At 67.1% G+C, this 53,997-nt stretch carries 57 protein-coding genes (1 of these 57 only partly in view); 26 read left to right on the top strand and 31 right to left on the bottom strand.

The features are described from left to right. Positions 1–1,207, bottom strand: the 5' portion of a protein-coding gene (locus E2F46_RS14950) for an amidohydrolase family protein (RefSeq protein WP_133323383.1). Its footprint begins 845 nt before the window's first position; the window shows 1,207 of its 2,052 coding nt (coding positions 1–1,207); the start codon lies at positions 1,205–1,207; its stop codon lies beyond the left edge, outside the window. Between the two features lie 157 nt (positions 1,208–1,364). On the opposite strand from E2F46_RS14950, the gene E2F46_RS14945 reads away from it, so the two are divergent. Continuing rightward, positions 1,365–3,557, top strand: a complete 2,193-nt coding sequence (locus E2F46_RS14945; protein WP_133323382.1) for a M3 family metallopeptidase — start codon at positions 1,365–1,367, stop codon at positions 3,555–3,557. 211 nt (positions 3,558–3,768) lie between these two features. Here the strand turns inward: E2F46_RS14945 and E2F46_RS14940 are convergent, their stop codons facing one another. From E2F46_RS14940 to E2F46_RS14925, 4 genes are all read right to left on the bottom strand, one after another. Further along, positions 3,769–4,602 carry a DUF3298 and DUF4163 domain-containing protein gene (locus E2F46_RS14940; protein WP_133323381.1) on the bottom strand — a complete coding sequence of 278 codons (834 nt, stop codon included), beginning with the start codon at positions 4,600–4,602 and terminating at the stop codon, positions 3,769–3,771. A 340-nt stretch (positions 4,603–4,942) separates the two neighbouring features. Next, a complete protein-coding gene (locus E2F46_RS14935) occupies positions 4,943–5,152 on the bottom strand; it encodes a cold-shock protein (protein ID WP_133323380.1) in 210 nt (69 codons plus the stop codon). Positions 5,153–5,389: 237 nt separating this feature from the next. After that, positions 5,390–6,103, bottom strand: a complete 714-nt coding sequence (locus E2F46_RS14930; RefSeq protein ID WP_133323379.1) for a pseudouridine synthase — start codon at positions 6,101–6,103, stop codon at positions 5,390–5,392. 67 nt (positions 6,104–6,170) lie between these two features. Next, positions 6,171–6,455: a GNAT family N-acetyltransferase gene (locus E2F46_RS14925; RefSeq protein ID WP_133323378.1), complete on the bottom strand. Its 285-nt coding sequence runs from the start codon at positions 6,453–6,455 to the stop codon at positions 6,171–6,173. A 186-nt stretch (positions 6,456–6,641) separates the two neighbouring features. On the opposite strand from E2F46_RS14925, the gene E2F46_RS14920 reads away from it, so the two are divergent. Next, positions 6,642–6,827: a hypothetical protein gene (locus E2F46_RS14920; protein ID WP_133323377.1), complete on the top strand. Its 186-nt coding sequence runs from the start codon at positions 6,642–6,644 to the stop codon at positions 6,825–6,827. Between the two features lie 115 nt (positions 6,828–6,942). Here E2F46_RS14920 and E2F46_RS14915 read toward each other — a convergent pair whose 3' ends face one another. Both E2F46_RS14915 and E2F46_RS14910 read right to left on the bottom strand, forming a co-directional pair. Then, positions 6,943–8,391, bottom strand: a complete 1,449-nt coding sequence (locus E2F46_RS14915) for a tetratricopeptide repeat protein (protein ID WP_133323376.1) — start codon at positions 8,389–8,391, stop codon at positions 6,943–6,945. A 193-nt stretch (positions 8,392–8,584) separates the two neighbouring features. After that, positions 8,585–9,148 (bottom strand): rhomboid family intramembrane serine protease, encoded by a 564-nt coding sequence (locus E2F46_RS14910; protein ID WP_243720459.1) that lies wholly within the window; start codon positions 9,146–9,148, stop codon positions 8,585–8,587. A gap of 222 nt (positions 9,149–9,370) precedes the next feature. On the opposite strand from E2F46_RS14910, the gene E2F46_RS14905 reads away from it, so the two are divergent. From E2F46_RS14905 to E2F46_RS14890, 4 genes are all read left to right on the top strand, one after another. Continuing rightward, positions 9,371–11,137: a M14 family metallopeptidase gene (locus tag E2F46_RS14905; RefSeq protein ID WP_133323374.1), complete on the top strand. Its 1,767-nt coding sequence runs from the start codon at positions 9,371–9,373 to the stop codon at positions 11,135–11,137. A gap of 215 nt (positions 11,138–11,352) precedes the next feature. Then, entirely contained in the window at positions 11,353–12,045 is a 693-nt protein-coding gene (locus E2F46_RS14900) for a COG3650 family protein (RefSeq protein WP_133323373.1), read from the top strand. 28 nt (positions 12,046–12,073) lie between these two features. Then, a complete protein-coding gene (locus E2F46_RS14895) occupies positions 12,074–12,520 on the top strand; it encodes a guanyl-specific ribonuclease (protein ID WP_133323372.1) in 447 nt (148 codons plus the stop codon). Further along, positions 12,517–12,978 (top strand): barstar family protein, encoded by a 462-nt coding sequence (locus E2F46_RS14890; RefSeq protein WP_133323371.1) that lies wholly within the window; start codon positions 12,517–12,519, stop codon positions 12,976–12,978. Before E2F46_RS14895 ends, E2F46_RS14890 begins: the two co-directional genes overlap by 4 nt. Positions 12,979–13,470: 492 nt before the next feature. On the opposite strand, the gene E2F46_RS14885 is transcribed toward E2F46_RS14890, so the two are convergent. From E2F46_RS14885 to E2F46_RS14870, 4 genes are all read right to left on the bottom strand, one after another. Further along, positions 13,471–15,369 carry an ATP-binding cassette domain-containing protein gene (locus tag E2F46_RS14885; RefSeq protein WP_133323370.1) on the bottom strand — a complete coding sequence of 633 codons (1,899 nt, stop codon included), beginning with the start codon at positions 15,367–15,369 and terminating at the stop codon, positions 13,471–13,473. Between the two features lie 120 nt (positions 15,370–15,489). Next, positions 15,490–17,046, bottom strand: a complete 1,557-nt coding sequence (locus tag E2F46_RS14880; RefSeq protein ID WP_133323423.1) for a protein adenylyltransferase SelO — start codon at positions 17,044–17,046, stop codon at positions 15,490–15,492. 123 nt (positions 17,047–17,169) lie between these two features. Further along, positions 17,170–18,141 carry a GGDEF domain-containing protein gene (locus E2F46_RS14875; RefSeq protein ID WP_133323369.1) on the bottom strand — a complete coding sequence of 324 codons (972 nt, stop codon included), beginning with the start codon at positions 18,139–18,141 and terminating at the stop codon, positions 17,170–17,172. After that, entirely contained in the window at positions 18,138–18,443 is a 306-nt protein-coding gene (locus E2F46_RS14870; protein ID WP_133323368.1) for a hypothetical protein, read from the bottom strand. The genes E2F46_RS14875 and E2F46_RS14870 overlap by 4 nt, the downstream gene beginning before the upstream one ends. 432 nt (positions 18,444–18,875) lie before the next feature. Here E2F46_RS14870 and imuA point away from each other — a divergent pair, with 432 nt between their 5' ends. The 4 genes from imuA to E2F46_RS17515 all read left to right on the top strand — a co-directional run bounded on the left by imuA (position 18,876) and on the right by E2F46_RS17515 (position 24,382). Further along, entirely contained in the window at positions 18,876–19,487 is a 612-nt protein-coding gene (gene imuA, locus E2F46_RS14865; RefSeq protein WP_133323367.1) for a translesion DNA synthesis-associated protein ImuA, read from the top strand. Between the two features lie 6 nt (positions 19,488–19,493). Further along, positions 19,494–20,897 carry a Y-family DNA polymerase gene (locus tag E2F46_RS14860; RefSeq protein WP_133323366.1) on the top strand — a complete coding sequence of 468 codons (1,404 nt, stop codon included), beginning with the start codon at positions 19,494–19,496 and terminating at the stop codon, positions 20,895–20,897. Continuing rightward, the gene (locus E2F46_RS14855) at positions 20,894–23,965 is read left to right on the top strand and encodes an error-prone DNA polymerase (RefSeq protein ID WP_133323365.1); all 3,072 of its coding nucleotides are present in this window, start codon (positions 20,894–20,896) and stop codon (positions 23,963–23,965) included. Before E2F46_RS14860 ends, E2F46_RS14855 begins: the two co-directional genes overlap by 4 nt. A 252-nt stretch (positions 23,966–24,217) precedes the next feature. Beyond that, the gene (locus E2F46_RS17515) at positions 24,218–24,382 is read left to right on the top strand and encodes a hypothetical protein (RefSeq protein ID WP_165967493.1); all 165 of its coding nucleotides are present in this window, start codon (positions 24,218–24,220) and stop codon (positions 24,380–24,382) included. Between the two features lie 45 nt (positions 24,383–24,427). On the opposite strand, the gene E2F46_RS14850 is transcribed toward E2F46_RS17515, so the two are convergent. After that, on the bottom strand, positions 24,428–25,864 hold the full coding sequence (locus E2F46_RS14850) for a PhoX family protein (protein WP_207949604.1): 1,437 nt from the start codon (positions 25,862–25,864) through the stop codon (positions 24,428–24,430). 24 nt (positions 25,865–25,888) lie between these two features. Between E2F46_RS14850 and E2F46_RS17510 the strand changes: the two genes are divergently transcribed. From E2F46_RS17510 to trmY, 3 genes are all read left to right on the top strand, one after another. Continuing rightward, positions 25,889–26,098: a hypothetical protein gene (locus tag E2F46_RS17510; protein ID WP_165967488.1), complete on the top strand. Its 210-nt coding sequence runs from the start codon at positions 25,889–25,891 to the stop codon at positions 26,096–26,098. Next, positions 26,095–26,571 (top strand): YaiI/YqxD family protein, encoded by a 477-nt coding sequence (locus E2F46_RS14845; protein ID WP_133323364.1) that lies wholly within the window; start codon positions 26,095–26,097, stop codon positions 26,569–26,571. The genes E2F46_RS17510 and E2F46_RS14845 overlap by 4 nt, the downstream gene beginning before the upstream one ends. 87 nt (positions 26,572–26,658) lie before the next feature. Next, positions 26,659–27,252, top strand: a complete 594-nt coding sequence (gene trmY / locus E2F46_RS14840; protein WP_133323363.1) for a tRNA (pseudouridine(54)-N(1))-methyltransferase TrmY — start codon at positions 26,659–26,661, stop codon at positions 27,250–27,252. A 13-nt stretch (positions 27,253–27,265) separates the two neighbouring features. Here the strand turns inward: trmY and E2F46_RS14835 are convergent, their stop codons facing one another. From E2F46_RS14835 to E2F46_RS14825, 3 genes are all read right to left on the bottom strand, one after another. Beyond that, the gene (locus E2F46_RS14835; protein WP_133323362.1) at positions 27,266–28,219 is read right to left on the bottom strand and encodes a glutaminase; all 954 of its coding nucleotides are present in this window, start codon (positions 28,217–28,219) and stop codon (positions 27,266–27,268) included. Positions 28,220–28,279: 60 nt separating this feature from the next. After that, positions 28,280–28,519: a YgaP family membrane protein gene (locus E2F46_RS14830; RefSeq protein ID WP_133323361.1), complete on the bottom strand. Its 240-nt coding sequence runs from the start codon at positions 28,517–28,519 to the stop codon at positions 28,280–28,282. A 94-nt stretch (positions 28,520–28,613) separates the two neighbouring features. After that, positions 28,614–28,985, bottom strand: a complete 372-nt coding sequence (locus E2F46_RS14825; RefSeq protein WP_133323360.1) for a hypothetical protein — start codon at positions 28,983–28,985, stop codon at positions 28,614–28,616. Between the two features lie 194 nt (positions 28,986–29,179). On the opposite strand from E2F46_RS14825, the gene E2F46_RS14820 reads away from it, so the two are divergent. Further along, positions 29,180–29,842, top strand: a complete 663-nt coding sequence (locus tag E2F46_RS14820; protein ID WP_133323359.1) for a glutathione S-transferase family protein — start codon at positions 29,180–29,182, stop codon at positions 29,840–29,842. A gap of 110 nt (positions 29,843–29,952) precedes the next feature. Here the strand turns inward: E2F46_RS14820 and E2F46_RS14815 are convergent, their stop codons facing one another. Continuing rightward, complete coding sequence (locus E2F46_RS14815) at positions 29,953–31,458, bottom strand: beta-N-acetylhexosaminidase (protein ID WP_133323358.1); 1,506 nt, start codon at positions 31,456–31,458, stop codon at positions 29,953–29,955. A 279-nt stretch (positions 31,459–31,737) separates the two neighbouring features. Between E2F46_RS14815 and E2F46_RS14810 the strand changes: the two genes are divergently transcribed. Both E2F46_RS14810 and E2F46_RS14805 read left to right on the top strand, forming a co-directional pair. Continuing rightward, positions 31,738–32,391 carry a glutathione S-transferase family protein gene (locus E2F46_RS14810; RefSeq protein WP_133323357.1) on the top strand — a complete coding sequence of 218 codons (654 nt, stop codon included), beginning with the start codon at positions 31,738–31,740 and terminating at the stop codon, positions 32,389–32,391. Positions 32,392–32,555: 164 nt separating this feature from the next. Next, positions 32,556–32,954 carry a hypothetical protein gene (locus E2F46_RS14805; RefSeq protein WP_133323356.1) on the top strand — a complete coding sequence of 133 codons (399 nt, stop codon included), beginning with the start codon at positions 32,556–32,558 and terminating at the stop codon, positions 32,952–32,954. A gap of 86 nt (positions 32,955–33,040) precedes the next feature. Here E2F46_RS14805 and E2F46_RS14800 read toward each other — a convergent pair whose 3' ends face one another. Then, on the bottom strand, positions 33,041–34,213 hold the full coding sequence (locus tag E2F46_RS14800; RefSeq protein WP_133323355.1) for a serine hydrolase domain-containing protein: 1,173 nt from the start codon (positions 34,211–34,213) through the stop codon (positions 33,041–33,043). 151 nt (positions 34,214–34,364) lie between these two features. On the opposite strand from E2F46_RS14800, the gene E2F46_RS14795 reads away from it, so the two are divergent. Next, a complete protein-coding gene (locus E2F46_RS14795) occupies positions 34,365–34,808 on the top strand; it encodes an FKBP-type peptidyl-prolyl cis-trans isomerase (protein WP_133323354.1) in 444 nt (147 codons plus the stop codon). A 128-nt stretch (positions 34,809–34,936) separates the two neighbouring features. On the opposite strand, the gene E2F46_RS14790 is transcribed toward E2F46_RS14795, so the two are convergent. Both E2F46_RS14790 and E2F46_RS14785 read right to left on the bottom strand, forming a co-directional pair. Then, positions 34,937–35,785, bottom strand: a complete 849-nt coding sequence (locus E2F46_RS14790; RefSeq protein ID WP_207949602.1) for an amidohydrolase family protein — start codon at positions 35,783–35,785, stop codon at positions 34,937–34,939. Positions 35,786–35,833: 48 nt separating this feature from the next. Then, positions 35,834–36,304 (bottom strand): lipocalin-like domain-containing protein, encoded by a 471-nt coding sequence (locus tag E2F46_RS14785; protein WP_133323353.1) that lies wholly within the window; start codon positions 36,302–36,304, stop codon positions 35,834–35,836. Positions 36,305–36,468: 164 nt separating this feature from the next. On the opposite strand from E2F46_RS14785, the gene E2F46_RS14780 reads away from it, so the two are divergent. Beyond that, positions 36,469–37,359, top strand: a complete 891-nt coding sequence (locus E2F46_RS14780) for a serine hydrolase (RefSeq protein WP_165967492.1) — start codon at positions 36,469–36,471, stop codon at positions 37,357–37,359. Between the two features lie 103 nt (positions 37,360–37,462). Here the strand turns inward: E2F46_RS14780 and E2F46_RS14775 are convergent, their stop codons facing one another. Then, on the bottom strand, positions 37,463–37,744 hold the full coding sequence (locus E2F46_RS14775; RefSeq protein ID WP_133323351.1) for a hypothetical protein: 282 nt from the start codon (positions 37,742–37,744) through the stop codon (positions 37,463–37,465). 206 nt (positions 37,745–37,950) lie between these two features. Here E2F46_RS14775 and E2F46_RS14770 point away from each other — a divergent pair, with 206 nt between their 5' ends. Beyond that, complete coding sequence (locus E2F46_RS14770) at positions 37,951–38,427, top strand: hypothetical protein (protein ID WP_133323350.1); 477 nt, start codon at positions 37,951–37,953, stop codon at positions 38,425–38,427. A gap of 231 nt (positions 38,428–38,658) precedes the next feature. Next, the gene (locus tag E2F46_RS14765; RefSeq protein ID WP_133323349.1) at positions 38,659–39,345 is read left to right on the top strand and encodes a TetR/AcrR family transcriptional regulator; all 687 of its coding nucleotides are present in this window, start codon (positions 38,659–38,661) and stop codon (positions 39,343–39,345) included. Here E2F46_RS14765 and E2F46_RS14760 read toward each other — a convergent pair. Then, complete coding sequence (locus E2F46_RS14760) at positions 39,315–40,433, bottom strand: DUF3500 domain-containing protein (protein WP_165967491.1); 1,119 nt, start codon at positions 40,431–40,433, stop codon at positions 39,315–39,317. The two genes, E2F46_RS14765 and E2F46_RS14760, sit on opposite strands and share 31 nt — an antisense overlap. A 183-nt stretch (positions 40,434–40,616) precedes the next feature. On the opposite strand from E2F46_RS14760, the gene E2F46_RS17505 reads away from it, so the two are divergent. Further along, positions 40,617–40,799, top strand: a complete 183-nt coding sequence (locus E2F46_RS17505; RefSeq protein ID WP_165967490.1) for a hypothetical protein — start codon at positions 40,617–40,619, stop codon at positions 40,797–40,799. 74 nt (positions 40,800–40,873) lie between these two features. Here the strand turns inward: E2F46_RS17505 and E2F46_RS14755 are convergent, their stop codons facing one another. Beyond that, the gene (locus E2F46_RS14755; protein ID WP_165967489.1) at positions 40,874–42,358 is read right to left on the bottom strand and encodes a S41 family peptidase; all 1,485 of its coding nucleotides are present in this window, start codon (positions 42,356–42,358) and stop codon (positions 40,874–40,876) included. A 145-nt stretch (positions 42,359–42,503) separates the two neighbouring features. After that, complete coding sequence (locus tag E2F46_RS14750; RefSeq protein WP_207949600.1) at positions 42,504–43,289, bottom strand: SDR family NAD(P)-dependent oxidoreductase; 786 nt, start codon at positions 43,287–43,289, stop codon at positions 42,504–42,506. Between the two features lie 118 nt (positions 43,290–43,407). Between E2F46_RS14750 and E2F46_RS17595 the strand changes: the two genes are divergently transcribed. Next, a complete protein-coding gene (locus tag E2F46_RS17595) occupies positions 43,408–43,869 on the top strand; it encodes a LysR family transcriptional regulator (RefSeq protein ID WP_207949598.1) in 462 nt (153 codons plus the stop codon). 30 nt (positions 43,870–43,899) lie between these two features. Continuing rightward, positions 43,900–44,304, top strand: coding sequence for a LysR substrate-binding domain-containing protein (locus E2F46_RS17590; RefSeq protein WP_207949597.1), 405 nt, complete (start codon positions 43,900–43,902; stop codon positions 44,302–44,304). Between the two features lie 45 nt (positions 44,305–44,349). Here the strand turns inward: E2F46_RS17590 and E2F46_RS14740 are convergent, their stop codons facing one another. Together E2F46_RS14740 and E2F46_RS14735 are read right to left on the bottom strand one after the other, a co-directional pair. Further along, positions 44,350–45,018, bottom strand: a complete 669-nt coding sequence (locus E2F46_RS14740) for a hypothetical protein (protein ID WP_133323346.1) — start codon at positions 45,016–45,018, stop codon at positions 44,350–44,352. A 106-nt stretch (positions 45,019–45,124) separates the two neighbouring features. After that, a complete protein-coding gene (locus E2F46_RS14735) occupies positions 45,125–45,394 on the bottom strand; it encodes a hypothetical protein (protein ID WP_133323345.1) in 270 nt (89 codons plus the stop codon). Positions 45,395–45,884: 490 nt separating this feature from the next. Between E2F46_RS14735 and E2F46_RS14730 the strand changes: the two genes are divergently transcribed. Further along, positions 45,885–47,093, top strand: coding sequence for an EAL domain-containing response regulator (locus E2F46_RS14730; protein ID WP_133323344.1), 1,209 nt, complete (start codon positions 45,885–45,887; stop codon positions 47,091–47,093). A 47-nt stretch (positions 47,094–47,140) separates the two neighbouring features. Here E2F46_RS14730 and E2F46_RS14725 read toward each other — a convergent pair whose 3' ends face one another. Beyond that, entirely contained in the window at positions 47,141–47,698 is a 558-nt protein-coding gene (locus E2F46_RS14725; RefSeq protein ID WP_133323343.1) for an REP-associated tyrosine transposase, read from the bottom strand. Positions 47,699–48,041: 343 nt separating this feature from the next. Here E2F46_RS14725 and E2F46_RS14720 point away from each other — a divergent pair, with 343 nt between their 5' ends. After that, positions 48,042–48,359, top strand: coding sequence for an HPF/RaiA family ribosome-associated protein (locus tag E2F46_RS14720; protein WP_207949596.1), 318 nt, complete (start codon positions 48,042–48,044; stop codon positions 48,357–48,359). 175 nt (positions 48,360–48,534) lie between these two features. Here the strand turns inward: E2F46_RS14720 and E2F46_RS14715 are convergent, their stop codons facing one another. From E2F46_RS14715 to E2F46_RS14705, 3 genes are all read right to left on the bottom strand, one after another. Further along, complete coding sequence (locus tag E2F46_RS14715; RefSeq protein ID WP_133323342.1) at positions 48,535–49,983, bottom strand: DUF6519 domain-containing protein; 1,449 nt, start codon at positions 49,981–49,983, stop codon at positions 48,535–48,537. Between the two features lie 1,177 nt (positions 49,984–51,160). Next, positions 51,161–51,598, bottom strand: a complete 438-nt coding sequence (locus tag E2F46_RS17730) for a transposase (RefSeq protein ID WP_243720458.1) — start codon at positions 51,596–51,598, stop codon at positions 51,161–51,163. Positions 51,599–51,783: 185 nt separating this feature from the next. Then, positions 51,784–52,191, bottom strand: coding sequence for a hypothetical protein (locus tag E2F46_RS14705; RefSeq protein WP_133323341.1), 408 nt, complete (start codon positions 52,189–52,191; stop codon positions 51,784–51,786). Positions 52,192–52,337: 146 nt separating this feature from the next. Here E2F46_RS14705 and E2F46_RS14700 point away from each other — a divergent pair, with 146 nt between their 5' ends. Then, complete coding sequence (locus E2F46_RS14700; protein WP_133323340.1) at positions 52,338–52,583, top strand: helix-turn-helix domain-containing protein; 246 nt, start codon at positions 52,338–52,340, stop codon at positions 52,581–52,583. Between the two features lie 198 nt (positions 52,584–52,781). On the opposite strand, the gene E2F46_RS14695 is transcribed toward E2F46_RS14700, so the two are convergent. Further along, positions 52,782–53,393, bottom strand: a complete 612-nt coding sequence (locus E2F46_RS14695) for a hypothetical protein (RefSeq protein WP_133323339.1) — start codon at positions 53,391–53,393, stop codon at positions 52,782–52,784. A 29-nt stretch (positions 53,394–53,422) separates the two neighbouring features. Continuing rightward, positions 53,423–53,997, bottom strand: a 575-nt coding sequence (locus E2F46_RS17585) for a hypothetical protein (RefSeq protein ID WP_207949594.1), incomplete at its 5' end; no start/stop codon positions are given.

Here is a 53,997-nt window from a genome sequence, read left to right as displayed (position 1 = left end):
AGTTGTAGATCTTCACGCCGAGGTAGTCGTTGGCGGCGTACCAGTCCACCGCTTCCTTCGCCTTGTCCAGCGTATCGATGACGAACCCGCCGCGCGCCGCCATCGGGCTCTCGCCCTCGATGAAGCCGCTGGCGACGATCCGCGGCGACAGCAGGCTGCCATCGCGCTCCTGCGCGATCAGCTCGGCCAGCATGGCGTTGTCGTTGCCCATGTCGCGCACCGTGGTGACGCCCGCGGCAAGGTGCAGGCCGCCATCCCAGCGCCCGGCGTGCACATGCATGTCGAACAACCCCGGCAGCAGCACGCGGCCCGCGGCATCGACGATGTGGTCCGCCTCGCGCGATGGCGTGCCGCCGGCCGATACCGACACGATGCGCCCGTCGCGCAGCAGCACGTCCGCGGGCTCGCCGAGGCGCGCATGCTCGCTGTCGAACACGCGGGCATTGCGCAGCAGGGTCGTACCGGGCAGCGGATGCGCCATGCGGCGCTGCAGGTCGGCCAGTGCTTCGCCTTCCGCCTGCGTCTGCCGCTGTTCCAGCGCATCGCCATTGGCGTGCCAGCCGTCCTCGATCAGCCGCACCCAGCCCGGGTAGATGAACGCAAACAACCGGGGTGCGTCGCCCGTGGTCGCCCAGGCGAACGCCGGCGTGAAGCCGATGCCGGTGATCGCAAGCAACTGGACACGCTGGCGGCGACCATCGTCGGCGGCGACCTCCAGCTCGACCACCTGGCGCGCGCTCAGTGTTCCGCTGGGAATCAGCGGCAGGCGCCCGTCCGGTCGCGCCAGCAACGCAGAGATCGCCACCGACGACGCCTGCGGGGTGCCGCCTAGCGGCGAGTAGAGCGCCCCCGGCATGAACTCGCCTTCGCCCTCGTCGGAGGTCGATTTCCACGTCATCCGGTCCCCGCTGCGCTCGAAGGCTTCGTCGATCGGCGCACCGAACGTCGAAGCGCCTTCGACGCGGTAGCGGGCGAACGTCCCGTCCGCCGCCAGCACGTATTCCTCCTTCAGTTCGGGGCCGCGGCCGTTGTCCTTGAAGATGAAGTCGACCCGGGTCACGCCATCGTCGCCATGCTCGACCAACTGGTGTCCGGCGCGCGTGCCGTCCCCGGCGAAGGCGGTGTAGCGCACGGTCCCGGCTTCACCGGCGACGGCCGCTGGAATGGCCAGCCAGGCGGCGATGAGGATCAATGCTGCGTGCTTCATGGTGGCTCCCGGCCATGGCCTGTCGATTGTCCAGCGGAGTTTAGGGCCAGGACCGGCCAGGCGCCGCCACCCCGCCCACACCCTGCCATTCGTCATGGGCCCCTTGCAGCCCGATGGGCTACGCTTGCGGGTTCACGCACCAACGAGGCTCCACCCGATGACCCATCCGCTCGCTGCCGCCCTCGCCATCGCCCTCACCAGCATGGTCGCGGCCCCGCCGTCCGCCCACGCCGCCCTGCAGGAGGCTCCCGTGTCCGCACCGTCCGCCGCACAGGCCGACCAGGCCCAGGGCAACCCCCTGTTCGCCGAGAGCACGCTGCCGCTGCAGTATCCGCACTTCGACCAGCTGAAGGACGAACATTTCGGCCCCGCCTTCGACGCCGGCATGGCGCAGGAGCTGCAGGAGATCGAGGCGATCGCCGACAACCCGGAGCCTGCGACGTTCGAGAACACCATCGTTGCGCTGGAACGCTCGGGCAAGCTGCTGTCGAATGCCCGCCGCATCTTCGGCAACCTCAACGGCACCGACACCAACGACACCCGCCGCAAGATCAACTCGGACTACGCGCCGCGCTTCGCCGCGCACCGCGACGCCATCGTGCTCAACCCGGCCCTGTTCGCCCGCATCGATGCGCTCAACACCCAGCGTGATTCGCTGGGCCTGGACGCCGAAAGCGTGCGCCTGATCGAGCGGTACCACACCAGCTACGTGCGTGCAGGCGCCGCGCTGGACGATGCGCAGAAGGCGCGCCTGAAGGAAATCAACTCGCGTTCGGCCGAACTGGGTACCCAGTTCAGCGACAACGTACTGGCCGAGGTCAACGATTCGGCGGTGATCGTCGATACCGTGGAAGAGCTGGACGGCATGAGCGATGCACAGATCGCCACCGCTGCCGCGGCCGCCGCCTCGCGCGGGCTGGAAGGCAAGTACGCGATCACCCTGCTCAACACCACCGGCCAGCCGCCGCTGCCGCAGCTCAACAACCGCGACGTGCGCCGCCGCGTGCACGAAGCCTCGGTCAATCGCGGCAGCCGCGGCAACCAGTGGGACAACACCGCCATCGTCGCCGAAGTGCTGGCGCTGCGCGACGAGCGCGCCCGCATGCTGGGCTACGACAGCTCGGCCGCCTTCGTGCTGGCCGACGAGACCGCCGGCTCGGTGCAGGCGGTCAACGACATGCTGGCCCGCCTCGCCCCGGCCGCCGTGGCCAACGCCCGCAAGGAAGGCGAGAAGCTGCAGGCGATGATCGACCAGGAACAGGCCGCCAAGGGCGAGCCGACGTTCCAGCTCGAGCCGTGGGACTGGGCGTACTACACCGAGAAGGTGCGCAAGGCGGAATACGACTTCGACGACAACGAGATGAAGCCGTACTTCGAGATGCGCAACGTGCTGGAGAACGGCGTGCTGTTCGCCGCGACCGAGCTGTTCGGCATCACCTTCAAGGAGCGCCACGACCTGCCGAAGTACCACCCGGACACCTGGGTCTACGACGTGTTCGACAAGGATGGCTCGCACCTGTCGATCTTCATCTTCGATCCGTATGCGCGCCCGTCCAAGCGCGGCGGCGCGTGGATGAATTCCTACGTCGGCCAGTCGGAACTCGAAGGCACCCTGCCCGTGGTCGCCAACCACCAGAACATCCCCAAGCCGCCGGAAGGCGAGCCGACATTGCTGACCTGGGATGAAGTGACCACCATGTTCCACGAGTTCGGCCATGCGCTGCACGGCCTGTTCTCGGACGTGAAGTACCCGTCGTTCTTCATGAACGTGCCGCGCGACTTCGTCGAGTTCCCGTCGCAGGTCAACGAGATGTGGGCCGACTGGCCGTCGATCCTCGCCAACTACGCCAAGCACTACCAGACCGGCGAAGCGCTGCCGCAGGACCTGCTGGACAAGAAGCTGGCGTCGTCGCTGTTCAACGAGGGCTTCCGCACCACCGAGTACCTCGCCGCATCGATGCTCGACCAGTACCTGCACCAGCTGCCCACCGCCCAGCTCCCTGCCGCCGACCAGATCATGGCGACGGAGGCTGCGGCGCTGCAGGCCGCGGGCATGGACTACGCCGCGGTGCCGCCGCGCTACCGCACGCCGTACTTCAGCCACATCATGGGCGGCTATGCGGCGGCGTATTACGCGTACATCTGGTCGGAAGTGCTGGACGCCAACACGGTCGAGTGGATCGAGGCCAACGGCGGCCTGAAGCGCGAGAACGGCGACCGCCTGCGCGAGACCCTGCTGTCGCGCGGTGGCGCGAAGGACGCGAGCGAGCTGTTCGTCGACTTCACCGGCCACGAGCCGCGGATCGAGCCCCTGCTCAAGAAGCGCGGGTTGGATGCCACGTCGGAGTAACCCGCCTGCGCCCTCTGCACGTCAGAAAGCCGCCGGGAAACCGGCGGCTTTTTCATTGGTTCCGAGTGTCCGTGTGACGCGTCCGGTGTCGCTCCGAGGTCGCCAGCGAAGCAAAACGAGGCGTGGATGCAACCCATGCGCCAGACGGGCACCGCGTGGAGTGGCTGCCGGATACCGTTGGCTGCGCGACCCAGCCCAACGACAGTGTGGATCAGCTCCCGGCGAACAACTCCCGGTACGCCTCCGACACATGCGGCAACAGGACTGCCGCCGGCACTTCGGCGCGCTGCTCACCATCCGAGTACGGCCCCACCTGGTAAGGCGCGAACACGAACCGCAGGGCGACGATGCGGCCATCCTGGCCCAGCACTGGCTCGAACGTGCTGAAATTGTCCGCCTCGGCAGCCGTGCCCTCATCGATCATCCGGCCTGCCGCACGCATCACCCGCCCGCGTTCGGCAGGATCCAGGTCATCGGCATCGACCCGCTGCGACAGTGCCGCATGCAGCTGTTCGCGGACATGCGACGACAGGTCGGCCCAGGCCCCGGGCCCCTGCAACAGTTCCCCGATGCGCAGCGCGCGCTGCTGTTCCGGCAGCCAGACGAAGCGCGCAACCAGCGGTGCGCCGTGTGCGCCCCCCGTGTAACTGTAGCCATTTGCCGACATCGCGAACACGCGCGGAGAATCGGCCACGGTCTCGAACACCAGCGACAGCTCGTAAGGGCCAGCGGAACCATCCACCGGGGCGTCTTCCACGGCTTCCATCAAGTCGGCACGCGCGGCCTGGACATAACGGTGCAGTTCCAGCGCCATCCCCGGATACTTGTTGGCCTCGGGCGGATACGTGATGCCGATGATGAAGCGGCGATCGGTTTCCACCACGTCCTTCAACTCGGGCGCGACCCCGGCCTCGGCCTGCTCGACCTCCGGTCCGATCGCCTCCGGCCCGGCGGACGGCGCGGCCCCCTCGCGCTGGCAGGCGGCGAGCAAGGCCAAGGCTGCGAACATGGCCGACCAGCGGATGCATCCCCTGTAGCGCTTCATCACGGAACTCCATTCCTGCAAAAAGAAGACAACGAAATCATAACTTCAGCCAGGTGAAGCCGGTATCCCGAAGGCATGCCGCTCGGCCAAGGGCGACGACCGTGCGACAGCCATCTGCGCGGATGACATCGATCGGGAACGCGCCTTCTCCAACCACGGGACGCCGAAGGCGCTTGCCGCAGAACGTCCGCTGGCGGGGACCGGACGGGCGCTCGGCGCCAGCTTGCGGGCACGGTCGCTTTGCGCGGCCACGGATCGACGCATTTCCATCGCCTTCGACCGACACAACAAAAAAGCCCCGGGCAATGCCCGGGGCTTTCGGTACCGAATGCGACGCCGATTACTCGGGCTGCACTTCGTCGGCCTGCAGGCCCTTCTGGCCCTGGACGACCTTGAAGGAAACCTTCTGGCCTTCCTGCAGCGACTTGAAGCCGGTGCCCTGGATCGAACGGAAGTGGACGAAGACGTCCTGGCCGTTTTCCGGGGTGATGAAGCCGAAGCCCTTGGCGTCGTTGAACCACTTGACGGTGCCGGTCTGACGTTCGGACATTTTGTTACTCCTTGGAACATGACAGTGGATGGATACCAGGCCCGCCTTGCGGTGCCTGGACTGTGTCGGCAAGGGGTAACGCGAACGATGGAGCGGATCGTCTGGATCAAGCCGCAAGCGGCCCTGGAACCTGGTGATCTACCGCATCGGAGCCACGATGTACCGTGATCCCGCTTCGAACAGTCCGCGCACCATACCGCATATCCGGGCGAAAGTGTCAAATCCTGCCGTCGGTCGTCACCAGTCGGTGCGCCCGGGCAGCAGGCCGGCCAGCTCGGCGTCGGTCAGGTTGCGCCAGCGCCCGGGCTTCAGGTGCCCCAGCTTCACGTTGCCGATCCGCACCCGCAGCAGGCCCTTCACGCGGTAGCCGAAGTGGGCGGCCATGAGCCGGATCTGCCTGTTCAGCCCCTGCACCAGGGTGACCCGGAAGCCGTACCTTCCCAGCTTGCCGGTGCGACAGGGCAGCGTCACCTGGCCGTGGACCGGGACCCCGCGGGCCATCCCACGCAGGAACTCCTCGGTCACGGGGTTGTTCACCACCACCCTGTATTCCTTTTCCAGCTTGTGCTCGGCGCGCAGGATCTCGTTGACGATATCGCCGTTGCTGGTCAGCAGGATCAGCCCCTCCGAGTCTTTGTCCAGCCGCCCGATCGGGAAAATCCGCTGGTCGTGGCCCACGAAATCCACGATATTGCCCTTCACCGCCGCCTCTGTCGTCGAGGTGATGCCCACCGGCTTGTTGAGCGCGATGTAGACATGGCGCCGCTTGCCGGCGGCCGCCTGGCGGGTGCGCAGCGGCTGCCCATCGACCAGCACCACGTCCCCCTCGCCCACTTCGGCGCCGATCCGGGCGCGCTGTCCGTTCACCGTCACCCGGCCCTCGCCGACCAGGCGATCGGCCTCGCGCCGCGAACAGAATCCGGTTTCGCTGATGTGCTTGTTCAGGCGCATGGCGCGGGGGCAGGTGCGGGGCCGATGGGGCGCGCAGTCTGGCAGATCGCGTCGCGCGCGTCGTCGTTCAGGCCGGATCGACGAGGTCGGCGTACTCGGGATGGCGCTGGATGAAACCGGCGGCATAACTGCATTCCGGCACCACCCGCAGCCGGGCGTCGCGTGCCCAGTCCAGCGCCGCGCGCACCAGCGCGCCAGCGATGCCGCGGCCGCCGACCGCCTCCGGCACGCCGGTATGGCGGATGACCATGCGGCCTTCGGCTACGGCGTAGTCGAGTACACAGGCGTGGCCTTCCACCTCTGCGTGGAAGCGACCGCGGTCGGGGGCGTGGCGGATATCCAGGGGATCCATGGCATTTCCCGGGGCGGTACGGCAGTGTACGGCGCCCACGCGGACACCGACCGTCACCCGCCTGCCGCAGGCCAACCCGAGGTGACCAACAGCGTCACTCGTTGATGCGACCCAGGTCACGTTCCGGATTGGCACGGAACCTGCGTGGATATCCCCACCAACACCACTCACGCGCAGGGGAACGCAATGTCCATGATCGACGCCAACACCGAACACCAGGCCGTCACCCGACTGTTCGAACTGTCCAGCCAGGGCGACGTGGACAACCTCGAGTTCGCCCAGCTCGACGCGCTGATCTACCAGCGCCTGCAGCAGACCTACCACGTCAGCGAAGCCGACCGCTCCGGGGAGCGCATGCTGCCGCTGGGCTGAACCCCAAGGGAGACCGGGCACGCATCAGGGGATGGGGAGGGGCCGGCATTGGAAACGATGCCGGCCTCTTTCATTCATCCTCGAAAGCGCGACCAACCATGAGGTCGACGTCCCCTCAAGGGGCCGCTGCCTTCGATGAGGGCGCATGGTCATTCAGGGACGCCTGCAGGAGTCGCGCCCACTCGGCTTGCCGCGGATCCTCGAGGTTGGCACGCGCCAGGAAGCCCCGGATGAGATTGCCGTCGACCTTGTCGCCGTTCTCAAGCAGTTCCGCCTCGATCTGGATCAGCCACGCGAGGCTGTCATCAGGGTACGCCGCCACGAAGCGCTCAATGTAGGGGCGTGCCCGTTCGAGCAAGGGGGCCGCTTCCGGCGCCGGGTACAGCATCATGTGTGCGAGTTCGCCCAGCGACTCACGATGCCTGGCCTCATCCTCGATGGCAACGAGGTAATGCTTCTCCGCCGCGTCGACCTGCCCAGTGGCCTTGTAGGCCGACGCCAGGAGGAAGTGTGCCCACCGGTTGCCGGGGTCCAGTTCGACTGCACGCGTCGCATAGCGAAGGCTCCATGAAGGATCCGCGCCGAGCAGAAACCACGCCAGCTCACGGGCCGTCCAGGCATCGACCGCGGTGAAGCGTGCGCGTTGCAGCAACAGCGACATCGATTTCCAATGATCGGCCCCGCCCTGCTCGGGCGGGAGCTTCTGCGCCATTTCGCCAGCGTTGACCAAGGCGGCCTGGCTTGGCGCGGTCCTGATCGCGATATCCAGCAGTTGCATCGCTTCGCGCGTGTACTGCTTCGCCGCCAGCAGGCGTTCCCCCCTGTCGGCGTATGGCTCCGCAATCGTGAGCGCCAGCAGTGGCCGGCGATCGAGGTGGCGCGACAGCTCCGCGGCGATCGCCAGCATCTCCTCGTATGAACCTCCCCAACGGGGCGTGGCCGACATCATCCGTTGGTCGGCGACATGCCAACAGGCGGGATCCTGCCTCGACGCCGATGCCACCGCCTGCTGCAACAGCTCATGCCGGGAGTCGATCCGGGCGATGCCGATCAAACCGGCATAGGCAGGCATGGCCCGGGGTTCGATGGCGATCGCCTGCTGGTAGAGGGGAATGGCCTCCGCGGCCAATTCGCTCATCCTGCGCATGTTTTCGCGCGGCGTGTCGCGCACGTAGGCACCGCCCCGTGCCGCACGTGCGAGTCGATGGATGTGGGCGGCCCGTGCCATGTGGGCAAATGCGCTCCGCGGTGCCAGCTCGAGCCATCGCGTCGAGATGCGATCCGCGTCGTCGTCGACATCGCTGAACCGGGCAATCGCGAGGTGGATCTCATCACCATGCCCGGCAGCGGAGAAATGCCTGGCCAGATAGCCGGACATGACCTGCTCCAGCACAGCGACTTCGCCGCGCTGGAGGTATCCGTCGATCTCGGCGAGGGTCACGACCTCGGTCACCCGGTAACGACAGTTCGCCTCGACATGTCCGGCCGGCCAGCGGTTGCCCGGCAGGTCCGGGTACGCCAGGCAACGCTGCAGCCGATCGTCGATCCGCTCGGCGGCACGCACTTGCAGGAGGTACTCGCGCCACCCTGCCGGCGCCTCCGGGAAGATCTCCGATTCCGGCACTTCCAGCATCGGCACCCACTGCCCCGCCGGCGCCCGGTCGGCGGCATCGAGTGCTCCGGCCCATGCCAATCCGGCAACGCAAACCCAAATCGCACGTCGCGAAGACATCCCCCCTCCCCCGACCCGTTGGCAATCAGCCCGCCGGATCCATCAACCGTGCCATGAACGTGGTCGCCGCGCGCGGCTCCATCATCACCGTGAACAGCATGCCGTACACCGCGCCCCACAGGTGCGCACTATGGTTGATGTTGCCGCCGCCGCGGCGGTCCATCCAGATGGTGTAGCCCAGGTACAGCCCGCCGAACACGAAGGCCGGGATGCCGATGGGGATCAGGAACACGTAAATCTTCGACCAGGGCGCCAGCAGGATGAAGGCGAACAGCACCGCCGATACTGCGCCGGAGGCGCCGAGGCTGCGGTAGTGCGCGTCGCGCTGGTGGCGCAGGTAGGTCGGCATGATCGCGATGACGATTGCCGACAGGTAGAACACCAGATAGCCCAGCGAGCCGATGTAACCGGCGAAGAACGGCTCCAGCTGCCTGCCGAAGAAATACAGCGTGACCATGTTGAACAGCAGGTGCATGCCGTCGGCGTGGATGAAGCCGTGGGTGACCAGGCGGTCGTACTGCCTGTGGCGCGCGATGGCGGGCGGCCACAGGATCAGCCGTTCGAGCAGCGCCCGGTTGTTGAACGCCATCCACGACACCAGCACGGTGACGCCGATCAGGCTCCAGGTGACGATGGCTTCCACGGCGCGCTCCGGGCTGCGGGCAACGGGGCGACCATCGCCCCGCCTGTCGCGCATTGCCAACGGCATTGCGCGCGCAAAGGCTAACCGATCCGCCCGTCGCCGACGCAACCCCGCCCGAGCGACGGCAACTGGCATCATGTGCGACCCTTGTTTCGCGCCCTGCCTGCCATGCCTCGTCCCTGCCTGCTGCTTGCCTTCCTGCTGTCGACGGCACTACCCGCATCCATTGCCCATGCCGATGCGTCCCTGACCACGCTATCGGAGCGCAGCGGCTTCGTGCAGACAGGTCGTTACGACGAAGTCATCGCGCTGTGCGATGCGTTCGCTGCGCGCCACGCCGATGCCGTGCGCTGCTTCGATTTCGGCACCACGCCCGAAGGCCGGCCGATGAAGGCGATGGCGATCACGCGCACCGGCGCGCTGACCGCGGACGCAGCACGCGAGGCCGACATCCCGGTGGTGCTGATGCAGGGGGGCATCCATGCCGGCGAGATCGATGGCAAGGATGCCGGCTTCCTGGCGCTGCGCGAGGTGCTGGAAGGTTCGGCGGCAGCAGGCGCGCTGGACGCCGTGGTCTGGCTGTTCGTGCCGGTGTTCAACGTCGACGGGCACGAGCGCTTCGGCGCCTGGAACCGCCCGAACCAGAACGGCCCGGAACAGATGGGCTGGCGCACCACGGCGCAGAACTACAACCTCAACCGCGACTACGCCAAGGCCGATTCCGCCGAAATGCGCGCGATGCTGTCGCTGGTCGAGGCCTGGGACCCGGTTGCCACCATCGACCTGCACGCCACCAATGGTGCGCAGTTCGAGCACGACATCTCGATCCAGGTGGAACCGCTGCATGCGGGCGACGAGGGCCTGCGCGCCGCCGGGCTGGCGCTGCGCGACGGCGTGATCGACGACCTTGCCGCACAGGGCTCGCTGCCACTGCCGTTCTATCCCTCGTTCAAGGACTACCAGGACCCGGCCTCGGGCTTCGTGGACGAAGTCTCGCCGCCGCGGTTCTCCACCGGCTACTTCCTGCTGCGCAACCGGCTGGCGATGCTGGTCGAAACCCATTCGTGGAAACCGTATCCGGTGCGCGTGCGCATCACCCGCAACACCATCGTCTCGGTGCTGGAACGTGCCGCACGCGACGGCCGCGACTGGCTGGCGAAGGCGCATGCTGCCGATGCCGCTGCCGCGACGCTCGCCGGCCGGCCGGTGCCGCTCACTTACCGCACGACTGAAGACAGCCGCACCATCGATTTCCGCGGCTACGCCTACACGCAGACGCCGTCGGAGATCTCCGGCGCGCCGATGACGCGCTACGACCCCACCACGCCTGCCATCTGGAAGCTGCCGCTGCGCGACAGCGTGGAGCCCGACGTCGTCGTCGATGCGCCCGGCGTGGGCTACCTGGTGCCGGCAGCGCACGCGGCCTGGGTCGGCGAGCGCTTGCGCGCGCATGGCATTGCCTTCGAAACGCTGGCAACGCCGATGCCGCAAGCCGCTGTCGGGACGTTCCGCGCCGACAGCGCCCGGTTCGCCGCAGCCCCCGTGGAAGGCCACCAGCGGCTGACCCTCGCCGGCACCTGGCGCGACGAAACGCGGGACGTGCCGGCCGGCAGCCTGCTCGTGCCCATCGCGCAACCGAAGGCGCGTCTGGTGATGGCCCTGCTGGAGCCGCAGGCACCGGATGCCTACGTTGCGTGGGGGATGTTCAACAACCACTACGAGCGCAAGGAATACATGGAGGCCTACGTCGCCGAGGACGTGGCCCGCGGGATGCTGGCCGCCGACCCCGCGCTCAAGGCGGAGTTCGAACGCCGCCTGCGCGAGGATGCCGACTTCGCCGCCAGTGCGTCCGCACGGCTGGAGTTCTTCTATCGTCGCCACAGCGCCTGGGACGAGCGCCACCAGCTCTACCCGGTGTACCGCCTCCCGCGTTGATCCGTCCCGCGGCCTCGCGGGCCGCACGCTGCAGCAAGCAAAGACAGCGTTAGCCGCGCAAGCATGCGGGCCGAGCGCAAACCGCGCGCCTGCGCTCCGGCATCACCACGCCCGTGTCCGTTGCACGGCCACTGAACGCCGAACTTCGGCATCGCTTGCCGCGCCCGGTGCGATGGCGGACAGTGGCGGCCTGTCCATCCCCGCAGGAGCCCGCCATGCGCGTCCTTCCGCTTTGCCTTGCCACGCTCGGCACCGCACTGCTCGCCACCGCCTGCACGCCGTCCAGTCCGCCCGCGGCCGAGACCACGACGCCCGCGGGCGGCGACGTGGCGCCAGCCGAGTCCACCGCCGCCAATTTCCGCTGCGGCGACCTGCTGGTCGGCGTGGATTTCGACACTGCCGCCGATACCGCCACGCTGTCGTGGTCCGGTCATCGCCGCGTGTTGCCACAGGCCGAAGCCGCCTCGGGCGCCCGCTACGCCGATGACGACGGCACCGTGTTCTGGAACAAGGGCGACGCAGCCACCTTCTCGCTGGCCGGCGCCGATCCGCTCGACTGCAGCACGACCGAAGACGTCTCGCCCTGGGACGAGGCGCGCGCACGCGGCGTCGCGTTCCGCGCCATCGGCACCGAGCCGGGCTGGATGGTGGAAATCGATGGTGGCGATGCCGCGGTGCTGCGCGCCGAACTCGACTACGGCGAGCGCCGGCTGGAAGCCACGAACGTCGAGGCCGCCGCCGACGGCAGCCGCTACACCGCCACCGCCGGCGATGGCACCCAGCTTGAATTGGCCGTCACCCCCGGCGATTGCAGCGACGGCATGAGCGACCAGACCTACCCGGCCAGCGTCGCGCTGACCGAGGGCGGGCGCACGCTGCGCGGTTGCGGCGCCTTCCTCGACCGATGACGTCCACGGCGCATGACGGGTGCCTGGCATGAGCCTCAAACCCGCACACACACGATGGTTGCTGCTGGCGATCATGCTGGTGGCAGCCGCGCTGTGGCTGCAGCGTCCCGACTCCACATCATCGGATGCCACGGAAACAAGAGGCGCGATCCCCGCCGCCGGAGATGTTCGCCCCGCACGTGCAAGCGACTGGCCGGCGTTCCTGCCTCCCGAGGCGCGGCCGGTGCTGCAGCGCATCGCCACCGGCGCGGCACATCCGCACCGCCAGGACGGCACCGTGTTCCAGAACCGCGAAGGCCGCCTGCCGCAGCAACCGCGCGGCTACTATCGCGAGTACACCGTGGAGACGCCCGGCCTGGGCCATCGCGGCGCACGGCGCATCGTCACCGGCGGCCAGCCGCCCGCGGTCTACTACTACACCGGCGACCACTACGGCAGCTTCCGCCGGTTCGATCCGCCGAAGGACCTGCAATGACCGATTCCGGTTTCGACCCGGGCCTGTTCGACCCGGCGCTGGCCGGCGTGCATGCCGTGCCCGCCAGCGACCTCGCCCTGCTCGACATCGCCGCGCGCGATGCCGGCCTGCATGCGACCGAAGTCGACCTGCGCGACTGCACCGGCAAGGCGACGTTGCTGCTGCGCATGTCGATGGCGCTGGACTTCCCGGTGGGGACCGGCCGCAACTGGGACGCGCTGTCCGACCGCCTGCGCGACCTGGGCTGGATCGACGCCCCCAACGGCCACGCGCTGCTCTTCACCGATGCCGCCGACCTGCGCGACGCCGCGCCCGACGATTACGAGATGCTGCTGTCGATCCTGCAGGAGGCCGTCGAGTCAGGGGCCGGTACCGACACGCCGTTCTGGGCGTTCATGGGATTGCCGGACGAGGAGTTCGATGCCTCCCGCGAACAGTCGGCCGGCGACGCGCCCTGAGCTCCGGCTCTTCGTTCAACTTTCCGCTCGACCGGATGGGAACCGGCTCCCATGGTTGGGCTGCTCCATCCGCAAAGGTAGTCCGGTCCGAGCTGCGCGGTGGTACCTGCCGGCCACCGTGCCGAGTCGCGACCCGATATCCGCTTGGTCGGCACGGTGGCCGGCAGGCGCTTCGACGTTCTTCACGCGCCGGTCGAAAAGCAAACAAGCTCCAGCGCACATGGCTTGGGCGCAGGACCAGCCGGAAATCTTTCCGGCGCAGCTCCGGTGTCGCCGCAACCAAGCGGATATCGGGCCGCGACTTGCGGCGATACCGGAGCTGGGCCGCCACGGAACCACCCCCGGCCTTTTGCTTCCAGGCCGACCAGGAACGCTAGCTGGCGTGCGCTCCATAACGCCAGCGGATGTGGTTACCGATGCCAGGCCACGTGCATCGGCACACGCGAACCTGCAAGCCATGCTTGCACGCTTGCACGCTTGCGCGCGCCACGATCAACCCGCGTCGAGTTCCGCCCAGCGTGCGTAGGCCTCGTCCAGCGACTGCTGCAGTTCGGCCATCCGTGCGTTGTCCGCGGTGACCGCGGCGACATCGCGCTGGAAAAAGGCCGGATCGTTCATGGCCTCGACCAGCGCCGCGATCTCCGCCTCCAGCGTTTCGATGCGCGCCGGCAGCTGTTCCAGCTCGCGCGTTTCCTTGTAGCTGAGCTTGCGCCTGGCCGCAGCCGCTGGTGCTGGCGCCGGGATCGGTGCGGCTTCGGCGGGGCCGGGCACCGCGTTCTTCTGCTGCACCGTTGCCCTTGGCGCCTCGTCGGCCGGTCGCTGCCGCAGCCAGTCCTCGTAGCCGCCCACGTACTCGCCCACGCGCCCATCGCCCTCCATCACCAGCGTGGACGTCACCACGTTGTCGAGGAAGTCGCGGTCGTGGCTGACCAGCAGCAGCGTGCCGGGATACTCGGCCAGCAATTCCTCCAGCAGCTCCAGCGTTTCCACGTCCAGGTCGTTGGTGGGTTCGTCCATCACCAGCAGGTTCGACGGCTGCGCGAAGAGCTTGGCCAGCAGCAGGCGGTTGCGCTCGCCGCCGGACAGGCGCGTGATCGGCGCGCGCGCACGCTCCGGCGTGAACAGGAAGTCCTGCAGGTAGCCGATCACGTGCTTGCGCTTGCCGTTGATCTCGACCGACTCCTGCCCCTCGGCCACGTTCTCCAGCGCGTTCCAGTCCTCGCGCAGCGTGGCGCGGTACTGGTCGAAGTACGCCACCTGCAGCTGCGTGCCCGTCTTCACCTCGCCCGACTGCGGCGCCAGTTCTCCCAGCAGCAGCTTCAGCAGCGTGGTCTTGCCGCTGCCGTTGGGACCGATCAGGCCGATGCGGTCGCCGCGCACGATGGTGGTGGAGAAATCGCGCACCAGCTTGCGGCCGTCGAACCCGAAGGAGACGTCCCGCGCCTCCACCACCTTCTTGCCGGAGGCACCCGCACTGGCGGTTTCCATGCGCACGTTGCCCGACAGCTCGCGGCGCTGCGCGCGCTCGGAGCGCATCTGCTTGAGCCGGCGCACGCGGCCTTCGTCGCGCGTGCGGCGCGCCTTGATGCCCTGGCGGATCCACGCCTCTTCCTGCGCCAGCAGCTTGTCGAAGCGCGCGTTCTCCTGCGCTTCGGCGTTCAGCCGCTCCTCGCGCCGACGCTGGTAGTTGTGCCAGTCACCGGGCCAGCTGGTCAGCCGGCCACGGTCGATCTCGACGATCCGCGTCGCCAGCGCGCGCAGGAAGCGCCGGTCGTGGGTCACGAACACCAGCGCGCCGGGCCAGCCCTTCAGGAACCCTTCCAGCCAGTCGATCGCCTCGATGTCGAGATGGTTGGTCGGCTCGTCCAGCAGCAGCACGTCGGGCGCCGAGACCAGCGCCCGCGCCAGCAGCACGCGGCGCTTCATGCCGCCCGACAGCCGGGTGAACACGGCATCGCCATCCAGCTCCAGCCGCTGCAGCGTCTCGTCCACGCGCTGGTCCACGCGCCAGCCGTCGTGCTGTTCGATCTTCTGCTGCACGGCGGCCAGTGCATCGGCATCCAGCACCTCGGCGTGCGCGAGGTGGTGATACTCGGCCAGCAATGCGCCGACCTCGCCCAGGCCATCCGCCACCACGTCGAACACGCTGCCGGTGGCGCCGGCCGGCACTTCCTGTTCCAGCCGCGCCACACGCACGCCTTCCTCGATGCGGATATCGCCATCGTCGGCGCGCACCTCGCCATCCAGCACTTTCAACAGGGTCGACTTGCCGGCGCCGTTGCGGCCGATCAGGGCGACGCGTTCGCCGCGTTCCAGGGCGAAATCGACGTGGTCGAGCAGCAGCGGGCCGCCGACGCCCACGTCGACGGCATTCAGGGTGATCAAGGGCATGGCGTTATTGTACGGGGCTTGATCCGCGGTCCGTTGCAAACCCCGCGGGACAGGATGTGGTCGCGTGCCGCGAACGGCGCAGCCAGACTGAACGCATGCAATGGCGGGCCGGGGCCCGCCCTACGAACTGCAGGAGAGCATCGAACAGCCTGCCTTGGTGCGCGCCCATTCCGGGCGTTTCGCAGCGAAGGCCTCGCGTCCCGGCTGGTCGTCGTACGGGCGGCGCATGACCCCAAGCAGGGTGTCGATGGCGGACGCATCGCCCGCGGTGGCGGCATCGATGGCCTGCTGCGCAAGGTAGTTGCGCAGCACATAGCGCGGATTGGCGGCGCGCATCCGTTCGCGGCGCAGCTCGATCGGCCACCCATCCCCGGCCACGCGCGCGGCATGGCGCGCCAGCCACGCAGCGAAGGCTTCGCGGTGCGCATCGCGCTTGCCGGCGTCGTAGAACGCATCGTCGAAGGCCTGCGGCGTGGTCGCGGCCGGGTCGGCGTCGGACAAGGCGCGGAAGAACAGCGCCATGTCCACTTCCGCCACCTGCAGCAGCGCCTGCAGGTCGTGCATCAGCGCGACATCCTCGTCGCGGCATTCGGCCAGCCCCAGCTTGCGCGCGATGGTGTCGCGCTCGGCAGCGGAGTACGTTTCGGCATACCCGTCCAGCCCGGCCTGCAGGGGCGCCGGGTCCTCGAACAGCGGCGACAGCGCCTGCGCCAGTCGCACCAGGTTCCATTGTGCGATGCGCGGCTGCCAGCCGAAACGATAGCGGCGGCCCTGTGCATCGGTGGTATTGGGCGTCCAGTCGGGATCGTAGGCATCGATCCAGCCGTAGGGGCCGTAATCGATGGTCAGGCCGAGGATGGACAGGTTGTCGGTGTTCATCACGCCATGCACGAAGCCCACGCGCATCCAGCCATCGACCATCACCGCGGTGCGGCGGCAGATGTCCGCGAACCAGTCGCCGTACAGCGTCTGGCCATGGGCCTGCAGCCACGGAAAGTCGCGGGCGATGGTGAAGTCGGCCAGTTGTTTCAGCAGCGCCACGTCGTCGCGCGCATACGGCAGTTCGAAATGGCCGAAGCGGGTGAACGACGGCGCGACGCGGCACACCACGGCCCCCGGCTCGGCTTCGGGATGACCGTCGTAGAACATGTCGCGCACCACGTCTTCCCCGGTCGAAACCAGCGACAGCGCGCGCGTGGTGGGAATGCCGAGGTGGTGCATCGCCTCGCTGCACAGGAACTCGCGCAGCGACGAGCGCAGCACCGCGCGACCATCGGCCGTGCGCGAATACGGCGTGCGCCCCGCGCCCTTGAGCTGCAGTTCGCGCCGCCCGCCGTCCGCGGTGACGGCTTCGCCCAATGTGATCGCCCGCCCGTCGCCCAGTTGCCCGGCCCAGTGGCCGAACTGGTGGCCGCCGTAGTTGGTGGCATACGGGTCCATCCCGGGTAGCAGCGCATTGCCGCCGAACACATCGGCAAAGGCTTGCGAGGCAATGTCCGCATCGCTGAAGCCCAGCTCCGCCGCCACCTCGCGCGAATGCGCGAGGAGACGCGGCGCGGCGACCGGCGTCGGCGCCACCCGCGACCACAGTGCAGGCACCTGGCGCAGGCGTGGGCCGGCCTCGGGATCGCCGGGCAGCTCACGCAGCCATCGGTTGTCGAAGTGCAATGCAGGCAGGCTCATCTACGTCGGGCATGGCAGCGGCAAGTCACTGTACAGATGGCGCCATTGCATCCGGTACACAAGCCATCCGCACCGTCGCATCCGGCCTTGCACGCAAACCAGGGTGACGCCGTTGAGCTACAGCACCTCGATCCGGTTTCGCCCGCCACGCTTGGCGGCATACAGGCGGGCATCCACCGCCTGCAGGAAGTCCCGCGCCGTCGCCTTGCCGTCCACATAGGCAGTGCCGACGCCCAGGCTTGCCGTCACCAGGGCCCCGGCGTCGCGTCCGCCATGCGTGATGCCCAACGCCTCGATCCGCACCATGCATTCCGTCGCCAAGTCCCAGGCTGCGGTGGCGTCGGTCTCGGGCAGCAGGAGGATGAACTCCTCGCCGCCGAAGCGCGCCACCACGTCACGCGGGCGCTTGGCGATCCCGCCCAGCATGGTTGCGATGCGCGTGAGGCAATCATCGCCGGCGACATGGCCATGGGCATCGTTGAACTGCTTGAAGTGGTCGATGTCCAGCACTACCAGCGACAACGGTTGCCGGCTGCGCCGTGCCGCGCGCCATTCCGCCGCCAGGCGCTGGTCGAAACGACGGCGGTTGGCGATGCCGGTCAAGCCATCGGTCAGCGACAGCTCTTCGAGCTCCCGGTGCAGGCGCAGCAACTCCTCTTCGGCCCGCTTGCGTTCGCTGATGTCGAACATGAAGCCGATCAGCGAGTCGACCACGCCTTGCGCATTGCGCACCACGTGGACCACGTCGCGGATCCAGACGTAGTCGCCATCGCGCGTCAGTGCGCGGTAATCGGCCTCGTGGTCGATGCCCGCCCGGGATTGCGACACGCAGTAGCCCACCACGCGCTCGCGGTCATCCGGGTGCATGCGTGCCACCCAGTCGTCGACCGTACGCCAGCTGCCCTGCTCCCACCCCAACAATGCCTCGATCTGCGGCCCGATATAGGCGAAGCGCATGCTGGCCCAGTCGATCTGCCACGGGATCGCCCGGGTGGACTCAAGCAGGGTCTTGTAGACGTCGGGGTTTTCGGCGAAGGCGTCCTGCGTCGTTGGAACATCCTCCCGGGCCCTGATCGCAGGTGCGCTCATGCCTCGTGCCGCCAGGCGCGGACGTCCACCCGCCGGGCGATGTTGCACGGGTGAACCGCAGCCGGTTGCACGGCGAGAGTTGCAGCGATGCCCGCCGCTGCGGGCAGGTGGGTTGGAAGACAGGGGTGGGCTTCAGGCATTGCCATGGTTGCTCGTGTTTCGTTGCATGCGCCCGTCTCGACGCCCTGCGCGCGCCCGCTGCCGTTGAACGCGAACAGCAAGGCAAGCACCAGGGCCACCTGCAAGACGGCCACCTGCAGTCGGTCGGTCCATTGCGGGCGTTGGGGATGACGGGATTCCATATCCGGCTTGAAGCAAGCTTCGTGCCGACCAGTTGCGTGACTTGCGTCGCCTTATCCTGGCGCAGGCATGACACGTCGCGTCATGAAAGCGCGCACGACGACGTGGATCAACACCACCTGCTCCGCCGCCGCGCGGCGATCCAGCCCGGATGACCCGTCGGCGAAGACACGCGCACCCGCTGCCGTTGCCGTTGCCGGGGCTCGCTCGGCATGACGCGATGGCGCCTGATGCAGGGGGTTGCGGCGCATATCGCCAGTCCACGTTGATGACCGTGGCGTAAGTGCGCGCGGCGACAGGGGAATTAGTAATTATACTAATTCCCGGTAGGATGGGCTGTCTCAGGCGGTGATCCGCCCGCTCCCGAGACTTGCCGCCATGCTGCCGTCCCCGCATTCCGTCACCGCCCTTGCCGGCCATCGGAGGACAGGCTGATGGGCGCGGTGGTGGCGTTGGACCAGCTGCTGGAAGCGCGCACCGTGTGGCGCGGACAGGCCACGGCCGCTGCCGTGGCGGCGGCGCACCCGACAGGCTGGCCGGCACTCGACGCTCTGCTCCCCGGCGGCGGCTGGCCCGAGGCGGCGTTGAGCGAGGTGCTGTTCGCGGCCGATGGCCTGGGCGAGATTGGACTGGTGCTGCCCGCCCTGGCGCGGCTGGCGGCCGCCGGCATGCCCGTGGCATTGGTCGCACCGCCCTATCTGGCCCATGCCCCGGCCTGGGCCCGAGCCGGGCTGGACCTGCGCCATGTGCAATGCATCGATGCCACGCCACGGGATGCACTGTGGGCGGCCGAGCAATGCCTGCGCTCGGCAGCCTGCGGCGCGGTGTTGTGCTGGCCGCGCAAGGTGGATGATCGTGCCCTGCGCCGCCTGCAGGTTGCCGCAGAGGGTGGCCGCTGCCTGGGGTTCGCATTCCGCGATGCGCGGGAAGCCCGCAATCCGTCGCCCGCGGCCCTACGCCTGCTGGTCGATGCCAACCACCAGGTGCGCGTGCTCAAGTGCCGGGGCGCCGCGGTGCCGCCGCGCGTCGTGGCCCTGTCGCATTGAGCCGCGATGCGCTGGGCCTGCGTACTGCTGCCACACCTGGCGCTGGATGCCGTCCTGCGGCGCCAGCCCGACCCGTCGATCGCACTGGCGCTGGTCACCGGCCCGGCACAACGGCGGGTGCTGCATGCGGCCAGCCCGTCGGCGCGTCGACTGGGGCTACGCAGGGGGATGCTGCTGTCGGCGGCACAGGTGCTGACGCGCGATTTCGAAACCTGCGAATACGACCCCATCGACGAAACCGCGGCGCGGCAGTTGCTCGCCACCTGGGCCTACGGCTTCAGTTCCCAGGTCAGCCTCGATTTCCCGCACACGCTGGTGCTGGAGATCGCGGCCAGCCGCGCCCTGTTCGGCGACTGGCCGGCCATCGAGCGCCGCCTGCGGACGGAATTGACCGGGCTGGGTTTCCGTCATCGACTGGCGGCCGCACCCAATCCGTTCGCCGCGCGTGCGCTGGCCAACCTGCACGATGGCATCGGGATCGATGCCTCGCGGCTGGAACGCGCGCTCGGCCAGATCCCGGTCGAACGCAGCGGCCTGCCCGGCGAGGTCACGGCAGCGCTGGCGCGCTCCGGGCTGCGCAGCCTGCAACCGGTGTTCGCCCTGCCGCGCGAGAGCCTGGCCCGGCGGTTCCCGCCCGACGTGCTACGCCACCTCGATGCCATGCGCGGCCTGCAGGTGCCGCCGCTCACCCTGTTCCAGCCGCCGGACCGGTTCGAATCGCGCATCGGCTTCGACCACGAGATCGAATCCTCGCAGGCGCTGCTGTTCCCGCTGCGGCGCATGACCGCGGACCTGGCCGCATTCCTGTGTTCACGCGATGGCGGCGTGCAGCGATTCATCGTGCACTTCGAGCACGAGCGGCATGCGGATTCCGAACTGGTGGTGGGCCTGCTTGCCCCCGAACGCGACGCCAGCGTGCTGTTCGACCTGGTGCGCAGCCGCCTGGACCACGTGCGCCTGCCCGCCGCGGTGCGCGGGCTGCGATTGCACGCAGATCACCCGCCCACGTTCGTACCCGCCGCGCGCGATCTCTTCGACACCCGTCCGCAACAGGCGATCCCGTGGGAGCAGCTGCGCGAGCGCCTGCGCGCGCGGCTGGGCGACAATGCGGTCCGCCCCTTGTCCCTGCGTGCCGAACACCGCCCGGAGCAGGCCACCCACCACGCCGCACAGGCCGTGTTGCCGGCACGATTCCCGGAACGGCCGGCATGGCTGTTGCCGCAACCGATGCCGCTGCGTGGACAGGTGCGTATCGTCTCCGGGCCGGAACGCATCGAATCGGGCTGGTGGGACAACGGCGACGTGCGCCGCGACTACTACGTCGTCGAAACCCGCGAGGGGCAACGCGCCTGGGCGTTCACGCCAGCAGGCCAGTCCGATCCGCTGCTGCTGCACGGCTGGTTCGCATGAGCTACGCCGAACTCCACTGCTTGTCCGCGTTCTCGTTCCAGCGCGGCGCTTCCACCGCAGGCGAACTGTTCGCACGTGCGAAGGCCAACGGCTACGCGGCGCTGGCCATCACCGACGAATGCTCGCTGGCCGGCATCGTGCGCGCACACGAAGCGTCGAAGGCGCATGGCGTGCCGCTGGTGGTGGGTGCCGAGATGCAGGTCGAGGGCGGCCCCAAGCTGGTGCTGCTCTGCGAGACGCAGGCCGGCTACACCCTGCTGTGCCAGCTGGTCACCCTCGCCCGCCGGCGCGCACCGAAGGGCAAGTACCGTTCGCTGCGCGAGGACTACCCACGACAGGTCGAAGGCCTGTGCTGCCTGCTCTGCGACGCGCAGGCGACCAGTGAAAGCGATATCGACTGGTTGCGCGGCCGATTCCCGGACCGGCTGTGGCTGGCGGTCGAACTGCACCGCGGCGCCGACGATGGCGCGCGCGTCGAGGCGTTGCGTACGCTGTCCGCGCGATTGCAGGTACCGTTGGTGGCCTGCGGCGACGTGCACATGCACCTGCGCCGGCGACGCGCCCTGCAGGACACGCTGACCGCGATCCGCCACCGCTGCACGCTGGCCGAAGCCGGATGGCGCCTGTTTCCCAATGGCGAGCGACACCTGCGCACGCTGGATGCGCTGTCGGACACCTACCCCGGCGACCTGCTGGCCGAAACCCTGCGCATCGCCGGACGTTGCAGCTTCAACCTGGACCAGTTGCGCTACACCTATCCGCGCGAACTGGTGCCCGATGGGCACACACCGACCACCTGGCTGCGCCAGCTCACCGAGGAAGGCACGGCCTGGCGCTGGCCCCGGGGCGTGCCGGGCGCTGCCCGCAAACTCATCGAACATGAGCTCGCGCTGATCGCCGACCTGTCCTACGAGTCCTATTTCCTCACCGTGCACGACATCGTGCGTTTCGCGCGCAGCCGCGGCATCCTCTGCCAGGGCCGCGGCTCGGCGGCCAACTCCGCGGTGTGCTACGCGCTGGGCGTGACCGAGATCGACCCCTCGCGCACCCAGTTGCTGTTCGAACGCTTCCTGTCGCGCGAGCGCAACGAACCGCCGGACATCGACATCGATTTCGAACACGAGCGGCGCGAGGAAGTGCTGCAGTACGTATTCGCGCGCTACGGCCGGGAACGTGCGGCGCTGACCGCCGTGGCCATCAGTTACCGCGGACGCAGCGCCGTGCGCGACGTGGCCAAGGCACTGGGCCTGCCGCCGGACCAGGTCAACGCACTGGCGGCCACCCTGTCGAACTGGAGTGTCCACGCGCCAACACCCGCCTCGCTGCGCGAACGCGGCTTCGACCCGGATTCGCCACTGATGCGCCGCGTCCTGGCACTGACCGGCGAACTGATCGACTTCCCAAGGCACCTGTCGCAGCATCCCGGCGGGTTCGTGATCTCCGAACACCCCCTGCACACGCTGGTGCCGGTGGAAAACGCGGCGATGGCCGACCGCACCGTCATCCAGTGGGACAAGGACGACCTGGACGTGCTGGGCCTGATGAAGGTCGACTGCCTGGCGCTGGGCATGCTGACCGCGGTACGCAAGTGCCTGGACCTGTTGCGGGCCAGCGGCCGCCGCGACCTGACGGTCGCGACGATTCCCGCCGAGGATGCAGCCACCTACGCGATGATCGGCAAGGCCGATACCGTGGGCGTGTTCCAGATCGAATCGCGCGCGCAGATGGCGATGTTGCCGCGGATGCGGCCGAAGACCTTCTACGACCTGGTGATCGAAGTCGCCATCGTGCGCCCGGGGCCGATCCAGGGCGACATGGTGCATCCCTACCTGCGCCGCCGCCGTGGCGAGGAGCCCATCGACTATCCAGCGCGACTCGAGCACGTGTTCAAGCGCACGCTGGGCGTGCCTCTGTTCCAGGAGCAGGTGATGCAGCTGGCGGTGGATGCGGCCGGGTTCACCCCCGGCGAGGCCGACCAGCTGCGTCGCTCGATGGCCGCGTGGAAACGACGCGGCGGCCTCGAGCCGCACCGGCAGCGGCTGATGGACGGGATGCTGGCCAACGGCTACACACAGGCCTACGCCGAACGCATCTTCGACCAGATCAAGGGCTTCGGCAGCTACGGCTTTCCCGAAAGCCACGCCGCAAGCTTCGCGCTGATCACCTACGCGAGTTGCTGGCTGAAATGCCACGAACCGGCCGCATTCGCCGCAAGCCTCATCAACAGCCAGCCGCTGGGCTTCTACACCAACGACCAGATCCTGCAGGATGCGCGCCGGCACGGCATCCGCGTATTACCTGTCGATGTACGCCATAGCGACTGGGACTGCACGCTGGCCCACGTCGACGCCAGCGGCAAGCCGGCCATCCGCCTGGGCCTGCGCCTGGTGTCGGGCTTCCGCCAGGACGTGGCCGGGCGGATCAGCGCCGCGCGATGCCAGCGCGCCTTCGACGACGTGGCCGACCTGTGCATGCGGGCGCGCCTCGACCGGCGGCACCAGGCATTGCTGGCCGATGCCGGTGCGCTGAAGGGACTTGCCGGCCATCGCCATCGTTCGCGCTGGGCGGTCAGTGGCGTCGAGAAGCCGCTGCCGCTGTTCGACGGGCTGCCGGCCACGCCCGAGCCCGCGCCCACGCTGCCGGTGCCCACGCCGTTCGAGGACATGCAGGCCGACTACGGCAGTACGGCGTTGACGCTCGGCCGGCACCCGATGTCCTTCCTGCGACGGCAACTGCAGGCGCGGCGTTTCCGTCGCTCAGGCGAACTGGTCGACATCCCGCACGGCCGCAGCGTCAGGTTCGCCGGCATCGTGCGCCTGCGGCAGCGACCGGAAACCGCCAGCGGCGTGACCTTCCTGACGCTGGAGGACGAGGACGGCATGGTCAACGCCGTGGTCTGGCGCCACGTCGCCGAACGCCAGCACCGCGTACTCGTGGAAAGCCAACTGCTGGCGATCGATGCGCGGCTCGAACGCAGCGAAGGCGTGCAGCACCTGATCGTTCAACGCATGGAAAACGCCGACGCCCTGCTGGCCGGCACGCAGGCGAAGAGCCGGGATTTCCGCTAGCGCGTGCTGGTTGCCCGTTTCCCGAGGCACGATCTTCCCTGTCCACGGCCATTCATTGGACATGGCCTTGCCGAAGCACGGCCTGCGCAAACCACTTGCATCCGCCGGCCGATGCGGTCGCGCTCGCCACTTGTGGAAACGCCGCCATTGACCGCTTCCCCGCGCAGGCGGGGATCACGCTGACGAGCGATGGAGGTCACCGGCGCGCATCGATTCACCTGCACGCGACGACCCGCCCTGCATGCTGTCCGCATGACCGACAACCACAAGCCCGCCCCGCCCCATCGCGACCACGCACCCTTGCCGCCCCAGCGCCGCAGCCGCCTGCTGCGCTGGGGCCTGCTGGCACTGCTGGGCCTGTTCGCCGCCATCCTGGTGGTGGCCGTCATGCAGGTCTTCGTCGGGCCGTCCGCCTGACCCGGTGCGGCGCGCATGCATCGCATGGCGTGCCGCCGGTCGCGCCTAGATCAAGCCCTCGCGCCATGGCCCGGTGATCGCCACCGTGAAACCGGGCGTGTACACGTTCGCGAACAGCCACTTGCCGTCGGGCGAGAAGCAGGCGCCCGCCCATTCGGCGCCGCGGAAATCGCCGCTGAAGCCGCCCTGCCCGTCCAGCACCACCGCGCTGCGGCAGAACTCGAACAACCCGCCTTCGCCGGTCATGCCGTACAGGCGTTGCACCGGCTGGCCTGAGTCCTCGCAGATCACCAGCCCACCGCGCGGGCTGAGCACCACGTTGTCGGGATAGTCCAGCACCCGCGGATCGGGCGATTCGAACACCAGCTCGAGCATTTCGCTGTCCGGGTGGTAGGCCCACACCTGGCCGCACCGCGCGTCGCCGCCGTCGGTCGAGGTGAAGAACACGCGGCCGTCGCCGAAGATGCAACCTTCCAGCCGGGTGAACACCGAGCCGCCACCGGCCACGCCCTGCGCCACCACGCCTTCGTCGCGCGTGGGGCTGTCGTCATCGGCGCCTTGGTCGGGATGCTCGATCTCCACCCACGCCACCTTCAGCCGTTCGCCCTGTCGGCGCCCGCGGCGCAGGTCCGGCGCACCCACCGCCTTGAGCATCTGCAGGCGGCCGCCACGCAGCAGCTCGCCGGGCACCGCGGGCAGCATGCGGTAGAAGCCGGCGCGGCGATGGCCGTCCTCGGTCTGGTAGACGATGCCGGTGCGCGGATCGATCGTCGCCGCCTCGTGCTTGAAGCGCCCCATCGCCACGATCGGTTCCGCGCTCGACAGGCCGTCGGCCGGCACCTCGAACACGTAGCCGTGCGACTGCTTCATCTCGTGGATGTAGTCCGGGCCGATCGGCACCTTCTGCCCGCGGGTCAGCACGATTTCCTCGCAGGACAACCAGGTGCCCCATGGCGTCACGCCACCGGCGCAGTTCACCAGCGTGCCCGACAGCGACGGTCGCGCATCCACCATGCGCCCGGAGGCGGTATCGAAGCGCAAGGTGGTGGTGCCACCGGCGCAGTCGGCATCCCAGGTGGCGCCTGCCGGCGCGAAGCTGCCGCCCGGCGCCGCGCCCACTTCGTGGTTGCGCACCAGCGTGACCACGCTGCCCTCGCCCGCCACCACGCCCATGCCGTCGTGCTTGTTCGGACAGGCGATGTCGCCCGCCAGGGCTTCGCCCGCCCAGCCGAACGTGGTGTAGCGGAACCCCTCGGGCAACTGCAGCAGCGGCAGGCCGGTGTTGAGGTCGTGCGCGGTCTGCAACGGCCCGTAGCCTGCGTGCATCCGCGAGGTGCTCCCGGCCTGCGCCAGCAGGCGACCCACCGGCGACAGGCCCAGGCTTGCCATGCCCAGCCCCATGCCGCCGGCCTTGAGCAGTCGGCGGCGCGATAGCAGTGGCGTGTCGTCGTGCATCAGGAACCCCGTCTCGTTGGTCGGCACATACTGCCAGCGTACACAACGCAGATGACACGTCGCCGCGTTGCACGCGAAGATCCGGCAAGCCCCACCGCGTACACTGCAGGCTCAATCCACCGCGGAGCCTCCATGGCCAAGCCCAACTATTCCTTCGAAAAGCGCCAGCGCGAACTCGCCAAGAAAAAGAAGCAGGACGAAAAGGACGCGAAGAAACGCGCCGAACGCGAGGCCAAGGCGGCCACGCCGCCGCAGGAATGAGCGACGCGCCGCCGCGCTCGCCGCAGGTGTGGGTGGATGCCGACGCCTGCCCGGGGCCGGTCAAGGAGATCCTGTTCCGCGCCGCCGAGCGCGCGCAGGTGCCGGTGACGCTGGTGGCCAACCAGTGGCTGCGCACGCCGGGTTCGCGCGTGATCCGCGCACTGCAGGTGCAGGGCGGCTTCGATGCGGCAGACGACGCCATCGCCGAACGCGCGGGCCCCGGCGACCTCGTCGTCACCCAGGACATCCCGCTGGCGTCGCGCGTGATCGCCAAGGGCGCCGAGGCCATCGACCCGCGCGGCCAGCGCTTCACCCCCGACAACATCGCCGAGCGCCTGTCCGTGCGCAACTTCATGGAAGAACTCCGCGGTGCCGGCGTGCAGACCGGCGGACCGGCCGCGTTCAATGCGCGCGACCGGCAGGCCTTCGCCAATCAACTCGACGGCTGGCTGGCGCGGCGACCGCGCCGTTGATGCCGCGGCCGCCGACAGGCGTCGCGGATTGCCGGCGGCAAGTCGCGTCGCCACAATCAAACGCCGCCGCCCTCCGATATTGCCTCGATGCGAACCTTCGTCCTGCGCGCCCGTGCCGCCCCGACCGACAGCCGCAAGCTGCTGGAGTCCGTGGGCAGGGATGCGCATGCCGAGATCCTCGCGCACACGCTGATGAACGCGATCTTCGTGGCGCAATCGCATCGTCCGCAGGTGGTGGTGTACCTGGTGCTGGAGAGCACCCACGATTACTCCCGCACGATCCGCTTCGAGGCGGATGCCCTGCGCGACATCGGCGGCTTCGACGAGCGCAACCTGCTGTCAAAGGTCTGCAAGGCGCTGGATGCCTCCATCGGCATGGGCAAGGAGGACGCGCGATCCGTCGAACCCGGCATCAACGTGCAGACCCTGAGCTTCGAGCGGCTGGTGCAACAGCTCGCCGAGGACCACCAGCTGTTCCTGATGGACCGCAAGGGCACCCCGATCCACCAACAGGCCTTCGCGGACAAGCCCTGCTTCCTGCTGACCGACCACATCCCGATGCCGAAAAAGACCATTCCAGGCCTCGAGCGCCTCGGCGCCCGGAAGGTGTCGTTGGGTCCGACGATGCTGTTCGCCTCGCAATGCGTGGTGCTGATCCACCACGCACTGGACCAGCGCTGAGGATGCGCGGCCCTCAGAACACCGATAGCCCCGTCATGCGCGTGAGGCGATGCAGGGCATACCGCCCGAGCAGTGAGTTGCCCTTCTCGTCCAGCGCCGGCGACCACACGCACAATCCCATGACATGCGGCACGACCGCGACGATGCCGCCGCCCACGCCGCTTTTGGCAGGCAGCCCGACGTAGTAGGCGAAGTCGCCGGCGGCGTCGTAGGTGCCCGCGGTCATCATCACCGAATTGATCCGCGTGGCGCCCTCGGCGCTGGTGACCTGCACGCCCGACGACGCGCAGCGCCCGGCATCGGCCAGGTACTGCACGCTTCGCGCCAGGTCGACGCAATCCATCCGCAGCGCGCACTGCAGGTAATAGAAGTCCAGCACCTGCTGCACGTCGTTGTGGAGGTTGTCGTAGCTGCGGATGAAGTTGGCCATGGCCACGTTGCGGTAGCCGCTCTTGCGCTCGGACCTGGCGACCACGTCGTCCGAGCCCACCTCGGGATTGCCCGAGCGCGCGCGCATGAAGTCCAGCAAGGTGGCTTCGGCATCGTCGAAGCTCGAGAGCACCACGTCTGCCGTCACCAGCGCACCGGCGTTCATGAACGGGTTGCGCGGGATGCCTTTTTCGTACTCCAGCTGCACCAGCGAATTGAAGGGGTCGCCGGAGGGCTCGCGATCCACGCGTTTCCACAGGTCGTCGCCGATGGCTTCCAGCGCCAGGGTCAGCGTGAATACCTTGGACACGCTCTGGATGGAGAATCGCTCGCGCGCATCACCGCACGCGTGCACCGTGCCATCCGGAAGCGCCAGCGCCATGCCGAAGCGATCGGCCGGCACGTCGGCCAGCGACGGAATGTAATCGGCCACCTTGCCCTCGCCGAAGCGCTGGCGCGCCTCGTCGTTGATCGTGCCGAGGATGTCGTCCAGGTCGTGCCGGCTGAGGTCGTGCGGGTTCTGCGGTGGCTTGCGCATGCGGCGTCCCGTGCTGCGAAGGCGGACGCAGCACTGTAGCGGCCGGGGCGCAACGCAACGTTATGCGCGTCCTGCCAAGGCAACGCACCCGCAGGCGAGACCGCCACCCAGCGCCTCCTGGTGCCTGCAGGTATCCATCCCGACCAGGCGATACAGCGGGCAGAAGTCGAACAACCCCGTGGCCAGCGGCACGGCACCGATCCACGCCCATGCGGGCCCACCGGTTGCCGCCCATGCCGGCAGCGCCACGCCCGAGATGATGCGGGTCCCCTTGTCGATACGGCCTGCATTTGCCTTCACCTGCCTGCCCTCCGGAAAGAGCCGCCAGCGTCCCTCCGCACAGGCAAGCCGCGTTGATCGCGATCAGCCGTCGTGCAGACGCGTTCTGCAGGCCTCAGCCCGCTGGCACCAGCCGGTGCGAGGCATCCTGGCAAACCACGATCTCGCGCCGGTTGCCCGCGTTGCCAACTACACGCACGCGCTGGCCCACGGACAGCGCCTCGACATCGACCGGTTCGGCGACGCACAGGTTCCAGCGTGCCGGAAGTTGCACCGCCATCCGCCGCCGGGGCGCTTCGACATCCACCTCCACCACCGCATTGCCGTCATACATCCAGGGCTGGGTATCGATGCTCGCGATCACGCCGGTCACGTCGATCCGTCCGCCGGGTGCCGAGGCATCGTCCGGGGTATTGGCGCAGGCGGCGACAACCAGCACCGCGCACAGGGCGGTGGCGGCCAGTGCCAGCCGGGGGGAACGGGTCATGGGCAACTCCGTGGGCATGAATGGGGGTCGGGCACGCGCACTGTGCACGCCTGCAGGCGAAGGCGCCGTCAAGGCCACGGCATCGCGTACGCTCGGCCGGACCGCATGAGGTCAGCGGCCATTCCTGCCCCGCGGATGTCGAATCCCGCGCGCCCCGACCGTCGTCGAGGCAACCCCCCGGAGTCCATCGGTCGATGACCAATGTCCTGCCCCGCCTGTACGCACACCCGTTCTCGTCCTACAGCCAGAAGGCGCTGATCGCACTATACGAACACCAGACCGCGTTCGATTACCGCAACCTCGAGGATGCCCAGGCCAATGCCGAACTGACCGCGCTTTGGCCGATCGGTCGGTTCCCGGTCCTCGTCGATGGCGAACGCATCGTGCTGGAAGCGACCTGCATCATCGAATACCTCGACCTGCACCATCCCGGCCCGGCACGGCTGATCCCGGAAGACCGCGACGCCGCGCTCGACGTGCGCATGCTCGACCGCTTCTTCGACAACTACGTGTCCACGCCACAGCAGAAGGTGGTGTTCGACAGTCTGCGCGCCGAGCCCGATCGCGACGCGCACGGCGTCGCACAGGCACGCGGCATGCTGGAAGCGGCATACGGCTGGCTGGACCAGCGCATGGCCACCCGCGAGTGGGCGGCGGGCGACCGCTTCAGCCTCGCCGACTGCGGCGCCGCGCCCTTCCTGTTCTACGCCGACTGGACGCACCGCATCGATCCCGACTTCACGCACGTGCTCGCCTATCGCCAACGGCTGCTCGCACGTCCTTCGGTCCGGCGCGCCATCGATGAAGCACGACCGTATCGCGCGTACTTCCCGCTGGGCGCGCCCGATCGGGATTGAGGCAATCAGCCTGCCTTGTCGACGGCAAGCAGTGCCGCCGACCGTCCATCACGCGTCAACGGCACGAACGAAGCGCTCGCCGTTGCCACCGGCAGGTGCGCCGACCCGGGTTACTCGCCGTCCCACCCCAGGTCCTGCTCGCGGTGGTAGCGGATACCCATCGCATCCAGGTGCGCGCGCAGTGCGCCCATGCGCTGCACGAAACCTTCGTAGCCGCGCTGGTCGGCGGGGCTCCATGCCACTTCCGCGGCTGCGGCCAGGCGTGGCCACAGGCGGTTGTCGGCGGCTTCATCGGTGTGGACGAGTTCCGTCCAAAGCGCGGCCTCGATGCCGAGTGCGGTCTTGAATGGCGTGGGGTCGAAACCGTATACCCTCGCCAGCGGCACGCCTTCCTTCCTGCACCAGTCGTAGGTCTGCGGCTGGCCCGCGTAGTTGCCGTGGTCGATGTACAGGTACGAGCACGGCGACAGGATCAACGGATGGCCGCGCTCGACGGCCGCGCTGATGTCGTAGCCGTCGTTCCAGAACTGGTAGATCACGTTCGGCCCGGTCACGGCCACCGAGCCCTCTTCCCAGAAGATGGCGGTCCGCCCCATCCCCTCCACCATCGCCGCGGCGCGCGACACGAAGTCGGCATACAGCGGATGGTCGATCTCGTCGCCGCCCACGTGGATTTCCTGCGAGGGAAAGATCGCCAGCACCTCTTCCAGCACGGCACGCACGAACGGATACACCACGTCCGGCTTGTCCAGGCACAGCACGCTGAAGCCCACCTCCAGCCCCGAATACGGCGCAAGGTTTTCCACGTCGTCGCAGGCCAGCTCGTTGTACGAGGCCAATGCCGCCTGCGTATGGCCGGGCAAGTCGACCTCGGGCACGATGGTGATGCCGCGCGCCTGCGCGTACGCCACCAGATGCCGCAGTTCGTCCTGCGTGTAGAAGCCGCTGCGCCCGCCCTCCACCGCACTGGCGCCCCCGATGTCCGTCAGCTTCGGATACGCCTTGATCTCGATCCGCCAGCCCTGGTCGTCGGTCAGGTGCAGGTGCAGACGGTTCAACTTGAAGAAGGCCATGCGATCGATGGTCTTCTCCAGGTAGTCGACCGACAGGAAGCTGCGCGCCACGTCCAGCGACAGCCCGCGCCAGGGATAGGCAGGCGCATCGACGATCTCGAGGTGCGGCAGCCGAACCCCGCCCTGCACTTGCACCGGCAGCAACTGCCGCAGGCTCTGCACCGCGTGCAGCAGGCCGATGTCGGTGCGGGCGCTCAATTCGATGCGCTCGGCCACGACCAGCCGGTAGCCCTCCTCGCCCAGCGCGGCATCGTCCACCCGCTGCAGGCGAACATCCGTCGGCGCAGCGTCATCGATGGCAATGCCAATGCCCGCAAGCGCTTCTTCCAGGGCGCGCCTGGCATGGGGCGCGTCGGCGTCCATCTCCAGTCGCACTGCACCCGACAGGCGCAACTCGCCCGAACGCATGTCCAGCGACTGCGGCAGGGGCACGATGCGTGTCGAAGCGGTGGGCGTATCCGCGGCGACGGCAGGCGCGGACGGACTGCTGCAACCAACACTCGCAAGCACCAGCAGGCAGGACAACAGGACGTTGTGATTCATTGGCGGCTGCACCACGGAGTGAACGGAAACCACCTGCACTTTCCCCGCAGGCCACGCAAATGTCCACCCTTGCGTCTCCCGCGATCACGCGCCTGCCGTAGTCATGCAGGGACATTCCATGTCTGCCCCGATATCCATGCCGACGTGCATCGAAGACAAGGCACGACAGCGCGCGTGGGACCATCGCTTGCCCGCACATCCGATGCTGTCGATCCCAGCCTCCACTACGCGTCGTGGTTGGCACTCCGGTTGATGGCTGCACGCCAGAAGGAAACACGCATGGTCCCCACCATCACCGCATTCGCCCGCTCGCCCGACGGCGGGCGCGGACTGGCCCGTGACATGGTCGTGCGCTGGGCGCTGGAGGAAGTCGGCCAACCGTATACCGTGCGCCTGCTGCCATTCGAGGCGATGTCGCAGCCAGACCACGTCGCCCTGCAACCGTTCGCACAGATCCCCACCTATGAAGCCGGCGACCTGGTGCTGTTCGAATCCGGCGCCATCGTGCTGCACCTGGCGCAGCGCCATGCCGGCCTGCTGCCCATCGACGACGACGCCCGTGCGCGCGCCGTCGGCTGGATGTTCGCCGCCCTCAACACCGTCGAGCCGCCCATCGTCGAACGGGAACAGGTGGCGTACACGGAACGCAACGAATCCTGGTACGCGCAACGCCTGCCGCTGCTGGACGATCGCATCCGCCGTCGCCTGCGCCAGCTGTCGGACCGGTTGCGCGACGGCGAATGGCTGGATGGGGCCTTCAGCGCGGGCGACCTGCTGATGGTCATGGTGCTGCGCCGGCTGGGTGGCACGCGCATCCTCGCGGAATTCCCCAACCTTGCCGCCTACGTCGACCGGGGTGAGGCGCGTCCCGCCTTCCGGCACGCCTATGCGGCGCAACACAAGGTATTCACCGACGGCACTGCGCTCGAGTGAGGCCATCCGTCGGCACCGTGGGCAAACCGCAATCGACAAGGCGAAGACCCTACGACGCTTGCGTTCGTCCGGCCGATTGCACACCACTGGCGAACGAGGCGTTCATCGCGCCTCACGCCATGCCTTGCCATGCTGTGCGCGATCCCGTCACAGGACTCGTCCGGATGGCCTTGCTGTTCCTCTTCGTCCTGCTTGCACTGGCCTGGAGCCTTGGTGCCGTGCAGCTCTGGCCACGCATGCGCCGCGTGGGCGATGCGCTGCCGTGGCTGGGTGGCGCGCTTGGCGTGGCTGTAGCCGCGTGCGTGGTGCTGGGCCTTGCCGGCCTGATGCAGCACGGCGGCTGGGGTTCGCCATCGATCGACCGCGTGGTGCACCACGCACTCGGCGAAGGCAACCTCGTCATGCGCCGCACCGACTGGGCCTGGCTCAACCGCGTGTCGAACATCTACCTGCAGCTCGATGTGGCCTGGACGTTGGTGGCGCTGTGCGTGGCCGTGCTGCACGGCTGGGGATTCTGGGCGGGCCTGGCGATGCGTGGACGCGCGCGCACCTCGCCCCGTTGATCCGACGCGCCGGCCCTCATCGCCACGCCAACGCGCTGGGTCTCCAGGACTGCCGCGGCAACGCACCCTTGAGTCTGTGGCGTGAATCAGTCGCGCGGGAGGAACGCCTGCTGGCCGTATTCCCACGCCCACGGCACGCCCGTGTCGCCCAGCGCGAAGGCCACCAGGCGTGGGAAAGCCCGCTCGGCGCGCACGTCATTCGACAGGATCACGACACAACGCTTGCGTGCCTTGACGCAGACCCAGGTATTGCCGGTCGAGTCGTTGTGGCCGCCTTTGAAGAAGCCGGCCCCCTGCGGTCCATCGAAAACCACCACCCCCAGCCCGGAGGCGAGGTCTGCGCGCCGCTCCGACGCGGGGATTTCCGCCTGCAGGCTGGGGAACTGCGAGGCGGTGGAAATCGCGAGTTGCGCCGACGTCAGCGCCTCGGCACCCTGCGCGGACAGGCCTTCGCCGTTGATGTATGCCGCGGCGAAATTCGCCATGTCGGCGATCGTGGTGTCCATCGACCCGGCCGCACGCACCCGGCTGCGTGCATCGTGCGGCTCCACCTGCCCGTCCACGGTCCAGCCATCGGCAAGGTTGCCGGCAAAATCTTCCCGCCACGTCATGTTGGTGCGCGGCATTCCGAAACGATCGAACACGCGGCGCTGCATCTCCTGCCCCAGGTCGAGGCCCAGTCCGCGTTCCAGTACATACTGCAGCAGGATCAGGCCTTCGCCCGAATACGCATAGCGCGTGCCCGGATCGAAATGGATGCGCAGCTTGCCGTCCGGTTCGAGGAAAGCGAAATTGGCGAAACCGGCACTGTGCGTCAACAGGATGCGGGCGGTGATCGCCTTCCAGCGCTCGTCGTCGGCAAGGTCTGGCCATGGCCCGTATCCGGGCACCACGGGATAGTCGGTCAGCGGCTCGGGAAAGTATCCGCCGATGGGACGATCCAGGTCGATCACGCCCTCCTCGTCCAGTTGCATGACCGTGTAGGCGAATACCGCCTTGGTCAAGGACGCGCCATACATGATGGTGTCCACCTGCAAAGGATCGCCTGCCGCGTTGCGCTTGCCGTGCGCGGACACGTGCACCACCCGTCCATCGTCGATCACCGCGATGGCGAGGCCCTGCGCCGAGGTGGCCTCCATGACGCGGGCGACTTCCGCTTCCAGTGCAGCGCGTGATGGCACGGAATGCGGCGGTGGCTCCGCCGCAAGTGCCGCGAACGGAAGCAAGGCGAACAGGCATGGCACGGACAGGTATCGCATGGCGGACTTCACGTGGAGGTGGGCTGGTTGAAGCAGCGACGCGCGCAGTATGCGGCCAGACTGGCAGGAACCAGGCGGCCGGCCGGCCAGCTCAGCGCTCGACGCGCTGACTGCGGCTACCCTGTCCGTCCCGTCGATCGCATTGCCTGCCATGCCCCATCGCCCGTCGCGCCACGTCGCCCTGCTTTCCTTCCTGCTGCTGGCCGCTTGCGGTGGCCCACCGCCCTACACCGGCGGAGACGTGGCGGAACTGCAGCGCATCGACATGACCACCGGTGCAGGCGAGCCCGCAGTGGCCGGTGACGAAGTCAGCGTGCACTACACCGGCTGGTTGTACGACGAGAACGCGCCGGACAAGCGCGGCACGAAGTTCGACAGCTCGCGCGACCGCGGCCAGCCCTTCACGTTCCCGTTGGGCGCGGGCCGCGTGATCCGTGGCTGGGACGAAGGCGTGGCCGGCATGCAGCCTGGCGGCACGCGCGAACTGCACATCCCGGCTTGGCTGGGTTACGGCGCGCAAGGCGCTGGCCGCGCCATTCCGCCGGGTGCGTCGCTGGTGTTCGAGGTAGAGCTGCTGGAGATCAAGCGGCAGTAGCGGCGCTCTCGACGAAACCCGTCATTCGCACGCATACGGAACGCGCGTTGCGACTGCGCCTGGCTATCGCATGCGTACACGGTGCCCTCCCGTGCCGATGGGCAGGGTCGACCCGCCCCCGGCGAACCTCATCGCCCGAACAGCTTGCGTGCGTTGCCCGAGCGGATCTTCGCCTTCTCCTCATCGGTCAGGTCCAGGCGTTCCAACGCGTCCACCGTCTCGCCCAGCCCGATTTGCGGATAATCCGATCCCAGCAGCACGTGGTCGATGCCGACGTTGCGCAGTGTCCAGACGAATTCGGCTTCGATCGGCGAATCGGCCACGGCCAGCACGGTGGCGGAGATATCGAAGTACAGGTTGTCCATGCCGAAACCGTCGGCCGTGCGTGCCAGCGACAGGACGTTCCAGAAACGGAAGTTCAGCCCGCCGATGTGGGCAAGCACGAACCGGGTGCCGGGCACGCGCACCACCAGGTTGAACAGCTTCTCGGTGTCGCCGGGCAGGATGTTGGCATTGTCCGTCAGCACGACGAGGCCGAGTTCGCCGGCACGACGCACCAGCGTCTCCACACGGGCGTCGGACACGTCGAAGCCTTGGGTGTGGGCATGGATCTTCAGCACTTTCACGCCGGCCGCGGCGACGCGCGCCAGCTCATCCAGCGCGGCGGCGCCGTCGTAGGGATGCACCGTGGCGATGGCCACCACCTCGGGATGTTCCGCCGCCAATGCGATGACGCGGTCGTTGCCGGCGCGGATCTCGTCGACCGCGCCCTGCCGGGCCTGGTGCGGGCCCCCGAACCACATGACGCCCGCACCCGACAGCTCCAGGCCCGCGTCCCGCACGCGGTCACGGTACTCACGCCAGGCGTTGTCGCCCTCGCGCAAATGGACATGCACATCGAACACCGGCGCGGCAGCCACGGTATGCGCACAACACAGGCAGAACGCAACAAAAAACATCCGTAGGAACATCGTCATCCTGCATTGCAATGGCTGGGCCCGCATTCTGGCACTCCGCAGCCGCGCTCACCCTTCCACGGCACGTTCGAAGGTGATGATGCTACGCGTTTCGCCCTTGTCGGCCCAGTTCGGCATCACCCGCCAGGGGGTACGCACCTGCAGGCGATCGCCGTCCAGCGCGAACTGCCGGCGCTGCTCGGTGCCCACCCAGGCCGGGTTCCAGGCCACGTCGACCGCAGTCACCCAGACGTCGCCTTCGATCCGGTAGCGGCCGCTGTAGGCGATCAGTGTCTCCAGCAACTGCGCACGATCGCGGTCGCTGTCGCCAGGCTGGCGGCCATCGCCGGTCAGCATGAACCACACGCGACCTTCTCCACTGAAGATGGTGTAGCCCGTGGGACGCTCGCCCATCGCCGGGAAACGTTCGCCGGTCGACGCCACTTCCACGTCGTAGGACACCAGCCGCCAGGTGCCCACCATCGCGTGCGATGGCGGCTGCGGCTGCCTTGCAGTTTTCGGATCATCGGCCGAAGACATCGCTCCACTTTGCAACGGATGCTCGGCCCGGATCAACCCGGGACGAAACGATGCATTCGGCACGCATGGAAAAAGGCGCAGCCAGGGCCACGCCTTCCAGTGGCGTGCCGCGCATGGCGCAGGCCACGCTGGCTAGAATGGCGATCCGCCCGGGGAGAACAGGCATGAAAGCACCCACCGCCCTGCTGTTGATTGCGGCACTGGCCGCTTCCGCGCCCGCGATGGCTGGCCACCCACGCCCGGCGATCGAGCGCGCCGCCGACGCCGTGCAACCGCTCGTGGACGAGGCCGGACAACGCGGCATCCGCGTGTCAGTGGGGCTTGCCGATGTCTCCCGGTCGGATGGCGCGCAGCGCATTATCGGTTCGACCGACAGTTACAACCCGGCCAGCACCATCAAGCTGGCGCTGCTGGCCACGGTGATGCGACAGGCCGACCGCGGCCTGCTCAACCTCGACGCCCCGATCGGCATTTCGCCCTACATGGTGGTCGGCGGCGCCGGCGACCTGCAGCGGCAGGCCATGCCCTTCACCACCACCGTCCGCGACGTGGCGCGGCGCATGGTGGTGCTGAGCGACAACACCGCGACCAACGTGCTGCTGTACTACGTGGGGCTGCCGACCGTGCAGGCCCTGCTGGACGACCTCGGCCTGCAGACCATGCGCTTCAACCGCCAGATGTTCCCCGGCGAGAAGATCGGCGAACCGGCCAACGCGATCGATACGGCAGACACGCTTTCCCTGCTGCACGCCATCTACATAGGCGACCTGCTCAACGAGCAGTCGCGGCGCCAGGTGCTGGACTGGATGCTGGCCCAGGAAGTGGACACCAAGTTCGGCGCCCTGCCCGACACCTCGCGCATCGCCCACAAGACCGGCGAAACCGGCACGGTCACCCACGACGTGGGCTACTTCCTGGTGCCCGGCCACGAGACCATCGTCGCCGTCCTGGCCGAAGTCACCACGTCCGATGGCTACGACGAAACCATGCGCATCGGCAACCCCGTCGTGCAGGACATCGCCAACGCCGTCCTCGACGCACTGGACAATCCGTAGCGCGGCGAACACCCGGGCAGCGTTGACGTTCCCGCGCGTGTTTCCGGAACGGACTGGACGGGACGAACCCCGCCGCTTCAATCCACGCTGCATGCGCCAGGCGCTACAGCCTGTCCAGTTCGCGCCCGGCCTGGGCCGCGGCCTCCTGCAGGGTACGGGCGAAGGGTCCGCGGGCCCGTCCCGTGTCCCGGGCGGCGGCTTCCAGTCCCTCGATGTAACTGGTGACCAGGTCGCGGGCGTTGTACTGGTGCGCCAGCGCGTCGACCGTGTTGGCCACCGTATCGCGCAGGTGCCATTGGATGTTGGCGCCGGTCTCGGCCTGGTTGGCCAGGTCGACGATCTTCAACAGATGCGGCGTGACGAGATTGACGATGGTGGGCTTCACGTGTCCGGGCCTGCTGGCGGCAGCGGAAGAATATAGCGCGGGACACCAGAGGCATCGAGGCAAGTTGATTTCCGCAGGTTGATCCTGGCGGGAAAAGTGAACCCCGCCCCGTTTCCCGCCGATGCAACCGACGCCGCCCGCCTCTTCTGGTCGCATCGCCGAAGCGATGCAAGCGAACCTGATCCCGCGCTTGCTACCATCCAGTGATGAACGACAAACAGATCGAACCTGGGCACGACACGCGTAGCGGGACACGCAATCCTGAACTCACGGGCGCTGAACTGGTGGCCCGCGTACCGGGCTGGATCAGCGGCACGGTCCGCATCCTCATCCTGTTGGTGGTCGTGATCGTCTTCATGGCGTCGCTGCTGCCACTCGCCGCCGACCGGGCGCAGCAGGATGGCCACCCGCTGTGGCTGCTGCTGTGGCTGGCCGGCCTCGTCGGCGTTTTCATGCTCTGGCTGCGCGGCTGGATCCGGGGCCGGGATCCGCATCGTCCCCGGTCGGTGGCCTGGATCGTCGTCCTTGCGGCGATCATGGCGGTGGTCATGGGCGGCCTGGTCTGGTCGTCCTGGCGGCAAGGCGGATTCGCCGGCCTGATCGCCAATGCCGAAGGCCTCGTTGCGGGCTTCAGCATCCTGGGCATGATGCTGGGCGCAATCGCGCTGCTGCGTTCGAACTGACCGTCGGCGGCGGGACGGGCACGGCGGCCGTCTGGAGCCGAATGGGGCCGGGCTGGCTTGAGCCTGTTACGACGTCGGATGGCTCGCCGACAGGCAGGCTGATCATCGGAGGCCGTGTTGATCCGCATGTTGGGCGACAAGTGACCCCGACCCGCTTTCATCCGCGGGAAACGAACCAACCGCAGTCTCGCCGGTAGAATGCGTGCAGTACCGACTGGCACCCGTCATCGCATGCCTTCCAGCCCGCAACCGGATGTCTCTTCGCGCAAGCGGCCCAGACAAGCGCGTTCGAGCGGGCTGGTGGACGCGATCCTCGAGGCCGCGGTACAGGTGCTGGCGACCGAGGGTGCGGACCGTTTCACCACCACGCGTGTCGCCGAGCGGGCGGGCGTGAGCGTCGGTTCGCTCTACCAGTATTTCCCGAACAAGGCGGCCATCCTGTTCCGCCTGCAGAGCGACGAGTGGGCGCGGACATCGCTGGCGCTGCGCGCCATCCTCGAGGACCGTCACGCGTCTCCGCTGGCGCGGCTGCGGTCGCTGGTGCATGCGTTCGTCGCCTCCGAATGCGAGGAAGCGCAGGTGCGCGAAGCGTTGGGCGATGCCGCACCGCGCTATCGCCAGGCACCGGAAGCTACGACGGCGCGGGCCGCGGAACGGGAAGCCTTCCGGCACTTCATGGTCGAAGCACTGCCCGACGCGGCGGAAGCCAGGCGCGCATCCGCCAGCGCACTGGTATCGACCACGCTGGCGGCGGTGGGCAAGGATTTCTCGCGGCGCCGGCGCTCCGGTGACGAGATCGAAGCGTTCGCCGCGGAGCTGGCCGACATGTTGTGCGGTTACATCGAACGGGTCCGGCGCACGCCCGATAGGGCCGGCGGCCTCGATGCTCATTCCGCCTCCAGCCACGCCGCGCCATAGTCCTGACCGAATTCGCGGTAGATGGCATGCACATGGTTGGACGGATCGCCGCCGCGCGTCTGCGGCGAGAATTCGATGAACAGCCGCGGGCCGGTGATGCGCCAGTACCCTGTGCCTGCGTCCGGCTGGGGACCGAACCACGCGAAGTGGATTTCGTCGAGGTCTTCCCGCACTTGCCCAAGCTTCGGCGCGAGGTCGTCGGCGTTCAGCAGGCCCATCCGCGCTTCGATCAACGCGAACAGCACCGCCTTCTGCGCGGCGTGCATTGCGCTTGCCGGCAGACCGACGGCAGGCAGGCGCGTGCCGTCGCGGCCCGATCCCAACGCCAGGTCGGTGGGCCGGCGCGCGCCCACGACCGCCCTGTCGCGCTGCACCTCGCTCAGGCTGTCCATCAGCAGCGTCGCCGCGGCGGTTTCCTCGCCGAAGATGTCGAACGTCCTTCCATTCGCGACGAAGCGGACTGGCTCGGCGCCGGTCAACATCGGCGCAAGCGTGACATGCGGCCCCACCACGGTGGCGTTGATGGCGAGGTGGTGGCCGCCGAACTGCAGCATCCAGGGCCGGTCTGCGGCAGGTTCGCCAAGGAACGAAACGTAATACCAGTCGCTGCCGCGCCGGATCCCCCACAGGCGATCGACGAAGCGGTCTATCGGCCCCGAGTCGTCCAGAAGGTCGTCCGCGGCGAGGATGGCGTCGACCACAGCAAGGCCCTTCGGACTCAGTACGTTGGTCAGCACGTCGCGCAGCGCGGCTCGTTGCTCCGCAGTCAGCTCCGCCCAACGCAAGCCGCGCCGCTCGAACAGGCCCTCCGGCAGGTTGGACCAGCGTGCACGCTGCGCGCGATCGTCGAAAGCGAACAGGATCGCTGCGCGTTGCCGGGCCGTGAGCGTGGCAAGGAAGTCCTCCGCCGCGGCAACGATTCGCAGTGTCTGCAAGTCGGCCGGTGGCGTGGACGCTGGCAGTGCGGGGAAGCGCGGCGTGTTTTCCGGGTTGCCGTGGCCGGCGGAGAATGCACACCCACCGAGGATCAACGCGCCGGACAGTACCGCGACGACCCTCCAGTGGCGTGTACGGGAGCCGTTGCACATGGGTTCCTCCATGCGATGGATGCGATGCCAACAGGATAGGAATCGGGCCATCGGCCTGGAATTCGCATTCGCGGGCCGGCGTTCACGTGCTCCCCGGCCCTTGCGCCACCGGCATCGCAACCGGCGCCACTGCGCCGCTTGCGCAACCGCTCGCGCAGGGGTTCGCGTTCGGCAGGGAAGCAGATGGGGGCAGGTTGGATCGTCGTCCCTGCGGCGATCATGGCGGTGGTCGTGGGCGGCCTGGCCTGGTCGTCCTGGCGGCAAGGCGGGTTCGCCGGCCTGATCGCCAATGCCGAAGGCCTCGTTGCGGGCTTCGGCAGCCTGGGCATGATGCCGGGCGCAATCGCGCTGCTGCGTTCGAACTGACGCGGGGGGAATGCGGGCACTCCACGCCCTCAATTCCAGTCCCCGGCCATCCGCATTGTGTCGAGACCCCCCGCTTACCGGGCGCCGGCCTCCGGTGCCGTCTTGGCCAGACCGGCGATCCATGCCGACAACGCAGACTCATCGGCGAAGTCACCCGTCCAGGCATGCGTGGGCCGGTACGGCTCGTTGTGGCCGCGACTGCGTCCGCGATAGACCTTCATCGGGATCGACGCGGTCGCCAGGCCGCTGGGAAGCGGCTGCTGGCGGATATCCATGTACACGGTATCGGCCGAGGTTTCGCCACCGACGTGGATGGCACCGAGGGGCAGCCACAGGTCCAGCGCATCCAGGCACGCCGAGGCGCAGCCGGCGTCGGCCAGCACGTACACCGGTACGCCAGTGCCGAGCGCACGCGGACGCGCGTCGACCTGCGCGGCAGCTTTCTCGGCATCGACCGGATGCCGCCAGAGTTCGTCGCCGCGCGCGAGCGCTTCGGACATGCCGCGATCGATCACCTCCACCCAATGCAGCAGTTCGGCATCCGGGTCCGGCTGCGCGCGCAGCATGCCGCCGAACTCGCGGATTGCCTCGAGGTTGGCCGCATCCACGCGCCAGTCGACCCGGCTTTCGGTCGGCGGCAGCGCAGCGAGCGCGGCATCGCCCCACAACCGGCGCGCGATCTCGCGGCTCCAGTGCGAGGAGCCGCCGCCGTTGCCGCGCAGGTCGAGTACGACCTGCCGCGCATCCCCCACTCGCGCCGTGTCGTCGAGTGCGCGCAGCAGCGTATTCAGCGCGTCGGCATCGGCATCGGCATCGAAGCTTGCGGCTGCAATCCACAGCTGGCCGGCGGTTGGCGTGCGCACGCCCGTGGTGGTGCCGTGCAGCGCACGGGTGGCGGCGAAGTGGGTCGACAGCGTCTCGTTATCCAGCGTGCGCCAGGTCAATGCGACATCCTTCTCGCGCCCGGCGTACGCGAAGCGGCAATGCGAGGGCGGTGGCGCCCAGGGATCGCCGGCATCCAGGAACAGGCGGCCGCCATGGCTGACCCGCTGCGCCTCGAGATGCCAGCGGCCGCGGACGCGTCCGATGCGATCCGCCGCCAGGGCTTCGGCGGCGATGCCGTCGCAGGCCACCAGGCGCGCGCCCACCGGCGGCAGGTCCGGCGCATCCAGCCGCGTGGCAACCACATGCGCCGTGCCCGACCAGCGCGTCAGGAAGCCGGGCCAGCGCGTGGGCAGCTCCGGCGCGCCGTCGTTGGTCGAGAGCTGGACATGGCCATCGTCGAAACCGGCCTGGAACTCGCGCATCGCCCACCAGTAACCGGCGAAGTCGGTCACGCCGTCCGCGCGCGCCAGGGCACGGGCAAGGCCGGCATCGAGGTGCGCGGCGAACTGCGGATTCGCGGGATCCACCGGGCCGGGGTGGCTGGCCTGCACCGCGGCGTGGAACGCGGTGGCGTCATCGCGCAAGTGGTCGGGCCAGTCAGGTGCGGCAATCGCCGCCAGCGGCAGCAAAGTAGCGGCGCCGAATGCGGTGGCGAGCAAGCGGATGCGGTGCATGTCGGAACTCCGGGCGGTGAACGCAGATTCCACCCCGGAGATCATGCCCGCGCACGTGGCGGGAGTCATGGCCTGCGGAATGGGCACACTCCGAGCATAAGACGGGACGGAGCGAATGAGATCCGCTTGATGACCTCCGTCCCCTTTACTCCGCAGCAACCTCCACCCGCAGCTGGTCGAGTTTCGCGCCGGCCCGCTGCCGGGCGTCGTCGCCGAACACCAGCCGCGCGGGCACATCCTCCTGCGACGCCAGTGCCACGATCCGCGCAGCCAGGCGCTGCGGATCGCCCGGCTGGTTACCATTGGCGCCGTCCACGAACGCGCGGTACTGCGCGACGGCCTCTGCGTAGTCCGGGATGTCGATCGTGCCGAAACGAGCCGAGGTCTGGTCCATGAAGTCGGTGCGCAGCATGCCCGGCTCGACCAGCAGCGAGCGCACGCCCAGCGGTGCGAGCTCCTGCGAAAAGCCCTCCATCCAACCTTCAACCGCGAACTTCGACGCCGAATAGACCGCGCCACCGGCGTTGGACACGAGACCGCTGACCGACGAAATGGTCACGATGAGGCCGGAGCGGCGTTGGCGCATGTATGGCACGACCGCGCGCGCGACGTTCATCGTGCCGAACAGATTGACCTCGAACTGACGCCGCACCGCGGCGTCGGCGATCGTCTCGAAGAAGCCCAGCTCGGCATAGCCGGCATTGTTCACCAACACATCGATCGCACCCAGCCGCGCGACGGTCTCGGCGGCAACCGCATGCGCGGCATCGGCATCGGTGATGTCGAGCGCGAGGGTGTGCAGGCGATCGTGACCGCCTTCCAAGGCATTCCGCACCGCATCGGCGGACCGCGCTGTTGCCATCACGGTGTCGCCAGCATCCACTGCCGCACGGGCGATCTCACGCCCAAGCCCCCGGCTCGCACCGGTCACCAGCCATCTCCTGCCCATCGCGTTCTCCACGTTGCTTCCACGAATGTGGGAAATTGTCATGGTCACGGGTCGGCACAACCACGCCATGCGTCATAGGCCCCAGTAGCCAGGATCATCAGTGCGTCCGGACCAACTCGGCGATCTCGCCGTCTTCGCCGCCATCGCCGCCGACGGCAGCTTCACGCGCGCCGCAAAGCGGCTCGGCGTCACCCAATCGGCGTTGAGCCAGACCATGAAGCGGCTTGAAGGCCAGCTCGGCTTCGCCCTGCTCACGCGCACGACGCGCAGCGTCGCGCCGACCGCTGCCGGCGAGCGGCTGCTCGCGACGCTATCACCGGCACTCGTCGGCCTGGACGACACGATCCTGGCGCTGTCGCATGCGCGAGGCACCGCCATCGGCAGCCTTCGCATCACCAGCGGCAAGCACGCCGCAGACACGGTGCCGTGGCCGATGCCGCCGTCTTTCCTGCGGCGCTACCCCGGCATCGAGGTGGAGGTGTGCGTGGATAACGCGATGACCGACATCGTGGCAGGCCGGTACGACGCCGGCATCTCGGTGAACGATTGGAACAGGACATGATCGCCCTCCCCGTCGGCCCGCGGCTTCGCGTTGCGGTCGTGGCCGCGCCGGACTACCTGCGCGAACATCCGGCGCCGATGGCACCGGCTGGCCTCACCAGGCATCGCTGCATCGCCTACCGCCTACCACGACGCGCAGGGCGAGCTGTCGCCGTGGTCGTTCGAGCGCAACGGCCGGGCCCTGACCGTCAAACCCGGCCGCGGGCCGGTGTTCAACGACGGCGACTTGCTGGTGGCGGCAGCGGTCAGTGGCCTCGGCATCCTCTACATCCTGGAGGATCTGGTCGCAGCACCGGTGGCCGCCGGGCGTCTCGTCCGCATGCTGGAGGACTGGTGCGCGCCTTTCGCCGGCTATCACCTCCATTGCCCGGATCGGCAGGGCACGACCGCCCTGGAGTTGTTCAAGGACGCGCTTCGGGAACGTTCGGCTGCGTAGGAATGGGGCCAATGGGGGCACTCCACTCCGTCCTCTTCAATTTCCTTACCTCTTTGCGCGGCCTTGCGCGAACTCCGGGAAGGTGTCGTCGATCGACGCCTCGTCCGGCAGGATGTAGAACACCCCACCCCTCTCGAACGTCGGCTTGACCACCTGCTCATAGAACTCGTCAGACACGTTGATGCACCCGTGGGTGACGCGGTTGTCGTCTGGCGTAGGGGATGCCAGGCGCTCGTCGCGCCGCTCGGACGGGACGCCGCTCGCGGTGGGGTGCATGGAGACCGCGGAGTCGTAGTCCACCCACAGCACGCGTCCCGCATCGATCGACTCGCCGTAACCGCCGACGAAGCGACCGGCAGGCGTGGTGCGATCGCGACCCGGGATCTCGCGAAGCGCAAGGCCGGCGATGCCGGGCGCCGCATGGTCGCCGACCGCCGAGCCAAACAACCCGGGGGCCGCGCCGCGAAGCCGACCGTCGCCTCCGAACACCAGGATCTGCGCGGCGGCCTTGTCCATGACCGCGAACGGATAGCCATGGCTGTCGTTGGAAGCGATGACCCAGCCCGCCAGATCAGTCACCGTACTGGAGACTTCCTGGCCTGGCGGAAGCTGGTCGACCGCGACGACCGGTTGCGTGGCGGCATCCCTGGCGTTCGCGATGCCGACGCTGGCGAACAACAACGCCGGCAGGAGCGCTCCGTGGACGATCCGCATCGCAGGATGTGTGGATGTAGCGATGGGAGGACTCCTCGAAAAACGGTTCGAACATCGGGACCGGTGACCCGCAAGGGCCACCAGGTCCCGGCCTGGTCCGGTCAGATCAACCGCGCGGTACGCGACGCGGGGCCGATTCGATCTGCTGCACGCGGCCTTCCAGCGCATCCAGCCGTTGGTTGGCCTGCTGCGCGGACTGGTTGGCCGATTCCGCACTCTGGGCCGCACCCTGCACCCGCGTGTCGATCGAATCGAGGCGGGTGTTGATCCGTGCGAAGTCTTCGTCGTAGGTGGCGCAGCCACCAAGCGCCACTGCGGCGACGAGGGCCACGCCGATCAGGCTTGCCATCTTCCGATGCTGTTGGTCGAGCGACATTCCAGTTCTCCTGCTTCGGGGGAGTCGGAAATATAGCGGCGTTCCCCTCGCTGGCCCGATGTGCCTTCAGGCCGGATTGGACTACGTGGACGGCGCGTGAAGACACGCCTCCGCGGCATTCATGGGCAGATCCATACGCGGGGGCAGGTTCGTTTTTTCGACTGACGGCAAGTGAACCGGGCGCCGTTGTCCCTGCATCGTCCAGCGAAGATCGGTGGCAAGTGAACCCGGCCCCGTCTTCGCGTCGGGTGGGCAGTGGTTCGGGCATCTATTGTCCTCCCGGCAACGAAGCCACTCCCACCCCGCCCTTGCTGCCGTCCCCTCCACTCCGCCAACGCCACAGGCTCCTTCGATGGCGGGTTTTTGGGCCACGCGACACAGCTTTAGCCGCGTGGATCAGGCAAAGTGCCGCGGGGATTGATAGGCAGGTCGGGTTGTCACCGGACGCCATCTAGCGCGCCGGCATGCACAACTCGAGGGCACCAAGCCAATGAACATCCTGATCCTTGACGACGACCCCTTCATGCTCAAGCTGATGGGCCTGCAGCTCAAGGCGTTCGGCCTGCGGCACAGGGGGTTCATGGACACGGTGGCGTGCCAGCAGGCCAAGCAGGCCGTGGAGACGCTGGAGGCCGGGACGGACCTGATCGGATTGATCTTCTGCGACCTGCAGATGCCGGAGATGGACGGCATCGAGTTCATCCGCCACCTGGTCCGGCTGGACTATCGCGGTGGCCTGGTGCTGATGAGCGGCGAGGAAGAGCGCGTGCTGCAGGCGGCCGAACAGATGGCCCGCGCGCACGGCCTGCACGTGCTGGGTTCGCTGCAGAAGCCGGTGTATCCGGACGCGCTGCGGCAAGTCCTCGATGCCACCCTGCCCGAGGCGCCAAGGCAAGCCGAACCCAACGCATCGGCCTACACCCCTGACGAGCTGTTGCACGCGATCGCCGACGGCCAGCTGGTCAACCGCTACCAGCCCAAGGTGGACCTGCGCACCGGCGAAGTCGTGGGCATGGAGGCGCTGGTGCGCTGGCGCCATCCCGTCGATGGCCTGGTGGCCCCCGGCGCCTTCATCCCGATGGCCGAGGAGGCCGGCATCGTCGGCAAACTCGGGGACGTGGTGCTGTCCGCGGCGCTGCGGGACCTCGCGGCCTGGCGCGCCGCAGGGCATCGTCTGCACGTGGCGGTGAACATTTCACTGGCGTGCCTGGACACCCTCGACTACCCCGACACCCTGGCGCGGCAGCTGGCGGAGGCCGCCGTGCCCGCGAACCAGCTGATCCTTGAAATCACCGAGAGCCGCGTCCTGGAGAATCCCGCCGCGCAGCTCGACGTGCTGACCCGGCTGCGGCTGAAGCAGGTCGGATTGGCGATCGACGATTTCGGCACGGGTTATTCCAGCCTGGCCAACCTGCGCGACCTGCCGCTGGTGGAAATCAAGATCGATCGCGGTTTCGTCCACGGCGCCGCCGGCCACCCCGGCCTGCAGGCCATCCTGGGCACCAGCCTGGGACTGGCCCGCCAGTTGCGACTGGTGAGCGTGGCAGAAGGGGTCGAGGACCGCGCGGACCTGGATTTCCTGCGACAGGCCGGCTTCGACCTCGTACAGGGCTACCTGATCGCCCGGCCGATGCCCGCCGAAGAGGTGGAACCGTGGCTGCAGGCGTGGCCCACGCAGCGGACGGAGCTCTTCGCCTGAGCTGCAATCCGGTCGGCGTTCGCCCGGCGGATGGATGGCCCCGTCAATCACCCGCGCTCGCGCCAATCCACCCGTAGGGCGGGCTCAAGCCCGCCATCCCCGAACGTCCCAGCCGCCCAATCCATCGGGTAATGACCCATCGCGACCCACCGTCGGAATGACGAATGCAGCCAATCGCAGGCATGTGCGACATGCCCGTGCTTGACCGGATTGAAGTGGATGTAATCGACGTGATGACGCAAGTCGTCATCGTCCCGGATCACATGCTCCCAGAAGCGGCGTTGCCAGATGCCACGTTCACGGCGGGCCACCCGCCGCGCGGATCGACGTTCGCTGGCGGGCAGCCTGCGGCTGAAGCCGGATTTGATCTGCGCCCAGCGATTGGCATTGTCGGCATCGCCGTCCGGCAAACGCCACACGCAGTGCAAGTGATCCGGCAGCACCACGATGGCGATGATCTCGAACGGACGCGCCGCACGCGCGGCGCGGAAGGAATCTCGCAGCAGGTCGATGTGCTCCACCAACAAGCAGCGTTGCCGCTCAAGCAGGTCGACCGTGAAGAAGTACGTGCCACCGGGAACGCGGACGCGACGATAGTTCGGCATCCCCGGAACATGCCAGGCGCATGACCGCGCCGCCATGCGCTAACCACGCATTGCAGCGTCAGGAGACCCGCCGCGGAGACAACCCATGGTGGGCCGGGGCCCACCCTACGACCGATGGGTGCTCCGGCAGGCAGCCATGCGCGGCTCGCGTGGCACGCGTGGAAGGCGTAAGGCGGGTGTAAGACGTAGGGCGGGCGTAGGGCGGGCTCCAGCCCGCCTAACCCACCCCAAAGCCCCCCGCCACACCCCACCCGCCGCCATCCACTCCACCAGCGCCGCTTCACATGGCCGACGCGCCACGCAACGGTACGCTGCGCGTGGAATCGAAACGGAGTAACAACGCATGCTGCAGATCCAGTTGAACACCGACAACCACATCGATGGCACGGATGCACTGGAATCGCGCGTCACCGCAATGCTGGAGCAGTCGCTGGGCCGCTTCTCCTCGCGTATCAGCCGGATCGAGGTCTTCCTGTCGGACAGCAACTCCACCAAGGGCGGCGCGGACGACAAGCGCTGCGCGCTCGAGGCCCGGCTGGAGAACGACGACCCGCTCGGCGTCAGCCACGACGACGAGGACATGGAGAAGGCGATCCGCGGTGCTTGCAACAAGCTCAAGACGGTCCTCGACAGCCGCATCGAGAAGCAGCGCGGCTATTGAGCCGCCTCCGCGGCATTCGGCCTCGACCTGACGAATCGTGGGGAATGGCCCAGGGTGGCATGCCCCATCTTTTGTGGTGGGCCGGGGCCCACCCTACGAAGGCTGCATGCCGCATACGGCGCGCCTGGCGTGGCCCGCCCAGCGAACGTAGACGTAGGGCGTGCCCAAGCCCGCCTTACACGGGTTGATCGCCGCCGGTGCCGATCGGGCCCACGACGCGACGGCAGGGCATGTCCACGCCGGGATTGCCTGCGTCATCCATGCCGACGAAACCCAGCGGCGCATAGTGGACGCGTGGTCCGTGTGGCGCCCGCGCCAGCGGCTCGCCGTCGGCGTCGCGTTCCCAACAGGTCTCGCCGGTGGTCCGCATGGCCACGTGCCAGTAATCGCCCGTGCGGTATTCGCCGTCCAGGTCGAAACGCACCTGCACGCCGTCCTCCAGGTCGATCCAGTCCGCTGCCGATCCGGACGCAGCATCCAGCGGCACGGCGCCCCCGCTTAGCACCCGGCCCGTGCGCGCCTGCTGGTCCCAGCGCCGCACCTTGCTCGTTGCGCCTACCGCCCGTGGCGCATCCGACGCCAGCACGAGTTCGTCGCCCTCCACCCCTGCGAGCTGGCAAAAGCTGCCCGGGCGAAAGCACAGGTCATCGACTTCATCGCTCAGCTCCACCCACTGCCCTGCGGCGAAGCCCTCCGTGCGCGCCACGCGCAGGCGCCTGCCGCCTCCTGAAAGCCAGCGCGTGACCACGCTGCCGTTGTCGCGCGACCATTTGAATGTCGCCGCGCCAGCGCGGCCGGGGCGATGGATCTCGATCCGGTACAAGTGGTTCCCGAGGCCGCGATAACCCGCGGACGGGCCGATGACGCCGGGATCGTCCAACCCCGGCGGCGCCAGTCGCAGGGCCATCTTCGGTGCATCGCGATCGAACACGCGCAGCGGCGCCGCGCAGGCTTGGCCGGGCGTCGCGCGCAGTCGGGAAAGATCGGACTGCAATGCGTCGATCCACGCCTGCAGGCGGACGGCCTCCACCGCATCCCCGGCCTGCGCCCGAACGTTCCCGAGGGCCTCCAGGCGCGCTGCCAGCGACGCCTCCACCGCGGCCATGTCGAGTGCGCGCACCTGCCAGACCACCTGGCTGCGGCTGCAGGTGTCGGGGCCGGCCAGCGCAACCTCGTGCAGGTGCGGCATCTCCAGCGGGGTCACATGGCGTTCCCACACCTTGAGATAGATCCAGAAGCGCGCGCCGTCGCGGTCGGTCGAGGCCAGCCAGTGGCGGAGCGGATCTTCTTCGTCGTTCGTCCCGTCGCCCGGGGTGAAGTGCGGCTGGTCGAGATAGTCGCAGCCCTCGTTCTCGCACAGCACGCCATGCACGTAGTAGCGTCCCGCGCCGATGCGCAGCGCCAGCACGCCATCGGCGCTGGCCAACGAGAGCCCGAAACCTGGCGCCATCGCCGGCGCGGCGTACGACCCGAACAGGTCCAGCGCCATCGTGCGCAGCTGATGCAACAGGATGGCGCCCTGTTCATTGACGTCCGCATCCAGCATGACGCGGCCCTGCTGCTGAAGCACCTGGCTGAAACGGTTGCGGGGGTCGAAAGTCAGTCGCGAGAAGTCGCCTTTCATGCGGGATCCCTTGTCGGTCGGAAAGCACGCGCCGAGCACGGCATGGATTGGAAAAATGGGGTCAGGTTCATTTTCCTGCCGCACCGAGAGGCAGCGCGGATATCGAGCCCCACCCGCGGATCAGGGCCGCAGCCCGCTGCGGCATGCCAGCGCCTTCGCTCGATGGTCGAAGCGAAGACGCGGCGTTTGCCTCCGCCCGATCGGCGCATCGTCGAGCCAAGCGTCGCGGCAAGTGAACCCACCCCGCTCGTCCCACCGCATGGCGAACATATGGGGACGTTGGCGCAACGATATCGTCGGCGGTCACGTCATTCCAGCCATGACGACCCCACCGCAGTTCCGGTGAGCTGGGTGCGGCAAATCGGAACACTCCAGCCTGGCCCCGCTTTTCTCGAAGAATCCGGGGTCACGCCACTCCGTCCCGTGTGATCCCCTCCATCCCCTTTAGTCGGCGCGCAGGCGCATACTGCCCCGATCCACTGCATCCGCAGTAGAGCGCCGGTGGCGCGGGAGGATCCAATGACCAAGGGCCTGAACCAGAAGAAGGAACAGAAGAAGAAGCCGGCGAAGACCATGAAGGAGAAGCGGGCCGAGAAGCGCGAGAAGAATGCGCCGAAGGTATTCGCGCCGACCTAGCCGCGGTCGAGACGGGGCCGAACGGGGTCAGGTCACTTGTCGAGCTTTGGCGAACGACGTGGCCTCGCGAGGCAATCGCCCGGTTCTCGCCCGCCCCCTTTTCCACGTCATACCTCGCCACAGGTTGCCTCGATAGCGGACGCTCTTTCCTTCTCCGTCCCCCGCAGTGCTTCCGTGTTGGACAAGGCCTTGCGGAAGTTCACCCGCGCCAACTCCTTGTCACCGAACCAGGCCAGTTCTTCCGAGGCATGGAACCGTACAGAGCCCGGTGGTCGTGGATGCTCGCCGTCGGATATCGGAATGACCGCTCTTCGCAGCTCTCCAGCAAGAGCGTCAGGTAGAAAAGTGCCTGGCTTCACCTTGATCCAAGCAGGCAACGCGCCATAGGCCAGCGATCCAGAGCCATCACTATCGACTCTCAGGCGGCAGCCCCCGTGCGGCATGTCAAAGGTGACAATCGGAACAGGGATACTCTCGGCCTGGACTGGCCCCAGCAGAAGAAGAAGCACTAGCGACGCGTGAACTTTCATAAGCAGCCAAACTAGTGCTTCGGAGAGAAAGGGACAACTCGGAGGAAAATGAAGGAATCTGGAGAAATGGTGTCTGGAAGGAGAAATGGTGTCGGGGACAATTCCCGCGCGCTCGGACGGATCCGATCCCAGCGCCAGGTACTCGGGGTGCGGGACCAGCAGGGGATCCTTCCGGTATCCGCCGTTCCCCCATGGCTCGACCAGGGATAGTCGGCAGGCCTGGCCACCATCCAAGCGCGCACCGGATTGTGCTCGATGTAGCGGCTGCACGCCGGGAAGCACGGGTCCGAGTCGACAAGGCAGGCCTTGAACCGCCCTTCCCACAACGTGCCCCTACGACCAGGGCGCCCGTTGAACAGCCCGGTGTAGTTGCGCGCGAACGTATGCATCAGCCGCGACACCGCCCCGGCGCTGGCAGGCGTCAACAGCAGATGCACATGATTGCTCATCAACACATAGGCATGAAGCTGGCATGCTGCGGCACTGCTGCAAGGTCGAAACGCGGTTGACGGGCCATGGTCCAGCATCACCGAATCGCATCCTCGGCTGCATCAGCCTCGCGCCGGCGCCAGCGTAGGAGAATCCCCCAGGATTCTTGGGTAATTTTCCCTGACATCTTTTCTCTTTTCCTTTTTCACCGTACCTGCGCCTCATGCCACGCGATGCGTTCGGCCACGGCGGGACGGTCGCGGTAGTAGGCAGCGTTGTCCGCCAGTCGATGCCAGCGACCCGCGTCTTTCAGCAGCCGCAGCACGTGTTGCGTCGTTGCCAGCAGCAGTGCATCGGGAATATTCGCCCGGTCGCCAGCCAACGCGACATCCAGCAGTTCCAGCAGGCACTCCATCCGTGCCTCGCAAGCCTCGCGCTCGCGCGATGCGCATCCGGCGATCCGATCCAGGCTGCCACTGTCCAGGCGGGCAATGCCGGAATCTGCCAGCGTGCTGCTCGCGCCGCCCTGCAGGCGATCGATCAGGGTTTCGAGTGGGGTGGGCGCGTCGGCCAGACGATCGCCGACGGTTTTCAGTTGATCGAGGTGGGCCATCTTCGACATCTCCTTGTCGGCGACATATGCAGGACGCGCCAGCAGGAATCACCGCACCCTGCTGTCCGCCAGACAAGATCGTATCCGTTTTTCAGATATCCGGAAAGCCGATATAGGTTAGCTGCGGCCTCGCCGATGCGACCCGCATGCCCGCAAAGTCCATCCATCAAGCTGAGTACCAAGTCCTGCTTCAGCTGTTGCGGGACATGCGTACCAGTGCCGGCCTTACGCAGACCGAGCTCTCCCGAGCGCTCGGACGCGTCCAGTCCTATGTCAGTGACGTCGAACGCGGCGTGCGCCGCATGGACCTATTGCAACTACGCGCCTACTGCGCCGCTTGCGGGTTGGCCCTGCCGACATTCGTCAAGCGCTTCGAATCCGCCCTATCCTGATAGAGGCAGAGACAAGCGTCGGAAACTGTCCCTGACACCTTTTCTCCCCGTTAATACCATTTCAAAGAACTCCTTTTTTAATTTTTCATATCGGTAAAATTTTAATTTTCAATAATTTATTTTTCTACCAACATATCTGAAACGTTACCAAAATTTTGATTTTCAGTAATTTATTTTTCTACCAACAAATCTGATACATTACCAAATGTTTAAAACTCCCTCATTCGGAAAAATTGGGAATATTTCTTTTACTTGAACATTGTGGGAACCAAATTTACCTAACCAACCTATTATCACATTTCCTTTTAAATAAACATCAATAACATCTGTAAAAAAAGTTGGATAATTTTCTACAATACCTCTAAAATACATCTCTCGTAAAGTTTCTACAAAAATTGTACGTAAATATAGGTCAGTCTGAACTCCAATTTTAGAATTAAATGTTTCCTGTATTTTATTAAAATCAAATTTGTAGTTTGAAATATATTCTTTAATAATGACGTCTGTGGCCTTATTCCAAGCACTTCCATATTGATTTTTATGATTTAGTGAAAGAAAAAGTTGATTTCGACGTCCTGCTTCAATAAATAAATTATCTAATGTTACAAAACCTTTAACATCTCTTTTATATGCAAGTTTTTTTTCAACTTCGTCTATACTATTTGCAAACTCTGTTTTAAATTTTGTTTCAAAATCTGATGTTTTGCCACAGTTTCTTAACCAATCATTTTCAATCATTTTCTCAGCCATTATTTCCATTTCAGGTGTCAAAATGATTTTTTTTCCAAATAAATTATCTAAAAACCCCATATTTAAAAAAGCCCCATATTTAAATTTATTTAATGATGCGCTACTCTTCTAACATTAATATTATCTACTTTGTTCCATGGATATTTTCCATTTCTTAATTGTTCTCCTAAAGCACTATAGACACCTCTAATACTCGTAAGTCTCCCCATACCAGCATTTCTTAATGATTTATATAACTCTGTATTATACTTAAATACCGATGGCATTTTCCCTGCATTCCTAAATCTCTCATAGAAATCATCCATATGAAGATGGGCTAAGTAATGTTGCGTTGCTCTGGTAGCTGCATTGCCTCTAAGACCAATTACCTGTCCTAAGTTTCTATCAAAATTGAAAACTTCAGTTTGGTTTAAGTGATGTCTTTGAACTCCATTTCCTATTTGTAAGTATAGGAAGAATAAACGCCCTTTTCGGCCAGATCGCGATGTATCCCGTGCGATGTGTCCCCTCCTGTCTTCCGGCTCGGCCCGCCCTGTACCGTGGCTGTGTAATGACCCAGTGATTTCCTGCTCAGGTGTAACCTTTCCAAGGAGGCACAGATGAGCGCGGTAATGGAAGAAGAGATTAAGCGTTGGACGGCACGTCGGAAGTCGGCGTTGGTGCT

It is taken from the genome of Luteimonas aestuarii, assembly GCF_004357985.1.
In the GTDB taxonomy this organism is placed as follows: Bacteria; Pseudomonadota; Gammaproteobacteria; order Xanthomonadales; family Xanthomonadaceae; genus Luteimonas; species Luteimonas aestuarii.
The sequence above is the reverse complement of the archived record's forward strand: the minus strand, read 5'-3'. Positions and strand labels throughout refer to the sequence as shown.

What these genes read in the sequence shown, in the direction of transcription:
- E2F46_RS17515 (WP_165967493.1), top strand. Translation starts at nt 24,218, where the DNA reads ATGACCGACAACCACAAGCCCGCCCCGCCCCATCGCGACCACGCACCC.
- E2F46_RS14735 (WP_133323345.1), bottom strand. Translation starts at nt 45,394, where the DNA reads ATGTCGCTCGACCAACAGCATCGGAAGATGGCAAGCCTGATCGGCGTG.
- E2F46_RS14875 (WP_133323369.1), bottom strand. Translation starts at nt 18,141, where the DNA reads ATGAGCGCACCTGCGATCAGGGCCCGGGAGGATGTTCCAACGACGCAG.
- E2F46_RS14815 (WP_133323358.1), bottom strand. Translation starts at nt 31,458, where the DNA reads ATGAATCACAACGTCCTGTTGTCCTGCCTGCTGGTGCTTGCGAGTGTT.
- E2F46_RS14720 (WP_207949596.1), top strand. Translation starts at nt 48,042, where the DNA reads ATGCTGCAGATCCAGTTGAACACCGACAACCACATCGATGGCACGGAT.
- imuA (WP_133323367.1), top strand. Translation starts at nt 18,876, where the DNA reads ATGGGCGCGGTGGTGGCGTTGGACCAGCTGCTGGAAGCGCGCACCGTG.
- E2F46_RS14905 (WP_133323374.1), top strand. Translation starts at nt 9,371, where the DNA reads ATGCCTCGTCCCTGCCTGCTGCTTGCCTTCCTGCTGTCGACGGCACTA.
- E2F46_RS14900 (WP_133323373.1), top strand. Translation starts at nt 11,353, where the DNA reads ATGCGCGTCCTTCCGCTTTGCCTTGCCACGCTCGGCACCGCACTGCTC.
- E2F46_RS14895 (WP_133323372.1), top strand. Translation starts at nt 12,074, where the DNA reads ATGAGCCTCAAACCCGCACACACACGATGGTTGCTGCTGGCGATCATG.
- E2F46_RS14890 (WP_133323371.1), top strand. Translation starts at nt 12,517, where the DNA reads ATGACCGATTCCGGTTTCGACCCGGGCCTGTTCGACCCGGCGCTGGCC.
- E2F46_RS17505 (WP_165967490.1), top strand. Translation starts at nt 40,617, where the DNA reads ATGGGGGCAGGTTGGATCGTCGTCCCTGCGGCGATCATGGCGGTGGTC.
- E2F46_RS14705 (WP_133323341.1), bottom strand. Translation starts at nt 52,191, where the DNA reads ATGGCCCACCTCGATCAACTGAAAACCGTCGGCGATCGTCTGGCCGAC.
- E2F46_RS14930 (WP_133323379.1), bottom strand. Translation starts at nt 6,103, where the DNA reads ATGCGCCTGAACAAGCACATCAGCGAAACCGGATTCTGTTCGCGGCGC.
- E2F46_RS17510 (WP_165967488.1), top strand. Translation starts at nt 25,889, where the DNA reads ATGACACGTCGCCGCGTTGCACGCGAAGATCCGGCAAGCCCCACCGCG.
- E2F46_RS14825 (WP_133323360.1), bottom strand. Translation starts at nt 28,985, where the DNA reads ATGACCCGTTCCCCCCGGCTGGCACTGGCCGCCACCGCCCTGTGCGCG.
- E2F46_RS14935 (WP_133323380.1), bottom strand. Translation starts at nt 5,152, where the DNA reads ATGTCCGAACGTCAGACCGGCACCGTCAAGTGGTTCAACGACGCCAAG.
- E2F46_RS14800 (WP_133323355.1), bottom strand. Translation starts at nt 34,213, where the DNA reads ATGCGATACCTGTCCGTGCCATGCCTGTTCGCCTTGCTTCCGTTCGCG.
- E2F46_RS14695 (WP_133323339.1), bottom strand. Translation starts at nt 53,393, where the DNA reads ATGGGGTTTTTAGATAATTTATTTGGAAAAAAAATCATTTTGACACCT.
- E2F46_RS14760 (WP_165967491.1), bottom strand. Translation starts at nt 40,433, where the DNA reads ATGTGCAACGGCTCCCGTACACGCCACTGGAGGGTCGTCGCGGTACTG.
- E2F46_RS14740 (WP_133323346.1), bottom strand. Translation starts at nt 45,018, where the DNA reads ATGCGGATCGTCCACGGAGCGCTCCTGCCGGCGTTGTTGTTCGCCAGC.
- E2F46_RS14820 (WP_133323359.1), top strand. Translation starts at nt 29,180, where the DNA reads ATGACCAATGTCCTGCCCCGCCTGTACGCACACCCGTTCTCGTCCTAC.
- E2F46_RS14715 (WP_133323342.1), bottom strand. Translation starts at nt 49,983, where the DNA reads ATGAAAGGCGACTTCTCGCGACTGACTTTCGACCCCCGCAACCGTTTC.
- E2F46_RS14860 (WP_133323366.1), top strand. Translation starts at nt 19,494, where the DNA reads ATGCGCTGGGCCTGCGTACTGCTGCCACACCTGGCGCTGGATGCCGTC.
- E2F46_RS14940 (WP_133323381.1), bottom strand. Translation starts at nt 4,602, where the DNA reads ATGAAGCGCTACAGGGGATGCATCCGCTGGTCGGCCATGTTCGCAGCC.
- E2F46_RS17730 (WP_243720458.1), bottom strand. Translation starts at nt 51,598, where the DNA reads ATGAGCAATCATGTGCATCTGCTGTTGACGCCTGCCAGCGCCGGGGCG.
- E2F46_RS14945 (WP_133323382.1), top strand. Translation starts at nt 1,365, where the DNA reads ATGACCCATCCGCTCGCTGCCGCCCTCGCCATCGCCCTCACCAGCATG.
- E2F46_RS14805 (WP_133323356.1), top strand. Translation starts at nt 32,556, where the DNA reads ATGGCCTTGCTGTTCCTCTTCGTCCTGCTTGCACTGGCCTGGAGCCTT.
- E2F46_RS14785 (WP_133323353.1), bottom strand. Translation starts at nt 36,304, where the DNA reads ATGTCTTCGGCCGATGATCCGAAAACTGCAAGGCAGCCGCAGCCGCCA.
- trmY (WP_133323363.1), top strand. Translation starts at nt 26,659, where the DNA reads ATGCGAACCTTCGTCCTGCGCGCCCGTGCCGCCCCGACCGACAGCCGC.
- E2F46_RS14920 (WP_133323377.1), top strand. Translation starts at nt 6,642, where the DNA reads ATGTCCATGATCGACGCCAACACCGAACACCAGGCCGTCACCCGACTG.
- E2F46_RS14910 (WP_243720459.1), bottom strand. Translation starts at nt 9,148, where the DNA reads ATGGCGTTCAACAACCGGGCGCTGCTCGAACGGCTGATCCTGTGGCCG.
- E2F46_RS14730 (WP_133323344.1), top strand. Translation starts at nt 45,885, where the DNA reads ATGAACATCCTGATCCTTGACGACGACCCCTTCATGCTCAAGCTGATG.
- E2F46_RS14770 (WP_133323350.1), top strand. Translation starts at nt 37,951, where the DNA reads ATGAACGACAAACAGATCGAACCTGGGCACGACACGCGTAGCGGGACA.
- E2F46_RS14725 (WP_133323343.1), bottom strand. Translation starts at nt 47,698, where the DNA reads ATGCCGAACTATCGTCGCGTCCGCGTTCCCGGTGGCACGTACTTCTTC.
- E2F46_RS14810 (WP_133323357.1), top strand. Translation starts at nt 31,738, where the DNA reads ATGGTCCCCACCATCACCGCATTCGCCCGCTCGCCCGACGGCGGGCGC.
- E2F46_RS14765 (WP_133323349.1), top strand. Translation starts at nt 38,659, where the DNA reads ATGCCTTCCAGCCCGCAACCGGATGTCTCTTCGCGCAAGCGGCCCAGA.
- E2F46_RS14700 (WP_133323340.1), top strand. Translation starts at nt 52,338, where the DNA reads ATGCCCGCAAAGTCCATCCATCAAGCTGAGTACCAAGTCCTGCTTCAG.
- E2F46_RS14835 (WP_133323362.1), bottom strand. Translation starts at nt 28,219, where the DNA reads ATGCGCAAGCCACCGCAGAACCCGCACGACCTCAGCCGGCACGACCTG.
- E2F46_RS14885 (WP_133323370.1), bottom strand. Translation starts at nt 15,369, where the DNA reads ATGCCCTTGATCACCCTGAATGCCGTCGACGTGGGCGTCGGCGGCCCG.
- E2F46_RS14845 (WP_133323364.1), top strand. Translation starts at nt 26,095, where the DNA reads ATGAGCGACGCGCCGCCGCGCTCGCCGCAGGTGTGGGTGGATGCCGAC.
- E2F46_RS14795 (WP_133323354.1), top strand. Translation starts at nt 34,365, where the DNA reads ATGCCCCATCGCCCGTCGCGCCACGTCGCCCTGCTTTCCTTCCTGCTG.
- E2F46_RS14755 (WP_165967489.1), bottom strand. Translation starts at nt 42,358, where the DNA reads ATGCACCGCATCCGCTTGCTCGCCACCGCATTCGGCGCCGCTACTTTG.
- E2F46_RS14855 (WP_133323365.1), top strand. Translation starts at nt 20,894, where the DNA reads ATGAGCTACGCCGAACTCCACTGCTTGTCCGCGTTCTCGTTCCAGCGC.
- E2F46_RS14790 (WP_207949602.1), bottom strand. Translation starts at nt 35,785, where the DNA reads ATGACGATGTTCCTACGGATGTTTTTTGTTGCGTTCTGCCTGTGTTGT.
- E2F46_RS14780 (WP_165967492.1), top strand. Translation starts at nt 36,469, where the DNA reads ATGAAAGCACCCACCGCCCTGCTGTTGATTGCGGCACTGGCCGCTTCC.
- E2F46_RS14925 (WP_133323378.1), bottom strand. Translation starts at nt 6,455, where the DNA reads ATGGATCCCCTGGATATCCGCCACGCCCCCGACCGCGGTCGCTTCCAC.
- E2F46_RS14870 (WP_133323368.1), bottom strand. Translation starts at nt 18,443, where the DNA reads ATGGAATCCCGTCATCCCCAACGCCCGCAATGGACCGACCGACTGCAG.